The 55,744-nt window shown below is 70.2% G+C and carries 55 protein-coding genes and 1 pseudogene (2 of these 56 only partly in view); 30 read left to right on the plus strand and 26 right to left on the minus strand.

The window, feature by feature from the left end:
• Positions 1-578, plus strand: the 3' portion of a protein-coding gene (locus ACTHL4_RS01855; protein ID WP_440281027.1) for a class I SAM-dependent methyltransferase. Its footprint begins 145 nt before the window's first position; 578 of the gene's 723 nt are visible here — the last part of the coding sequence; its start codon lies off the left edge, out of view; it ends in the stop codon at positions 576-578.
• Here the strand turns inward: ACTHL4_RS01855 and ACTHL4_RS01860 are convergent.
• Positions 575-1,966, minus strand: coding sequence for a glucose-6-phosphate dehydrogenase (locus ACTHL4_RS01860; RefSeq protein WP_440281028.1), 1,392 nt, complete (start codon positions 1,964-1,966; stop codon positions 575-577). The genes ACTHL4_RS01855 and ACTHL4_RS01860 overlap by 4 nt on opposite strands.
• Before the next feature lie 160 nt (positions 1,967-2,126).
• Between ACTHL4_RS01860 and ACTHL4_RS01865 the strand changes: the two genes are divergently transcribed.
• Positions 2,127-2,528 (plus strand): rhodanese-like domain-containing protein, encoded by a 402-nt coding sequence (locus tag ACTHL4_RS01865; protein ID WP_440281029.1) that lies wholly within the window; start codon positions 2,127-2,129, stop codon positions 2,526-2,528.
• On the opposite strand, the gene ACTHL4_RS01870 is transcribed toward ACTHL4_RS01865, so the two are convergent.
• Positions 2,518-3,003, minus strand: a complete 486-nt coding sequence (locus ACTHL4_RS01870; protein ID WP_440281030.1) for an OsmC family protein — start codon at positions 3,001-3,003, stop codon at positions 2,518-2,520. The two genes, ACTHL4_RS01865 and ACTHL4_RS01870, sit on opposite strands and share 11 nt — an antisense overlap.
• Positions 3,004-3,115: 112 nt before the next feature.
• On the opposite strand from ACTHL4_RS01870, the gene gntA reads away from it, so the two are divergent.
• From gntA to ACTHL4_RS01900, 6 genes are all read left to right on the plus strand, one after another.
• Positions 3,116-3,871 carry a guanitoxin biosynthesis heme-dependent pre-guanitoxin N-hydroxylase GntA gene (gntA, locus tag ACTHL4_RS01875; protein ID WP_440281031.1) on the plus strand — a complete coding sequence of 252 codons (756 nt, stop codon included), beginning with the start codon at positions 3,116-3,118 and terminating at the stop codon, positions 3,869-3,871.
• Positions 3,868-4,461: a DUF1989 domain-containing protein gene (locus ACTHL4_RS01880; protein ID WP_440281032.1), complete on the plus strand. Its 594-nt coding sequence runs from the start codon at positions 3,868-3,870 to the stop codon at positions 4,459-4,461. The genes gntA and ACTHL4_RS01880 overlap by 4 nt, the downstream gene beginning before the upstream one ends.
• Before the next feature lie 67 nt (positions 4,462-4,528).
• Entirely contained in the window at positions 4,529-5,014 is a 486-nt protein-coding gene (locus tag ACTHL4_RS01885; RefSeq protein ID WP_440281033.1) for a low affinity iron permease family protein, read from the plus strand.
• A gap of 47 nt (positions 5,015-5,061) precedes the next feature.
• Positions 5,062-5,334, plus strand: coding sequence for a flavin reductase family protein (locus ACTHL4_RS01890; RefSeq protein ID WP_440281102.1), 273 nt, complete (start codon positions 5,062-5,064; stop codon positions 5,332-5,334).
• 36 nt (positions 5,335-5,370) lie between these two features.
• Positions 5,371-5,580, plus strand: a complete 210-nt coding sequence (locus tag ACTHL4_RS01895; protein ID WP_440281034.1) for a hypothetical protein — start codon at positions 5,371-5,373, stop codon at positions 5,578-5,580.
• 76 nt (positions 5,581-5,656) lie between these two features.
• Positions 5,657-6,634 (plus strand): ArsR/SmtB family transcription factor, encoded by a 978-nt coding sequence (locus ACTHL4_RS01900; protein WP_440281035.1) that lies wholly within the window; start codon positions 5,657-5,659, stop codon positions 6,632-6,634.
• Between the two features lie 2 nt (positions 6,635-6,636).
• Here the strand turns inward: ACTHL4_RS01900 and ACTHL4_RS01905 are convergent, their stop codons facing one another.
• Both ACTHL4_RS01905 and ACTHL4_RS01910 read right to left on the minus strand, forming a co-directional pair.
• Positions 6,637-7,461 carry an alpha/beta fold hydrolase gene (locus tag ACTHL4_RS01905; RefSeq protein WP_440281036.1) on the minus strand — a complete coding sequence of 275 codons (825 nt, stop codon included), beginning with the start codon at positions 7,459-7,461 and terminating at the stop codon, positions 6,637-6,639.
• 121 nt (positions 7,462-7,582) lie between these two features.
• Positions 7,583-8,068, minus strand: a complete 486-nt coding sequence (locus ACTHL4_RS01910; RefSeq protein WP_440281037.1) for an 8-oxo-dGTP diphosphatase — start codon at positions 8,066-8,068, stop codon at positions 7,583-7,585.
• Between the two features lie 60 nt (positions 8,069-8,128).
• On the opposite strand from ACTHL4_RS01910, the gene ACTHL4_RS01915 reads away from it, so the two are divergent.
• Positions 8,129-9,154 carry an ATP-dependent 6-phosphofructokinase gene (locus tag ACTHL4_RS01915; RefSeq protein ID WP_440281038.1) on the plus strand — a complete coding sequence of 342 codons (1,026 nt, stop codon included), beginning with the start codon at positions 8,129-8,131 and terminating at the stop codon, positions 9,152-9,154.
• Between the two features lie 167 nt (positions 9,155-9,321).
• On the opposite strand, the gene ACTHL4_RS01920 is transcribed toward ACTHL4_RS01915, so the two are convergent.
• Entirely contained in the window at positions 9,322-9,717 is a 396-nt protein-coding gene (locus ACTHL4_RS01920) for a hypothetical protein (protein WP_440281039.1), read from the minus strand.
• A gap of 199 nt (positions 9,718-9,916) precedes the next feature.
• On the opposite strand from ACTHL4_RS01920, the gene ACTHL4_RS01925 reads away from it, so the two are divergent.
• The 3 genes from ACTHL4_RS01925 to ACTHL4_RS01935 all read left to right on the plus strand — a co-directional run bounded on the left by ACTHL4_RS01925 (position 9,917) and on the right by ACTHL4_RS01935 (position 13,507).
• On the plus strand, positions 9,917-11,200 hold the full coding sequence (locus ACTHL4_RS01925; protein ID WP_440281040.1) for an MFS transporter: 1,284 nt from the start codon (positions 9,917-9,919) through the stop codon (positions 11,198-11,200).
• Positions 11,197-11,760 carry a dienelactone hydrolase family protein gene (locus tag ACTHL4_RS01930; protein ID WP_440281041.1) on the plus strand — a complete coding sequence of 188 codons (564 nt, stop codon included), beginning with the start codon at positions 11,197-11,199 and terminating at the stop codon, positions 11,758-11,760. The genes ACTHL4_RS01925 and ACTHL4_RS01930 overlap by 4 nt, the downstream gene beginning before the upstream one ends.
• Positions 11,761-11,923: 163 nt before the next feature.
• A complete protein-coding gene (locus ACTHL4_RS01935) occupies positions 11,924-13,507 on the plus strand; it encodes a DHA2 family efflux MFS transporter permease subunit (protein ID WP_440281042.1) in 1,584 nt (527 codons plus the stop codon).
• A 217-nt stretch (positions 13,508-13,724) separates the two neighbouring features.
• Here ACTHL4_RS01935 and ACTHL4_RS01940 read toward each other — a convergent pair whose 3' ends face one another.
• Complete coding sequence (locus tag ACTHL4_RS01940; RefSeq protein WP_440281043.1) at positions 13,725-14,195, minus strand: PPOX class F420-dependent oxidoreductase; 471 nt, start codon at positions 14,193-14,195, stop codon at positions 13,725-13,727.
• Positions 14,196-14,280: 85 nt separating this feature from the next.
• Between ACTHL4_RS01940 and ACTHL4_RS01945 the strand changes: the two genes are divergently transcribed.
• From ACTHL4_RS01945 to ACTHL4_RS01955, 3 genes are all read left to right on the plus strand, one after another.
• Positions 14,281-15,264: an OmpA family protein gene (locus ACTHL4_RS01945; protein ID WP_440281044.1), complete on the plus strand. Its 984-nt coding sequence runs from the start codon at positions 14,281-14,283 to the stop codon at positions 15,262-15,264.
• A gap of 42 nt (positions 15,265-15,306) precedes the next feature.
• Entirely contained in the window at positions 15,307-15,618 is a 312-nt protein-coding gene (locus ACTHL4_RS01950) for a hypothetical protein (protein ID WP_440281045.1), read from the plus strand.
• 168 nt (positions 15,619-15,786) lie between these two features.
• The gene (locus ACTHL4_RS01955) at positions 15,787-17,088 is read left to right on the plus strand and encodes an aminoacyl--tRNA ligase-related protein (RefSeq protein WP_440281046.1); all 1,302 of its coding nucleotides are present in this window, start codon (positions 15,787-15,789) and stop codon (positions 17,086-17,088) included.
• Here ACTHL4_RS01955 and ACTHL4_RS01960 read toward each other — a convergent pair.
• From ACTHL4_RS01960 to ACTHL4_RS01990, 7 genes are all read right to left on the minus strand, one after another.
• Positions 17,081-18,202 carry an enolase C-terminal domain-like protein gene (locus ACTHL4_RS01960; protein ID WP_440281047.1) on the minus strand — a complete coding sequence of 374 codons (1,122 nt, stop codon included), beginning with the start codon at positions 18,200-18,202 and terminating at the stop codon, positions 17,081-17,083. The two genes, ACTHL4_RS01955 and ACTHL4_RS01960, sit on opposite strands and share 8 nt — an antisense overlap.
• Positions 18,195-20,006: a thiamine pyrophosphate-requiring protein gene (locus ACTHL4_RS01965; RefSeq protein ID WP_440281048.1), complete on the minus strand. Its 1,812-nt coding sequence runs from the start codon at positions 20,004-20,006 to the stop codon at positions 18,195-18,197. The genes ACTHL4_RS01960 and ACTHL4_RS01965 overlap by 8 nt, the downstream gene beginning before the upstream one ends.
• Positions 20,007-20,063: 57 nt before the next feature.
• Entirely contained in the window at positions 20,064-21,782 is a 1,719-nt protein-coding gene (locus ACTHL4_RS01970; protein ID WP_440281049.1) for a GMC family oxidoreductase, read from the minus strand.
• Positions 21,779-22,543 carry a gluconate 2-dehydrogenase subunit 3 family protein gene (locus tag ACTHL4_RS01975; protein WP_440281050.1) on the minus strand — a complete coding sequence of 255 codons (765 nt, stop codon included), beginning with the start codon at positions 22,541-22,543 and terminating at the stop codon, positions 21,779-21,781. The genes ACTHL4_RS01970 and ACTHL4_RS01975 overlap by 4 nt, the downstream gene beginning before the upstream one ends.
• Positions 22,544-22,548: 5 nt before the next feature.
• The gene (locus ACTHL4_RS01980; RefSeq protein ID WP_440281051.1) at positions 22,549-23,019 is read right to left on the minus strand and encodes a hypothetical protein; all 471 of its coding nucleotides are present in this window, start codon (positions 23,017-23,019) and stop codon (positions 22,549-22,551) included.
• Between the two features lie 338 nt (positions 23,020-23,357).
• A complete protein-coding gene (locus ACTHL4_RS01985; RefSeq protein WP_440281052.1) occupies positions 23,358-24,047 on the minus strand; it encodes an ABC transporter ATP-binding protein in 690 nt (229 codons plus the stop codon).
• Between the two features lie 56 nt (positions 24,048-24,103).
• On the minus strand, positions 24,104-25,171 hold the full coding sequence (locus ACTHL4_RS01990) for an ABC transporter permease (RefSeq protein WP_440281053.1): 1,068 nt from the start codon (positions 25,169-25,171) through the stop codon (positions 24,104-24,106).
• A gap of 178 nt (positions 25,172-25,349) precedes the next feature.
• Between ACTHL4_RS01990 and ACTHL4_RS01995 the strand changes: the two genes are divergently transcribed.
• Together ACTHL4_RS01995 and ACTHL4_RS02000 are read left to right on the plus strand one after the other, a co-directional pair.
• Positions 25,350-26,588, plus strand: coding sequence for a sensor histidine kinase (locus tag ACTHL4_RS01995; protein ID WP_440281054.1), 1,239 nt, complete (start codon positions 25,350-25,352; stop codon positions 26,586-26,588).
• The gene (locus tag ACTHL4_RS02000; RefSeq protein WP_440281055.1) at positions 26,585-27,205 is read left to right on the plus strand and encodes a response regulator; all 621 of its coding nucleotides are present in this window, start codon (positions 26,585-26,587) and stop codon (positions 27,203-27,205) included. Before ACTHL4_RS01995 ends, ACTHL4_RS02000 begins: the two co-directional genes overlap by 4 nt.
• 6 nt (positions 27,206-27,211) lie before the next feature.
• Here the strand turns inward: ACTHL4_RS02000 and ACTHL4_RS02005 are convergent, their stop codons facing one another.
• The 5 genes from ACTHL4_RS02005 to recC form a co-directional block, all read right to left on the minus strand.
• A complete protein-coding gene (locus tag ACTHL4_RS02005) occupies positions 27,212-27,847 on the minus strand; it encodes a hypothetical protein (protein ID WP_440281056.1) in 636 nt (211 codons plus the stop codon).
• Positions 27,848-27,849: 2 nt separating this feature from the next.
• On the minus strand, positions 27,850-28,176 hold the full coding sequence (locus ACTHL4_RS02010) for a DUF2087 domain-containing protein (protein ID WP_440281057.1): 327 nt from the start codon (positions 28,174-28,176) through the stop codon (positions 27,850-27,852).
• Between the two features lie 211 nt (positions 28,177-28,387).
• On the minus strand, positions 28,388-30,280 hold the full coding sequence (gene recD, locus ACTHL4_RS02015; RefSeq protein WP_440281058.1) for an exodeoxyribonuclease V subunit alpha: 1,893 nt from the start codon (positions 30,278-30,280) through the stop codon (positions 28,388-28,390).
• Positions 30,277-33,678: a UvrD-helicase domain-containing protein gene (locus ACTHL4_RS02020; RefSeq protein WP_440281059.1), complete on the minus strand. Its 3,402-nt coding sequence runs from the start codon at positions 33,676-33,678 to the stop codon at positions 30,277-30,279. The genes recD and ACTHL4_RS02020 overlap by 4 nt, the downstream gene beginning before the upstream one ends.
• Positions 33,675-37,055 (minus strand): exodeoxyribonuclease V subunit gamma, encoded by a 3,381-nt coding sequence (gene recC / locus ACTHL4_RS02025; RefSeq protein ID WP_440281060.1) that lies wholly within the window; start codon positions 37,053-37,055, stop codon positions 33,675-33,677. Before recC ends, ACTHL4_RS02020 begins: the two co-directional genes overlap by 4 nt.
• Before the next feature lie 118 nt (positions 37,056-37,173).
• On the opposite strand from recC, the gene ACTHL4_RS02030 reads away from it, so the two are divergent.
• The 3 genes from ACTHL4_RS02030 (at position 37,174) to ACTHL4_RS02040 (ending at position 39,990) form a co-directional block, all read left to right on the plus strand.
• Positions 37,174-37,491 (plus strand): antitoxin, encoded by a 318-nt coding sequence (locus tag ACTHL4_RS02030; RefSeq protein ID WP_440281061.1) that lies wholly within the window; start codon positions 37,174-37,176, stop codon positions 37,489-37,491.
• 177 nt (positions 37,492-37,668) lie between these two features.
• Positions 37,669-39,186, plus strand: a complete 1,518-nt coding sequence (locus tag ACTHL4_RS02035; protein WP_440281062.1) for a DHA2 family efflux MFS transporter permease subunit — start codon at positions 37,669-37,671, stop codon at positions 39,184-39,186.
• Between the two features lie 123 nt (positions 39,187-39,309).
• The gene (locus ACTHL4_RS02040) at positions 39,310-39,990 is read left to right on the plus strand and encodes a class I SAM-dependent methyltransferase (RefSeq protein WP_440281063.1); all 681 of its coding nucleotides are present in this window, start codon (positions 39,310-39,312) and stop codon (positions 39,988-39,990) included.
• Between the two features lie 75 nt (positions 39,991-40,065).
• Here ACTHL4_RS02040 and ACTHL4_RS02045 read toward each other — a convergent pair.
• Positions 40,066-40,761 (minus strand): annotated as a pseudogene (locus ACTHL4_RS02045) (alanine dehydrogenase); the annotation flags it as partial.
• A 68-nt stretch (positions 40,762-40,829) separates the two neighbouring features.
• On the opposite strand from ACTHL4_RS02045, the gene ACTHL4_RS02050 reads away from it, so the two are divergent.
• The gene (locus tag ACTHL4_RS02050; RefSeq protein ID WP_440281064.1) at positions 40,830-41,234 is read left to right on the plus strand and encodes a hypothetical protein; all 405 of its coding nucleotides are present in this window, start codon (positions 40,830-40,832) and stop codon (positions 41,232-41,234) included.
• A gap of 234 nt (positions 41,235-41,468) precedes the next feature.
• On the opposite strand, the gene ACTHL4_RS02055 is transcribed toward ACTHL4_RS02050, so the two are convergent.
• Positions 41,469-42,356, minus strand: coding sequence for a MurR/RpiR family transcriptional regulator (locus tag ACTHL4_RS02055; RefSeq protein WP_440281065.1), 888 nt, complete (start codon positions 42,354-42,356; stop codon positions 41,469-41,471).
• Between the two features lie 53 nt (positions 42,357-42,409).
• Between ACTHL4_RS02055 and ACTHL4_RS02060 the strand changes: the two genes are divergently transcribed.
• Positions 42,410-43,195, plus strand: a complete 786-nt coding sequence (locus ACTHL4_RS02060; RefSeq protein WP_440281066.1) for a glucosamine-6-phosphate deaminase — start codon at positions 42,410-42,412, stop codon at positions 43,193-43,195.
• 30 nt (positions 43,196-43,225) lie between these two features.
• Here the strand turns inward: ACTHL4_RS02060 and ACTHL4_RS02065 are convergent, their stop codons facing one another.
• Positions 43,226-43,711 carry a YrhK family protein gene (locus ACTHL4_RS02065; RefSeq protein ID WP_440281067.1) on the minus strand — a complete coding sequence of 162 codons (486 nt, stop codon included), beginning with the start codon at positions 43,709-43,711 and terminating at the stop codon, positions 43,226-43,228.
• Between the two features lie 808 nt (positions 43,712-44,519).
• Here ACTHL4_RS02065 and ACTHL4_RS02070 point away from each other — a divergent pair.
• The 4 genes from ACTHL4_RS02070 to ACTHL4_RS02085 all read left to right on the plus strand — a co-directional run bounded on the left by ACTHL4_RS02070 (position 44,520) and on the right by ACTHL4_RS02085 (position 48,469).
• The gene (locus ACTHL4_RS02070; RefSeq protein ID WP_440281068.1) at positions 44,520-46,274 is read left to right on the plus strand and encodes a glycoside hydrolase family 15 protein; all 1,755 of its coding nucleotides are present in this window, start codon (positions 44,520-44,522) and stop codon (positions 46,272-46,274) included.
• Positions 46,271-47,299, plus strand: coding sequence for an SDR family oxidoreductase (locus ACTHL4_RS02075; RefSeq protein ID WP_440281069.1), 1,029 nt, complete (start codon positions 46,271-46,273; stop codon positions 47,297-47,299). The genes ACTHL4_RS02070 and ACTHL4_RS02075 overlap by 4 nt, the downstream gene beginning before the upstream one ends.
• Positions 47,296-47,652 carry a hypothetical protein gene (locus tag ACTHL4_RS02080; protein WP_440281070.1) on the plus strand — a complete coding sequence of 119 codons (357 nt, stop codon included), beginning with the start codon at positions 47,296-47,298 and terminating at the stop codon, positions 47,650-47,652. Before ACTHL4_RS02075 ends, ACTHL4_RS02080 begins: the two co-directional genes overlap by 4 nt.
• Before the next feature lie 76 nt (positions 47,653-47,728).
• Entirely contained in the window at positions 47,729-48,469 is a 741-nt protein-coding gene (locus ACTHL4_RS02085; RefSeq protein WP_440281071.1) for a GAF and ANTAR domain-containing protein, read from the plus strand.
• 6 nt (positions 48,470-48,475) lie between these two features.
• Here the strand turns inward: ACTHL4_RS02085 and ACTHL4_RS02090 are convergent, their stop codons facing one another.
• The 4 genes from ACTHL4_RS02090 to ACTHL4_RS02105 all read right to left on the minus strand — a co-directional run bounded on the left by ACTHL4_RS02090 (position 48,476) and on the right by ACTHL4_RS02105 (position 50,755).
• Positions 48,476-48,880, minus strand: coding sequence for a hypothetical protein (locus tag ACTHL4_RS02090; protein WP_440281072.1), 405 nt, complete (start codon positions 48,878-48,880; stop codon positions 48,476-48,478).
• Positions 48,881-48,968: 88 nt separating this feature from the next.
• Positions 48,969-49,424 carry an FAD-binding domain-containing protein gene (locus ACTHL4_RS02095; RefSeq protein ID WP_440281073.1) on the minus strand — a complete coding sequence of 152 codons (456 nt, stop codon included), beginning with the start codon at positions 49,422-49,424 and terminating at the stop codon, positions 48,969-48,971.
• 6 nt (positions 49,425-49,430) lie between these two features.
• On the minus strand, positions 49,431-50,408 hold the full coding sequence (locus ACTHL4_RS02100) for a deoxyribodipyrimidine photo-lyase (RefSeq protein WP_440281074.1): 978 nt from the start codon (positions 50,406-50,408) through the stop codon (positions 49,431-49,433).
• The gene (locus tag ACTHL4_RS02105) at positions 50,405-50,755 is read right to left on the minus strand and encodes a hypothetical protein (RefSeq protein WP_440281075.1); all 351 of its coding nucleotides are present in this window, start codon (positions 50,753-50,755) and stop codon (positions 50,405-50,407) included. Before ACTHL4_RS02105 ends, ACTHL4_RS02100 begins: the two co-directional genes overlap by 4 nt.
• 62 nt (positions 50,756-50,817) lie before the next feature.
• Here ACTHL4_RS02105 and ACTHL4_RS02110 point away from each other — a divergent pair, with 62 nt between their 5' ends.
• From ACTHL4_RS02110 to ACTHL4_RS02125, 4 genes are all read left to right on the plus strand, one after another.
• Positions 50,818-51,711, plus strand: a complete 894-nt coding sequence (locus tag ACTHL4_RS02110; RefSeq protein ID WP_440281076.1) for a MerR family transcriptional regulator — start codon at positions 50,818-50,820, stop codon at positions 51,709-51,711.
• Positions 51,712-51,746: 35 nt separating this feature from the next.
• A complete protein-coding gene (locus ACTHL4_RS02115; RefSeq protein WP_440281077.1) occupies positions 51,747-52,184 on the plus strand; it encodes an SRPBCC family protein in 438 nt (145 codons plus the stop codon).
• 79 nt (positions 52,185-52,263) lie between these two features.
• The gene (locus ACTHL4_RS02120) at positions 52,264-52,998 is read left to right on the plus strand and encodes a CPBP family intramembrane glutamic endopeptidase (RefSeq protein ID WP_440281078.1); all 735 of its coding nucleotides are present in this window, start codon (positions 52,264-52,266) and stop codon (positions 52,996-52,998) included.
• Between the two features lie 3 nt (positions 52,999-53,001).
• On the plus strand, positions 53,002-54,396 hold the full coding sequence (locus ACTHL4_RS02125) for a tryptophan-rich sensory protein (RefSeq protein WP_440281079.1): 1,395 nt from the start codon (positions 53,002-53,004) through the stop codon (positions 54,394-54,396).
• 57 nt (positions 54,397-54,453) lie between these two features.
• On the opposite strand, the gene ACTHL4_RS02130 is transcribed toward ACTHL4_RS02125, so the two are convergent.
• Positions 54,454-55,744, minus strand: the 3' portion of a protein-coding gene (locus ACTHL4_RS02130; RefSeq protein ID WP_440281080.1) for an MMPL family transporter. It continues 791 nt past the right edge of the window; the window shows 1,291 of its 2,082 coding nt (coding positions 792-2,082); the start codon falls outside the window, past its right edge — the gene reads right to left on this strand; it ends in the stop codon at positions 54,454-54,456.

Raw genomic sequence — 55,744 nt, forward strand, 5'->3', positions numbered from 1 at the left:
CCACCGCACTGGACCTGGTGCCGGACGACCGGCCGACGGTCGCCTACGACCTCGGATCCGGCATCGGCCGGCACACGGTGCCGATGCTGCGCCGGTTGCCGCCCGGCTCGCAGGTGTATGCCGTCGACCTCCTGCCGTCCGCCCTCGAGCAGCTCGCAGACGCCGTCCCGGCCGGAATATCCACCGTGGTGCACACGCGCGCAATGGATCTGCACGATTTCGACTTCGCGGAGCCGGCCGACCTGGTCTTCGCGTTCTCCGCGATCGAGCACCTGCCACGGCCGGGCGCGGTGCGAGACCTGCTGTCGCGCATCCGGGGCGCGATGCGGCCCGGCGGTGTGGTGGCGCTCGGGATCATCGCCGACCGCGTCGAGATCCGCAGCGACGGCAGTCGTCGACCGGCGCTGCTGGAGAGCGACCTGTCGATCGACACCTCCCGCGAGATGCTCGCAGACGTCTTCGCCGACTTCACGGTGGCCGATGTGCAACTGCGTCCGGCCGAGGTGGAGGAAGAGCGTGACGGCGAGCACTACACGCTCGCGTCGACGCTGTTCGACTGGGTCGGTGTCGCGCCCTAACCGACCACGGAGTCCTCGGGCAGCCAGCCGTCCGGCCCGGCGGAACCCGCCGGGTAGGTCTCCATCGGCACCCGCCCTGCCTTCCACGCCTTCAGCACGGGATCCATGATGCGCCAACACGATTCGGCGGCATCGCCACGCACCGACAGCAGGCTGTCGCCGTCCAGGATCTCACGCAGCACCTCGCCATAGGGAAGCATCCAGCCGGGCGCCAGCTCGGCCCGCAACGTCTTCTGCTCCAGGTCCATCGGGTTCCCCTCGGCGTTCATCGTGAGCACGAAGGACACCGCACCCGGTTTGAGATCGATGATCAGCTTGTCCGGCGCGGCCGTGTTGTCGAAGCCGCTCGGCAGGTGCGGCACCGGCCGGAAGTAGGCGATGACCTGCTTGCGCGGCGCGCCGAGCGCCTTGCCGCTGCGCAACGTGAACGGCATACCGGCCCACCGGTTGTTGCGGACCTCGACCTGCACCTGGGCGAGCGTCTCGGTCTCCCGCGACGGGTCGACGCCCTTCTCACGGGTGTATGCCGGGATCTTCCGGTTGCCGATCCGGCCGGCGGTGTAGCGGGCGCGCTTGCTGGACCGTTTGGGACTGCCGCCCCACAGGTGCGTGGCGCGCAGCACCTGCGCCTTCTGGTCCTGCACCTCCTGCGCGGACAGGTCGGCGATCGATTCCATCGCGAAGATGCCGAGCACCTGCAACAGGTGCGACTGCAGCATGTCCTTCAGCGCACCGGCCCCGTCGTAGTAACCCGCCCGGCCTTCCAGCGCGAGATCCTCGTCGTAGATGATCTCGACGCGCTCGATGTGTTCGGCACTCCAGATCGGTTGCAGGATCCGATTGGCGAAGCGCAGGCCGATCAGGTTGAGCACTGTGGACTGCCCGAGGAAGTGGTCCACCCGGAAGATCTGCTCCTCGGGGACGACCCGGTGCAACTGGGCGTTGAAGGCGCTCGCGGACTTCTCGTCGCCGCCGAAGGGCTTCTCCAGCGCCAGTCTGGTGTCGTCCGGCAGTGGGATGTCCTCCAGCAGCCGGCAGACCTGGATGGAGACGGCCGGTGGCAGGGCGAAGTAGATGACCAGTGGGCCGGTGCAGCTGGCGACGAGGGCGGCGAGCTGGTCGGGATCGAGCAGGTCGGTCTGCTGATATCTGGTGCGCGACAGCACCGAGCGGGTGGGCCGCGCCGGCACCGGCACGGTGCCGAAGGCGTCCTCGACCTGGCTCTTCCACTGTGCCGCAGACAGATCCGCCCGGTCGGCGCCGATGATCTCGATCTTCCGGGCCGGCTCGATCTTCAGCAGGCTGCCCACTCCCGGCAGCAACAGTCGATGGGTGAGGTCACCACCGGCACCGAGGATGAGCAGGGTCACGGGGTTGTCAGCAGCCATGGCCACGAGCATGGCATGCCGGGCCGGATTGTTCGCGATGCGGACGGCGGCAGTTGTCAGCAGCCGACGCCAGTAGGTAACGTGATGTTATGCAACACATCATCTTATGTGATTCTGGTCGGCTCATCCATCGTGCGGTCGATCAGTTCGTGGGTGTTGTATGACGACCGCTGCCGTCTCCGAGATGACCTGGCAGTCGGACCTTTTCGTCGCCGCGTCGACGGCGACCCCCATCCGGCCGGTGGCGCCCGGCCCGGTGCAACTGCTCAGTCCGCGCGCGGCCTTCCAGGAGGTGCTCTGGCAACGAGCGGCGCTGGTCGACATACGACCCTCGCGGCAGCGGGCGGCCGCAGGCGAACCTGCCGTGTCACTGGCGCCACGGCCGCTCGAGGACGCCGGCCCGCAGGGGGAGCCGGGGCAATCCGTCATCGTGCTGTGCCAGGACGGATCGGCATCGCCCGCGGTTGCCGAATCGCTGGCCCGCCAAGGCGTTCGACGGGTCGCGACCGTCGTCGGCGGCTTCGCCTCCTGGCAGGCACTCGGCCTGCCGGTCAGAGACTGACCCGGGCGACCTCCGTGCCGTCGATCAGGAAGCGCGCCTCGATCGTCAGGTGCGAGCGCAGTGAGTTGGCGATGAAGCACTGCTCGTGGGCGATGCGCGTCAGGCGCTGCAGCTGGTCGAGTCGGCTGTCGGCCGCCAGAGTCACCACGGGGCGCAGCGCGATCTCGCTGAGCGACATCGGCGAATCCCCTTCGCGCATGGTGCCTTCGGCTGAGTCGGCGTAGCCGACGACATCCAATCGGGCGCGAGCCGCGACAGCCAGGAAGGACAGCAGCTGGCAGCTGCTCGCCGCCATCACCAGCAGGTGCTCGGGGTTGGGCAGTGCCGGGTCGCCGCCGAAGTGCGGATCCGACGACATCCGCATGCCGGTCAGCTCGGCCGGAACGACCCGGTGCTCGCGCGGGTAGGCGGCATACCCCTCGCCGGTCGATCCGTGCCAACTCAAAGCGACCGGGTACGAGTGGAGTTCGGCCATGCCCCGATCCTATGCCGCCCCGGCGTGCCGACCGGTATGCCGCCCCGGCCGCGGTTCAGCCGCACCATGGCGGGTATTCAGCGCGGGTCACCCCTCACGCGAAGGAGCTGTCATGGCCCAGGAACATGCCGCGGTCAACGTGTCCGGCCTGCCGACCGAGACGTGGACGGTCCCACCGGCGGGTGAGCTGGATCCGGCAGTGGTCGAGGAGACCTTCCGCAGGATGATCCTGCACCCCGAGTATCCGTGCGTCGGAGCACGATCGGTGCTGACCCAGGCCCGCGCGACGGTGCAGATCCTTCCCCGCCTGGGCTCCACGGAGGCCGCGGAGTTGCTGCTGCCGGCGCTGGACCGGTTCGCCTCGACGGTGGACTTCGAGGAGGGATTTGCGTCGTTCCTCGCCGTCTTCCCCGAGCCCGCCCGGCTCACCGAGGAACGTTTCGAACAGCTGCTGTGGCAGCAGCTGCAACTGCTCGCCGAGGCCGACGAGGAGCCGTGGACCGATGAGGTGTCGGACGACCCGGCCGACCCGCACTTCTCCTTCAGCGTCGCCGGCACGCCGTTCTTCATCGTCGGCCTGCACCCGGACGCCTCCCGGCTGGCGCGCCGCGCACCGTGGCCGACGTTGGTGTTCAACGCCCACCAGCAGTTCGAGCAGCTGCGCGCGAGCGGGCACTACGGCCGGATGCAGGACCGGATCCGCGATCGCGACGTGCGGCTGCAAGGTTGCGTCAACCCGATGGTCGAGGACTTCGGCGAATCCTCCGAGGCACGGCAATACTCGGGTCGTGCCGTCGACGAGACCTGGACGCCGCCGGTCGACCTGAACGCCGCCCAGACCCCCCACCCCACCAAGGAGAATCGATGAAGCATCGCCTCGCCCCGCAGACCGGCGAAGGACTGCAGCTGACCGCCGGTGACCAGCTGGTGATCACCGACCCCACCGGCGGCCAGGTGAGCGACTTGTTCTGCGTGGCCGCGGACGGCACCGGTGACTGGCTCAGCAGCGGCCGCACCATCGACTACGCCGACAAGATCTACCTGACGACCGGCGACACGCTCTACAGCAACACTAGCCGTCCGATGCTGACGATCACCGAGGACACCTGCGGCCGCCACGACTTCATCCTGACCCCGTGCAGTCAACAGACCTTCGATCTGCTCTACCCCGAATTCGATGGTGCGCCGCACCCGAGCTGTTTCGCCAATCTCTGCCAGGCGCTGGACCGCTTCGGCGTACAGCCGACGACGATCTCGACCACGCTGAACGTCTTCATGAACGTGTGGTTCGACCCGGACGGCACCATGCACATCGACCCGCCCACCTCGCGGGCGGGCGACCGTTTCGTCGTCCGTGCCGAGACGGATCTGTTCGTCGGCGTCACCGCGTGCTCGGCGGAGAAGTCCAACGGTGGCGTCTGCAAGCCGATCGACATCGAGGTCGTGCCGGGCGGTTGATGCGGCCGGCAGCGGGTACACCATCCGCAATCCCATCCGGTCGCGCTCTTCACGAAGGAATGCAGACATGACACAGACGTCCACCGATGATGCGCCGGAGGCGCCCGAGGACAGACCGCATCACCAGAACGCCTCCGCGACAACGGATCCGGCTACCTCGGCACACATGCCGTCCGATGTGACCGACCACCTCGTATTCTTCGACAGCTTCGCGACATCGGCGTCGCGGTTCTTCTCCAATGCCTGGTTCTTCGCCTTCTGCGTGCTGTTGGTCGTGCTGTGGGCACCGTCGTACTTCGTGCTGGGCAACCTGGACACGTGGCAGTTGATCATCAACACGGTCACGACCATCGTGACCTTCCTGATGGTCGCGCTGCTGCAGAACAGTCAGACGCGCGCCGACGACGCGCTGCAGGACAAGCTCAACGCGATCTCGGCCGCGCTCGGCGAGCTGATGACCAAGAGCGGCATCGACCACTCCTCCGTCCAGGAACTGCGTATGGCGGTGGGTCTGGAGGACAAGGAGTCGTCCTCGGCCGGCAAGTCGGCGTGACGCAGCCGCCGCAGGGTCCGGGCCGTACCGTGTCGGAGGTGACAGCGATGACGGACGCGTGGGAAGAACTCACCGGGTCGTTCGACCCTGCCCTGGTGATCGTCACCACGGCGCTGGATGGCGAGCGCGCCGGCTGCCTGGTCGGCTTCCACACCCAGTCGAGCATGGATCCGCCCCGCTACTGCGTGTGGCTGTCCAAGGCCAACCACACCGCGCGGGTGGCCCAGCGGGCCAGCCACCTGGCGGTCCACGCCGTGCCGGTGGGCGAGCTCGCACTGGTGCAGCGGTTCGGCTCCGAGACCGGCGACGCCGTCGACTAGTTCGCCGGCCTGACGGTGCGCGACGGCCCGGGTGGAGTGCCGCTGCTGGCTGCCTGCCCGGCCGGCGTGGTGCTGCGCCGCTGCAGCTTGTTGGACGAGGGCGGTGACCACCTGTGCATCACCGGCGAAGTGGTCGATGCCTGGTCGGCGGCGTTCGACCCGGTGCGGCAATCGCGGGTGGCCGACCTCGAGCCCGGTCACGAGAACACCGAACGCCCGCACCCGCCCACCGAACGGGCCGACTGAGCCGCGCGCTCGGGCCGCGCTTCGTCCCCGATCGGCGATACTGAGCGCCGGACCCCCGATCGGAAAGGCAACGGCGATGATCCGCGTGCGCTGCTCGGCCGGCGACATCTCCGCGATCAGATTCGTGGTCGACCCGGCCTGGAACGTGCTGTCCAGCATGTCGTTGTTCGTGCAGCCCTCCTCGCGTTCGCTGCATGCCCCGCTGGCGGCGGCGCTGCGCGACCAGGACGCGCCGGGGGTGGCGACCCTGCGCGGGCTCACCACGAATCCCGCCGCGCCGTCGTTGCTGGTGGTGCCGGGGTACGCCTACGACGTCGACAACTCCCCGGCGGCGGTGACCGAACGGCTGCGCGAACTCGTGCGGACGATCCCCGACCGGGACGTGCAGGCAGTCGCCGAGCAATTGCGCGGCCAGGACTCGCCGTTCGCCGGGCACGACGCCGCCGGGCTGCGGGTCGTCGCACAGGAGGCGTTGGTGGAGTACTTCAGCGGGGTGTTGCAGCCCTTCTGGGACCGGGCGCACGCCATCGCCCTGCGGGACCTGAACATGCGCGCCGAACGCATCGTCCGGGAGGGCGTCGGCGGGGTCCTGAACGACCTCAACGAGCAGATCCGCTTCGACGGGCAGGTGCTGGAGTTGCAGCACGAGTTCGACATCGACATCCCGGTACCGCCCGGCGGGCTCGTCTTCACGCCAGTGGTCTTCAAGGGGGCGGGCTTCATCATCCACGGCCCCGACGAGCACGACTCCGCGGACATGCCGGTCGCGATCGGATACCCGGCCTGGGGCGCCGCGACCCTCTGGCTGCCGGAGAAGGAGGAGCCGGCCTCCAGCCTCGAGCAGCTGATGGGCAGCACCCGGTCGCGGATCCTGCGACAGGCGACGGTGCCGGTCAGCACCACCGACCTGGCCGACCAGCTCGCCCTGCCGAAGCCGACGGTCAGCGGCCACCTGAAAGTGCTGGAGCGCGCCGGGCTGCTCAGCCAGTTCCGGCGCGGACGGTATGTCTACTACCAGCTCACCGCTGCCGGAATCGCCTTACGGGCGAACTGAACTCACGCACCGGTCAAGTGCACCAGCGGTTGCCCGGTGCGGTAGGCGGCCTGCACGACGGTCTGCACGATCGCACCCGCCACCAGCTCCGGGTTGTCGATCATCGGCACGTGACCGCACTCGGGCAGCGTCAGGTGCGACACCATCGGCAGCGCAGCACGGGCGGCGGTGGCCTGCGAGGGAAGCAGCAGCCGGTCCCGAGTGCCCCACGCGATCGTCACCGGCACCAGCGGCTGGCGCCGGTAGCGCGAGCGCACGGCATACCAGGCGACCGGGAAGAAACCGGGCGAGGTGCGCAGGTTGAGGGCGTCGTCGAAGGCCACGTCGGCGGGCAGCAGCTCCGGGTGCCGATAGAGCGCGCGCAGGCTCACCTTGCGCAGGAAGGCCTTGTCGGAGAACACCTTCAGCACCGGGCGTGGCGCGTAGGTGGAGGCCTTCATCATCGCCAGGTTCATCACCGCGTTGACCAGGCCGAGCGGCCCCCAGAACCCGGCCGGCGAGATCGCGGTGGCCGTGCGCACCGCACCACGGGCCGCCAGCTCGAGCGCGAACATGCCGCCCAGCGAGTTGCCGGCCACGTGCGGCCGGTCCAGGCCGACCTCGGCGAAGAACTCCTCGAGCTGATCGACGTAACTGTCCATCCGGTAACTGTGCGGCTTGTCCGGCCGCGGCGACCTGCCGAAGCCCGGCAGGTCGATCGCGATCACGTCGAAGTCCTCGGCCAGCAGCTCGAAGGTGTCGCCCCACGCCGAGCGCTGGTGACCGATGCCGTGGATGAGCACCAGCGGATCACCGGAACCTGCTCGCGTGTAACTGATGGTGGTCATCGAACCTCGCATAGATCGCCCGAGTCACGGACGCGTCGAGAGTCCGTGGATCCTGCGGGCTGCCGCTCGCGGCGCCCACAGGTGCCCAACACATTACCCAGTGCACCTGGCCTGCAGGTGACTACGGCGTGACCACCCGCAAGGAGACCTCGGACACGAGTGCACCGGAGGCGTCATACGTGATCTCGGCGGCGATGCACTCGCCGCGCAACACGTGCGGCAACCAGATCCGCGAGTCGTCCCACATCGCCTCGAACGGCAGGTCGGCCACCGGGTGCCACTGCGGATCCAGCTCGTCCGAGGCCACCAGCTCACCGGTCCAGGTGGTGCACCGGTAGAGCGCCACGGACATGTCGGCCGCCGGACTGGCCGGGAAGTGGAACATGATGCGGCCGGCCTCAGCCAACTGCGTCGGTATGACGTGCAGGCCCGTCTCCTCGAAGGTCTCCCGCACGGCCGTGTCCGGATCGGACTCCCCCGGCTCGACGTGCCCACCGATGCCGACGATCCGGCCGGTGCCGAAGCCGCGCTGTTTGAGTCCGAGCAGCACCTGGGGCCCGCTCGGCCCGTCGCGCAGCAGGAAGACCAGGCACATCGGTTTCGTCACCTGAGACAGCATGCCGGACAAGTTGCCCGCAATCGGCCGCCACCCACCACGATGGACCCCGTGAGCATCGGAATCCTGACCAGCGGCGGCGACTGTCCCGGCCTCAATGCGGTCATCCGCGGGGCCGTGATCAAGGGCGACCGGATCCACGACGTGCCGTTCCTCGGCATCCACGACGGATGGCGCGGGCTGGTGGAGGACGACATCGTGCCGCTCCCCCGCAACGACGTGCGCGGCATCTCCCGTGCCGGCGGCACCATCCTGGGCACGTCGCGCACCAACCCGTTCGAGCACGGCGGCGCCGACCGGATCCGCGAGGTGATGGACGCGCGCGGTATGACGGGGCTGATCGCCATCGGTGGCGAGGGCACCCTGACCGCGGCTCGGCGACTGGCCGACGACGGCATCCCGGTTGTCGGCGTGCCCAAGACGATCGACAACGACCTGTCCGCGACCGACTACACGTTCGGTTTCGACACCGCGGTCTCGGTCGCGACCGAATCGATCGACCGGTTGCGCACCACCGCCGAGTCGCACCACCGGTGCATGGTCGTGGAGGTCATGGGCCGGCACGTCGGCTGGATCGCCCTGCACGCCGGCATCGCCGCCGGCGCCCACGCGATCCTCATCCCGGAGGTCGAGGTGTCGGTCGAGCAGATCTGCGGCTGGGTGGAGGATGCCCGCGACCGCGGCCGGGCACCAGTGGTCGTGGTCGCCGAGGGGTTCGTGCCGTCCGAATCTTCACGTCAGGTGCACGCACCGCGCGGCCTGGACGCGTTCGGGCGGCCGCGACTCGGCGGCATCGGCGAACGGCTGGCTCCGCAGATCGAGCAGGTCACCGGCATCGAGACACGCGCGGCCACCCTGGGACACCTGCAGCGTGGCGGGGTGCCCTCGGCATACGACCGGGTGCTGGCGACCCGCTTCGGCACCGCCGCCGTCGACGCGGTCATCGAGAAGCAGTGGGGCACCATGGTGTCGCTCATCGGCACCCGGATCGAGCGGGTCGATCTGCACTCCGCCACGACCGTGCTCAAGACGGTCCCCCGCGAGCGCTGGGACGAAGCCGCGATCCTCTTCGGGTGACCGACACGTCGGTCGAGCGCCGTCCTGAGTAGCCCGCGAGGAACGAGCGGGCGTATCGAAGGGTAGGCGAGCCCCGAAGGGCGAGCCGTATCGAGACCACGCGACCGGCGCTCTTGGTCTCGATACACCTCCCCCGCTGCGCTCCTCCGGCACTCGACCAGCTTCTGTTAGGTCAGCTGCGCCACCACGTCGGCGACGTAGGACGCGATGGCGTCGCTCGCTCGCGATGCGCCCTCGAGCGGCGGCCCGACATACTCCGGCGCGAGCAGCCCGGCGTCGGCGAGCGCGTGCACCAGCGCGTGCTTCACCGCCGGCCGCTCCAGACCGGCCGGCACCGGGAACGCGTAGACGTCCGCGGCCTCCGAATCGATCTTCGGGAAGCGTTTGCGCAGTCGGCCCAGCTCCTTGTCCTTGGCGTGCAGGTGCAGCCAGCTGCGCAGCGCCGGCGGCATACCGGTCGTGCCGACATACAGGATGTTCGCCCGCGGGTCCGGGCCGTCCGGCAGCCGCCAGACGTACACCCAGGAATCGGGCCGGTCCCCGAGCAGTTCGCCGTCCCTCACGTGCCAGACCTCTACGCCGTCCACCCCACAGTTCTACCTCGGATACCGATACGTTTGCTGGTATGACGTCGCGCGCCGAACGCACCGACCTGACCGACGACCCCGCGGCGGCAGCACCCGGCGCACCGAGCCGGATCCCCAGAAGGATCCGCTGCTGCGCAGCGCCGTCCGCCGTTCCGTGCGCCGGCTGGTGCCATTCGTGGCGCTGCTCTACTTCGTCAACTACCTTGACCGCACCAACATCGGCTTCGCCGGCCCGAACGGCATGAACGACGACCTGCACCTGTCCGGGTCGATGTTCGGTTTCGCCTCGGGCATCTTCTTCCTCGGTTATCTGCTGCTCGAGGTGCCCAGCAACATGGCGTTGCACCGGTTCGGCGCGCGCCGGTGGATCGCGCGCATCCTGGTGACGTGGGGCATCGTGGCCGCCGCGATCACCTTCGTGCCCAATGCCGGCACGCTCTACGTGCTGCGTTTCCTGCTCGGGATCGCCGAGGCGGGCTTCTTCCCCGGCATCGTGCTCTACCTGACGTTCTGGTTCCCGCAGCGCGAACGTGCCCGGATGACAGCGCTTTTCATGGTTGCGGTGCCACTGTCCAGTGCCATCGGCACACCGGTCTCGTCACTACTGATCGACCACGCGCACGGCTGGCTCGGGCTGGACGGCTGGCGGGTGATGTTCCTGCTCGAGGGTGTGCCGGCGATCATCCTCGGCGTCATCACCTGGTTCTTCCTGACCGACCGGCCGGAGAACGCCACGTGGCTCCCGGCCGGCGAACGTGACGCGTTGCAACGGGTCCTGGACGCCGAGGAACGCTGCCGGCGCCGGGCCTACCAGGTCAGCATCCTGCAGTCGCTGACCCGGCCGCGGGTCTGGGCGCTGGCGTTCGTCTACTTCGGCATCGTCTACGGTCTCTACGCGCTCGACTTCTTCCTGCCAACGATCATCGCCGGGTTCGCCGACCAGTACGGCACCAGCTACTCGATCGTGCAGCGCGGCCTGATCAATGCCGTCCCGTATGTCGTCGGCGCCCTCGTGATGATCCCGTGGGCGTTGCACGGTGACCGGACCCGCGTACGCGTCTGGCACGTCGCCGGACCGACCATCCTCGGCGGCGTCGCCATACCGATCACGCTCTACCTGGGCAGCCCGTTCGCCGCCATGGTCGCCGTGACGATCTGCGCGGCCGGCATCATGTGCGCGCTGCCGACGTTCTGGGCGCTGCCGACCAACTTCCTGTCCGGCGCGGCCGCGGCCAGCGGGATCGCGCTGATCAACTCCGTCGGCAACTCGGCCGGCTTCTTCGCGCCCTACTTCACCGGCTGGCTCAAGGACGGCACCGGCACGGAGAAGACCGGGCTCTGGCTGGTCGGCGTGGTGATGGTGCTCGGCGGCCTGCTCGCGGTCGTGTTGCGTGCGGCGCCGCCCGCGAAGGACGACACTTCCACTGAGGCCCTCATCACGAAGGACGTGACGCCATGAGCACCATCCTGCTGCTGCATTCCGCCTTCGGCCTGCGCCCGGCGGTCATCCGGTTCGCGGATGCGCTGCGCCAGCACGGGCACGACGTGCTGACTCCGGACTACTACGGCGGCAACGTCTTCGACGACACCTGCGCAGGACTGTCGCACCGGGACGACGTCGGTCCGGCTCAGCTGCTGGCGCGGGTGCGCCCGGTGCTCGACGACCTGCCGTCCGACGCCGTACTGGCCGGCTTCTCGCTCGGCGCCGCGTTCGCCCAGCGACTGGCCGCGGACCGGCCGCAGGCAGCCGCCGTGATCCTCCTGCACAGCGTCGCGCCGCCGCATCGCGGCCGGTGGAGCGGCCAGCCCGTGCAGGTGCACCGGTATGCCGAGGATCCCTTCGTGCAGGTGCCGGACGTGCAGGCACTGGGCCGTGCGGTGCGCGACTCGGGCGCATCCTTCGAGGACTTCGTGACACCTGGCACCGGTCATCTGTTCACCGACACCGATCTGCCGGACGGGGACGCCGCGGCGACGGCACGGACGATCGACCGGATCGCGGCTCTCCTGGCGTCGTGACACAGCGCACGGAATATCCGTTTCCGGAGAGAGCCTCCGAGTAATACGCTGGTCGTATAGCCCGGGGGGCGGCTGTGTCCGTGTGGCGGTGAAACCGCGCTGAAACCGATCCCGGTCAGGCTATTGCCGAAAGCCTCGTCAATGTCCCCAAGGAGGACAGAGCGTGTCGAACGCTGCACCAACCGAGTACCCCGAGGAAATCGACGGCGCGGTCCTGAAGGTCGCCGGCGTCGTCGTCCTCGGCGCGATCATGTCGATCCTCGACATCACGGTCGTCAACGTCGCGTTGCCGACCTTCCAGCGGGTCTTCGCCAACGGCGGGGACCCCATTGCCTACTCGACCGTCGCATGGACGGTGACGGCATACACCCTCGCCCTGGCGACCGTCATTCCGCTGACCGGCTGGGCCGCGGACCGCTTCGGCACCAAGCGTCTCTACATCCTGGCGATCCTGCTGTTCACCATCGGTTCGGCGCTGTGTGCGACCGCGGGTTCGATCGAGGTGCTGATCGGCTTCCGGGTGCTGCAGGGTCTCGGCGGCGGCATGCTGATGCCGTTGGGTATGACGATCCTGACGCACGCGGCAGGCCCGAAGCGGATGGGCCGGCTGATGGCGATCCTCGGTGTGCCGATGCTGCTCGGCCCGATCGGCGGCCCGATCCTCGGTGGCTACCTGATCGAGCACGCCAGCTGGCACTGGATCTTCCTGATCAACGTGCCGATCGGCATCGTCGCGATGGTCTACGCGTGGTTCGCGCTGGAGAACGACAGCCCCACCCCGTCGGAGTCCTTCGACTTCGTCGGCATGCTGATGATGTCGCCGGGTCTGGCGCTGTTCCTCTTCGGCGTCTCGTCGATCCCGACGGACGGGTTCGGCTCCGCCAAGGTGCTGATCACCGGCATCATCGGCCTCATCCTGATCCTGCTGTTCATCCGGCACACCTTCAAGCCGCAGCACCCGCTGCTGGACCTGCGCCTGTTCAAGAACCGACTGCTGTCGCTGTCGACGATCACGATGTTCCTGTTCGTCGCCGCGTTCTTCGGTGGCCTGCTGCTGGTGCCGACCTACTTCCAGGCCGTGCGCGGTGAGTCGACCTTCGACTCGGGTCTGCTGGTCGCGGCCCAGGGCATCGGCGCCATGATCACCATGCCGCTGGCCGGCTCGCTGGTGGACAAGATGCCCGTCGGTCGGATCGTGCCCTTCGGCCTCGTCGGGATCATCGTCGGCATGTTCATGCTGACCCAGATCGACGAGAGCACCAGCTACTGGTACATCCTGCCGGTGTTGTTCCTGATGGGTCTGGGCATGGGCGGCACGATGATGCCGATCATGACGTCGGCGCTGAAGACGCTGAAGTCGCACGAGATCGCCCGCGGCTCGACGCTGCTCAACATCGTCCAGCAGGTCGGCTCCTCGGTCGGTGTCGCGGTGATGTCCACCGTGCTGACCGATCGGCAGAAGGCCTCGCACTACGTCCAGCTCGGTCAGGCGATCCAGGAGCGTGCCCAGCACAAGCCCAACCCCCTGCCGCCGACCCATGACCAGCTGCAGGCGATCGCGCAGGCCGGTGGCATGAAGCAATTCATGGCGCACGCGCTGCACGACCTGGCCGGCTCGTTCAGCACGACCTTCTGGGTCGCTGCGGTGCTCTGCCTGCTCACGGTGATCCCGGCGCTGATGCTCCCCCGCAAGCCGCTGCCGGAGCCGGCGGCCGGCGAGGAAGCCGCGCCCGTGATGATGCACTGAGAGCTACGAAGTACTCCGAAACGGCCCGCACTCTCACCGAGTGCGGGCCGTTCTCGTATGGCGCCCATGACGCGCATCCGCGGTCGGGATCCGGACACATGGCTGCGGATCCGGAGGGGGCCACCTCGAGAGGTCAACAGATGTCGCGAGCTTCGACTCTCACGACATCCGTCGGCCTCTCACCGCGCCGGGACACACCTGGCCACAGGGCACGTCGTCAGCTGCGCGCGGCGACGTCCGGCGGGAAGCCGCCGGTGGCGATCGGGCCCCAGTCGGTGATGCTCACGGCGATGAGCGACTTGCCCTGGTCCCGCATGGCCTGCCGGTACTCGTCCCAGTCGGGGTGCTCTCCGGAGATGCACCGGAAGTACTCCACCAACGGCTCGACGGACTCGGGCAGGTCGATCACGCGCGCGGTGCCGTCCAGCTGGACGTAGGCGTCGTCCCAGTCGTCGGACTGGATCACCAGCGACACCTGCGGGTTCCGGCGGATGTTGGCGGCCTTCGCACGTTGCGGGTAGGTCGAGATCAGCACCTCCCCGTCGGCGCTGACGCCGCAGGTGACCAAAGACAGCTGCAGTCCGCCGCTGCGCTTGTGGGTGACCAGCGTCGCCCGGTGACGGGTGCGGACGAAGTCCAGCACCTCCTCCCGGTCGACGTGCCGTGCGGTGGCGATGCGAGGTGACATGGTGTCGATCGTAGGCGTGTCCGACGGAGCGGACACGGGAGTGGCTGCGTCATACCTCGCGACCGACGGCGGAAGGACAGGGGAGATGACGCGGATCAGATCGCTCACCGCGGCGGCGGTGCTGCTGGCGACGGCCGGGACACTCAGCGCGTGCCAGCAACAGGACGGCCCGGCGGTGTCCGAGGCGACGGCCGGTGGCCGCACGGCCTCCACGTCGGCGTCGAACCGCGGCGAGCCCGCCACGGTCGGTCCCGAGGACGGCGCGCTCGGCGACGACGGCGGCTGGTATGCCGAAGGCAGCAAGGTCACCTTCGTCTACACCAACGGCATCCGCTTCACCGTCGACACCGGCGCGCCGATCACCGACCTGCACCACACCACGAGCCGGACTTCGCGCGGTGTGCTCACACTCACCCCCACCCAGGCGACCTGGATCGGAGCCGACGGCACGCCGTCCACGGTGAACACCCACGGCGCCGGCGTGATCTCCGACCCCTCCGGCGTCATCGGGGTGCTGCCGGACGGCTCGGTCACCTGCGCCAACAAGCAGGGCCTGCAGTTCGTCGGGTCCGACGGCTCGAAGGGCGCCGCGGACGAGAGCGGGCTGTTCTACGTCGACAAGTCCGGCAAGAAGACCGTCGCCGGCAGACCACCCACGGGCGGAAAGCCGGCCGGGCGGTATGTCGTCTGCAACGTCGGCGACACCTCGACCGTCGACCTGAACGCGGACGTGCTCTTCGCCTACGGCAGCGCGAAGCTCACCCCGGCCGGTGAGCAGGTCGTCGACCAGACGGCGATCTCGATCAAGTCCCACGTCGACGGCAAGACCGTCGCGGTGGTCGGCAACACCGACTCCATGGGCAGTGACGCCTTCAACCTGAAGCTCGGCAAGCGGCGCGCGGACGCCGTCGCGGCGCAGCTGCGCAGCAAGCTGCCCGGCATACAACTGAAGATCGCCAGCAACGGGGAGTCGCAACCGATCGCCGCCAACACCGCACCCGACGGCTCGGACAACCCGACGGGCCGCGCGAAGAACCGTCGCGTCACGATCTCCTGGGCGAACAAGTAGCCACCTCTGCAGCGCTCAGACTCCCGGATTACTCTCGTTCACATGGCCTTTCGTAACGCGACCGACGTCCAGACCGCACCGCTCGCCGCCCTCGGGCTGGTGGGCGGCTTCCTCGCCGCCCGCGAGACCGGCATCCGCCCGCTCGGCGGCGTCGTGCTGGCAGCGGCCGGCGCGTATGCCGGCCGCAGCTGGCTGGCCAAGTCCGGTCCGGCCGGCACCGCCGCGCTGAGCGCGATCTACGTCGGGTCGTTCGGCGCCTCGCACCCGCTGGCGAAGAAGATCGGCGCCTGGCCGTCGGTGTTCGCCGCCGCTGCGGTCAGCGCCGGTGCGGCATATCTCGTGGCGGACCGCTGAGCCGGCGGGTACGCTTCCCGACATGCATCACGCGCAGCGGACGACGACGCCGGATCCCTCCGGCCGAGCCGTGCTGCACTGAACCAACCGCACTTTGGCGCCCCGGAGTCACCTCCGGGGCGTTCTTCGTGCCGCAGGTGTCCCCGGGGGCTTCACCCGAGGAGAACCATGAAATCACCTGACGAGCAACACCTTTCACCGCACGACCACCGGGCGTTGGGCCGCGATCTGGACCTCTTCGCAAGTGATCCGCTGGTCGGCTCCGGGCTGCCACTCTGGCTGCCGGCCGGTTCGGTGATCCGCGACGAGCTCGAACGACTGGCGCGGGACATCGCCCGCGCCGACGGCTGCGTCGGCGTACACACCCCGGTGCTGGGCAAGCGGGAGCTCTTCGAGAAGTCGGGGCACTGGGCCAAGTTCGCCGCCGACATGTTTCCTCCCATGGCGCTCGGTGACGAACCGCCCGGCGACCAGCTGGTGCTGCGGCCGGCGAACTGCCCGCATCACGCCATGGTGTATGCCGCCCGCCAGCACTCCTACCGCGAATTGCCGCTCCGCTTCAACGAACTGGCGCCGATGTTCCGCGCCGAACGTTCCGGCGTGGTGTCCGGGCTGACCCGCGTCCGGCAGATCACCCTGGACGACACCCACGTCTTCTGCCGACCGGACCAGGTCGCGAGCGAAGCCGAACGCGCGCTGCGATCGGCGCTGCATGCACAACGCGTCCTCGGCATGCCGGTCGACTACGTGCGGCTGTCCCTGCCGGACGACGGTCCGGGCTACCTGGGTGATCCCGACCTGTGGGCGGACGCGATCGAAGCGCTGCGGCGAGCCGCGACCGCAGTCGACCTGGCGGCATACGGGCTGGAGCTGGTGGAGGCGGAGGGCGAGGCCGCCTTCTACGGGCCCAAGCTGGATCTGCAAGTCGTCGACGGCAATGGGCACGAGGAAAGCATTGCGACCGTGCAGGTGGACTTCGTGCAGCCGCAGCGCTTCGACCTGCGGTATGACGGCGCCGACGGCGGCCGCCATCCGGTCGTGATGATCCACCGCGGCACCGTCGGCTCGATGGAGCGAGTCACCGCAGCACTTCTGGAACGGTATGACGGGCGGGTGCCGTTGTGGCTCAACCCGATCCAGCTGTCGGTGCTTCCCGTGTCGGAGTCCGTCGACGACCTGGCACGGGGTTTCGTGGACGCGCTGGTGGCGCGCGGCCTACGTCCTCGGCTGGACCCGGCCGGTTCACTGGGCGCCCGGATCCGCGCGGCCCGCGTCCGGCGGGACTACGCCGTCGCGGTGCTCGGCGACGCCGAGGCGGTCGCCGGCTCGGTGCAGATCAGCGACGCCTTCACCGGGTGGAGCGGTGCACTCCCTCGGGAGCAGGTGGTCGACATACTCGCCGCGGCGTATGCCGACCGATCGGCACCCGCCTGGCCGGCCGCTCACTCCGAGGGAACGCAGCTCAGTTGACCCGGTAGTCCGCGATGTCGGATTCGCGGACCGTCACGCCCAGGCCCGGCCGGCTACGGTCCGGAACGAGCACACCATCCGAATCCGGTTGCAGCACACCGTCGAAGACCAGCTGCTCGATGCGGGAGTGGTCGTGGAAATACTCCAGGTGCCGCAGGTGCCAGATCGCCGTGCCGACGTGCGCGCTGATCTGCGGCGCGCAGTGCAGCGACAGGTCGATGCTGCGGGCGTCGGTCAACGCGGACACCCGCAGCGCACCGCTGACGCCGAGGCACCGGGTGGCGTCGACCTGGAGACAGTCGACCGCACCGGCGTCGAGCATCTGGTGGAAGTAGGGCAGGTCGTAGCCGTATTCGCCTGCCGCGATGTCCATTCCGGCCGGACCGCGGTCACGCAGCAGACGCAGACCTGCCAGGTCGTCCGAGCTGACCGGCTCCTCGAACCACCGCACGTCGTGTGCCGCGAAGCGCTCCGCCCACGCGAGTGCCTGCTTGCGCTGGTGGGCGCCGTTCGCGTCGACATACAGCTCGGTGTCCGGACCGATCGCATTGCGGGACACAGTGATCCGGTGCTCGTCCCGGTCCGGTTCACGACCCACCTTGATCTTGACCCGCGGGATGCCCGCCTCCACCCAGCCGGCCAGCTGCCCGGCCAGCTGCTGATCGTCGTATGACGTGAAACCGCCACTGCCGTAGACCGGCACACCGTCGTGGACGGCGCCGACCGCGACCGACAGCGACTGGCCGATCAACCGGGCGTAGAGGTCCCACAGCGCGATGTCCACGGCCGCGATGGCCTGCGCCGCGATGCCCGGTTTGCCGAGGTTGCGCACCTGGTGCTGCATCGCCGCCCAGGACGCCCCCGGGGTGAGGGCGTCCCGGCCCTGCACGACGTCGGACAACGAGTGGTCGACCACCGTGGCGACCGCCGGACCGGCGTAGGTGTAACCGATCCCCACCTCATCCTCGGCGTGTGCCCGGACCAGCACCATCGTGGTGGCGTCCCAGGCGAAGGTGCCGTCGGATTCCGGTGCGTCGGTGGGGAATCGGTAGGTCGCCACCTCGATGCGCTGCACCGGGACGGCAGCTGGACCGGCCGCCGCGCGATCAGTCATCGCGACCGAGCGCGTTCTGGACTCCTGCCTTCAGCTCGGCGCCGACGGCACGGACGGATTCCTTGATGACCGACGTCTCGGCCGGGTCACCCTTGCGCATGGCGGCCATGAAACCCTTGGCCTCCTTCAGCGACACGTGAGCCGGCAGCGGTGGGACGTTCGGGTCGGTGTGGATGTCCAGGACGACGGGACGGTCCGAGGCGAACGCCGCATCCCACGCACCGGGCACGTCCTCCGGGCGCTCCACCTTGATCCCCTTCAGCCCGAGCAGCTCGGCATAACCGGCGTAGTCGATGCGCTCGACTAGCTGCGAGGTGTCGTAGCGCGGATCGCCGGCCTCGCGCATCTCCCACGAAACCTGTGTCAGGTCACCGTTGTTCAAGATCAGGACGATGAAGGTCGGGTTGTCCCACGACTTCCAGTGCCGCTTGACGGTGATCATCTCGTTCATGCCCAACATCTGGAACGCACCGTCACCGATGGTGCACACGACCGGACGGTCCGGATGGGCGAACTTGGCGGAGACGGCATACGGCATGGCCGCCAGCATCGACGCGAGCATGCCCGACAGGTTGCCGCTGCCCTCCCGGCTCAGCTTGATGTGGTGGCCGTACCAGTCGGCCGTCGAACCGGCGTCGGCGGTGACGATGACGTTGGACGGCATGCGCTTGTTGAGCTCGTGGTAGACGTACCGCGGGTTGATCGGGTCGGCCTTCGCCTCGGCCTCCTCCTGCAGGACGGTCTCCCAGTCCTTCATCCCCTCGATGACGCCCTCCTGCCAGGAACGGTCCTCCTGCCGCTGCAACAACGGCAGCAACGCGGCAAGCGTCGACTTCGTGTCGCCGGCCAGGTTGACCTCCATCGGGTAGCGCAAGCTGAGATGCCCTGCTGCCAGGTCGATCTGCACGCCGCGCGCCTGACCGGTCTTGGGCAGGAACTCGGCATACGGGTAGTTGCTGCCGACCATCAGCAGCGTGTCGCAGTCCTGCATCATGTCGTAGCTCGGCTTGGAGCCGAGTAGCCCGAGCTGCTGCGTGTGATAGGGCAGGTCGCCCGGCACGACATCCTTGCCGAGCAGCGCGGTGATGACACCGGCACCGAGCCGCTCCGCGACGGCGATGACCTCGTCGGTGGCGCCACGGGCGCCCTGACCGACGATCATGGCCACCTTCTTGCCGGCGTTGAGCACCTCGGCAGCGCGCTGCAACTCGGCCTGGTCGGGCGTCAGCTCCGTCGACGCGTAACCCACCCCGGTGCGGGCGACCCAGTGCTCCTTCGCCGGCGCCTGCATCGGCAGGTTCTGCACGTCGGCCGGCAGGATCACCACAGTGGGAGTCCGCTGCGCCGCCGCGATGCGCACCGCACGGTCCACCACCAGCTGAGCCTGCATGGGAGTCACCACGGTCTGCACGTAGCCGGCGACGTCCTGGAAGACCCGCTCCAGGTCCACCTGCTGCTGCGTGTCGCTGCCGAACGCCGCGCGGCCCTGTTGTCCGACGATGGCCACGACCGGCTGGTTGTCCATCTTGGCGTCGTAGAGACCGTTCAGCAGGTGTATGGCGCCCGGCCCGGAGGTGGCGATGCAGACGCCCACGTCGCCGGTGAACTTGGCATGCGCGGACGCCATGAACGCAGCGATCTCCTCGTGGGTCGGGCGGATGTAGCGGAAGTCCTTCCCGTCGCGCTCGCCCCGCTCCAGCGCTCCGTCGAAACCGCCGATCCCATCACCGGGGAACCCGTAGAACTGATGCAGGTCCCACTCGATGAGGCGGTCGATCACAAAATCGCTGACGGTGTCACTCATGCTGAATCTCCTTACCTGGCAGTGCAATAGAAGTGCTTCGCGGATTCGGCCAGCCGATCACCCGACCGGCTGTCGGGCAGGTGTTGTGCCGGCGCGTTGCTCGGGGTCGTCCGACATGGCCGAGCCGTCCGCCATCCGTTCGGCGAGCCGGGAGGCGAGCGCCATGATCGTCAGCGCTGGGTTGGCCGAGCCCTGGGTCGGGCAGACCGACCCGTCGGCGAGGAAGAGGTTGGGCACCTCCCACGACCGCTGGTTGGCGTCGACCACACTCGTCTCGGGTGAGCTGCCCATCCGCGCGCCACCGATGAGGTGGGCGTAACGGTGGATGGTCAGCACGTCCTGGGCACCGCCGGCCTTGAGGATGTCGGTGATCACCTTGGTCGAGTACGCCATGTTGGCCTTGTCGTTGTCGGTGAGCGAGTAGTCCATCCGCGCCACCCGCAGCCCGTAGGCGTCGGTCTCGTCGGCCAGGGTGATCCGGTTGTCCGGGTCGGCCAGCAGCTCGTTGAGCACGCCCACGGTCGCCCAATGGTTGTAGTCGCGCATGTATTCACGCATGGCGCGACCCCAGTGGCCGTCGGCCAGCACGTGCTCCGCCCAGCCGCACGGCAGCGGCGAGACGGTCTGGATCGAGAAGCCGCGCGCGAAACCGCGCGAGCTGTCCGTCTCGTAGAAGTCCTCGCTGGAGACCTCCGGCGGCGGCGCCTTATACATCCGCAGCTCTTCCGACCAACGGCCGGCCGTCTGGGTCGCACCCTGCACCATCACGTAACGTCCCACCAGGTCGTGGTCGTTGCCGATGCCGTGCGGGTGCCGCGCCGACGTCGACGCCAACAACAGCCGCGGCGTCTCGATCGAATAACCGGCCACGGCAACGAATTTGGCCCGCTGCAGGCGCTCGGCACCACCGGGCTCGGACAGGTAGACGACGCCCTTGGCGCGGCCGGTCTCGTCCAGCTCGATCCGGGACGCCATGCACTCCGAACGGATCTCGACGCTGTGCGCCAGCGCGTCCGGCAGGTGCGTCACCAGCGGACTGGCCTTGGCGTTGACCTTGCAACCCTGCAGGCAGTAGCCGCGATAGATGCAGTGCGGGCGGTTGCCGAAGGTGCCGTTGACGATGCCCACCGGCCCGACCCGCATCCGTATGCCGAGGGACTCGGCTCCGCGCCATACGACGTTGGCGGCCTCGGAGACCGGGTGCGGGCTGAACGGATAACTGTGCGGATGCCCCCACGGCCAGTCCTGCCCGGCCACCGGCAGCTCACGCTCGACGCGCTCGTAGTGCGGCAGCAGGTCCTCGTAACGGATCGGCCAGTCCGCGCCCACGCCGTCGCGGGTGAAGGTCTCCATGTCCGAGGGGTGGAAACGCGGGGTGTAACCGGCGTAGTGCACCATCGAGCCGCCGACGCCGCGACCGGAGTTGTTCTTGCCCAGCTCGATCGGGTCCTCGCCACCGATGATCCGCTTGCTGGTCCAGTAGAGGCCGTGCGAACCGACCTCGTCGGACACCCAGTCGCGGTCGGGATCCCAGAAGGGCCCGGCCTCGATGATCACGATCCGCCAGCCCTGGCGTGCCAGCCGCTGCGCGAGCACCGACCCGCCGGCCCCGGCACCGACGATGACCAGGTCGACCTCGTCCTCGTCGCGGTACTGCTGCATCGTCCTCCGGCCCGGCAGGGCGCGTGAATGCACGTCCAGCAGGTAGCGGGAATCGTTGTCCTCCGGGCCGATCGAGCCCTTGGCGATCGTGCGCAGTGTCTTCTTCACGCTCATGACGGAAACATCTCCGGGTCGTCCTGCACGGCTGCGACGGGGTCCTCGGCGTCCGCACCGGGACGCTCGAAGGGTTCGGTGCTGTTCAGCGCACCGGTGCGCATGTAACCGCGTGGGTAGGCGGGTCCGCCGAAACCGATCTCGTTCCACGCCCAGGGATGGGAGTAGAAGCCGGCGAGGATCGCGCGCATGCACACCTTCCACACCAGGTTGACGTCCAGTTCGTCCCACACCCCGCCGCTGAGGTCTCCGGTCGAGAGATCTCCGACGATCTGCTCCTGCTGGCGCATCTCCAGGTCGGCGAACGCCGTCCCGAACCGTTGCTGCGCGGTCTGCTCCAGGCCGACCAGCGCCTTGTGCCACGTCTCGCGATCGTCGGGCATGTCGGCGTACTGATAACCGTCCAGCCGGCCGTCGGCGAGCTTGGTGTCCACCGCCTCCGCAACGGGCACCCGCGGATCGGCGTCCTGGCCCGTCGCGACGTCACAGAACGCCCGCAGCGTCGGCTCCTCCGCCGGCGCGAAGAACCGCATCGGGCCGGGCGGATCCAACCGCGCCATGACCACGGCGCGGGTCACCTCGTCCCAGCTGTCGGCACTGTCCAGCACGTCGTAGTCGGGGTAGCGCCCGATCATCTGCGGTGTCGTCCCGCGCCGCTGCCGCGGCAACCAGGACGGGTGCGGCGGCTGGCCGTCCGATCGCAGGTGCGGCAGGTGCTCGCCCTTGTCCTTGTCTATCCGTTCGGTGTTCCCGCTCGTCATCGACCTCACTTCTCCCGGCGCAGGATCGCGGCGAGCAGCCCCATGCCGCCCACGACACACATCAGACCCGGCGCGGCGATCGGCGGCCCCATCGGCACGTTGTATGACGCCAGCTTCCAGCCGCCGGGTTTGCGAGAGACGCCGCGAGCGTGGAAGTACTCGCCGGCCAGGCCGTTGAGAGTGTAGACCGCGGCGGTCACCGGCAGCGCCGTCTTGGCCCAGCGCTTGCTGAACACGCCGGCCACGCCGGCCACCACGACCGGAGGGGTGACCAGCACCGGCGACCACATCCACTTGTTGCCGAAACCCGCCTTGTAGTGCTCGAGGTAGATCTCCGCCGTCGTCACCATCGCGGCGACCGCGGTGAGCCCGGACAGGGACCGCTCGAACCGGCCGTGCTCGACGTTCGACACCGCCCGATCGATGAAGTGGACCACCTCCTGCGATCCTCCGGGACTCATGCGCAACAAGGACATCTCAACCTCCATCGTCGAACGGGTCAGCCTGCGTCGCTCTCACCGGCAGCGCCTCGGTCGGCACGGGGTGGACGTCATGCGGACACACACCTTCGGCCACTACCCGAAGTTCGGCCCGGTGAACCGGCGGCCGTGGCGCCGGCCCGAAAGGGGCCGGCCACGAGGCCTATTGAGGGTCCGAGCAACGGTGATCGACCCGGTGCGCACCGGTCCGACGTCGTCGTTGTCCGGCGGAGGCTCCGTCTCCGAACATAGGGACCGACCCTTGGTGTTGTCCATGTGCCGGCTGTGCGCCGCCGGCCGTGCAGCCTGTCCGTGCGCGCGGTCAGTGCACGCGGTCAGTGCACGCCGGCGGGCTGCCGGACCAGTCGCCCGTCGACCAGCCCGACGACCGCGTCCCCGGGAGCCAGGGTGCCCAGATCGTGGGTGACGACCAGGGTGCCCAGCTGCCGCTGCTCGGTCAGCGTCCGCAACAGGTCGACGATGGCGACACCGCGTTCGTGGTCCAGTGCCGAGGTCGGCTCGTCGACCAGCAACAGCTTCGGGTCGCCCATCAGCGCACGGGCGATCCCGACGCGCTGCTGCTGGCCGCCGGACAATGCCGACGGCCGCTTGTGCATGACGGCACCGAGGCCGACCTGGTCGAGCAGGTCCTCGGCGTGCTGCCTGCTCACCCGGGAACGGTCACCGTCCAGCCGGGCCACCATCACCAGCTGCTCCAGCGCGGTCAGTGACCCGAGCAGGTGCGGACGCTGGAAGACGAAACCGATGTCGTCCCTGCGCAGGTCGGTGCGCACCTTCGCGCCGGCAGCGGTGACGTCGCGGCCGGCCAGCCGCACCGTCCCGCCGGTCGGTGTCAGCAGCAGGCCGGCGACCGCGAGCAGGGTCGACTTGCCGGACCCGGACGGTCCGGTCACCGCCAGCAGCTCGCCGGGCGCAACGCACAGCGACACCTCGCGCAGAGCGAAGGTCCAGCCGTCACCGTCCCGGAAACGGACGGTGACCTGGTCGAGTTCGCGTGCGGGCACGGTGTCCTCCTGCGTGCAGTTCGCGGCTTGCGTCTCGGGGTGGGTGCTCCGGTGCGTCATCGGGCACCGGCCAGTGCGGTCATCGGGTCGACAGTCACCACACGGCGCAGCGCGGCGGTCGCCCCGAACAGGCCGATGAGCACCATCAGGCCGAACGGCACGGCGATCGTGGCGACGTCGATGACCACCGGCACCTGGTTGCGGATCGCCAGGCCGACGCCGAGGGCTGCCACGGTGCCGACGCCGCCGCCGATGAGCAGCGTCAGCAACGCCTGACCGAGCGCGTCGCGCAGCAGGTAAAGCGTGCGCGCGCCGATCGCCTTGAGCACCGCCAGGTCTCCCTCACGCTGCACGGTCCACACGGTGAAGAACGCGCCGATCACCAGCGCCGAGATCGCGATCAGCAACAGCCGGATCATCGTCAGCGAGCCGTTCTCGGCCGAGTAGGACCCGATCGCGGACAACGAGTCGCTCTTGGACTCGGCCACCAGGCCGGTGGCGGCGTCGAACGCCTGGGCGTCATACGCCGGGGTCGTCCGCAGGGCGAGCACGCTGCCCTCGCCGCCGCCCGCACCCGCTGTATGGCGCCAGAGCGACCGCGGCACCCAGACGACCGGCACGTGACTGAAGGACGCGTCCGGCACGATCTGGCCGACCCGCAGCGAGGTGCCGTCGACCGTGATCGAGTCGCCGACCTGGACACCATGGCCCGACGCGATGTCGCTGCTGACCGCGGCGCTGTGGGCGCCGACCCCACGCGGCGCCACGGCGGCTCCCGGGTCGACACCGAAGAGGGTCGCCGGCGCGGGCGTCGAGCCGATGGTGATGCGGGTCGAACTGATGCCGATCGGGTCGGCGGCGCGCACACCCGGCTGGCGGCGCGCCGCCCCGAGCGCTGTGGTGGTGATCCGGCTGGTCGACATCGACAGCGTCTCGCCGGAGACCGGTCGTTCCATCGCGATCCGGTCGGCGCGCAGCGAGGTGATCGCCGACGTGCTCTGCCGCCCCAGGCCCTCGGTGAGCCCGGACAGCAGCACCACCAGCAGTGTGATCAATGCGATCGCGGCGGCCATCAGCGCGAATCTCCCCTTGGCCCACCACAGATCCCGGATCGCCAGGAACACTTCGGATTCTCCTTTGTATCAACGTTTTTCGGTATGTCCCCAGTCAACGACGGATCTGTGCAGCGCACATCGCACCAACGGTCGAATCGGTGATGTCCTTCGATGGAGGCGTGGGTCAACCGTTCGATGGATGACGGGAGGGCGCGCGACACGGCGGGGATCCATTAGCGTCAATCCGATGCTCCATCACCATGCGCAGGACCACGTCCCGACCTCCGGCACGTCGGTCATGCGCGCCCTGCAGCTGGCCATGCACGGGCTCTTCGTGCTGCTGCTCGTGATCGGCACCCTCCGCGGCGCCCAGGAGTCCGGCCGCCCGGGGCTGCTCGTCGCCGGTTGCGTGCTGCTCTTCGCCTGGTATGCCGCCGGATTGCTGCTCACGCAGGCTCGGTTCGGCGACCGGCGGGCGGTCGCCGGCCGGCTGTGGTTCCTGGTGCTCTTCGTCGGCTGGGCGGTGCTGGTCGCCGCGTCCGCGGAGCTGAGTTGGGTGGCGTTCGCGCTGTTCTTCCTCGCGTTGCACCTGCTGCCGCGGTGGATCGCGCTCGCCGCCGTCGTGGCGGGCGCGGTCGTGGTGATCGTGGCGCAGCTGCATCAGCCGGACACCGCCACGGTGCCCTCGATCCTGGGTCCGTCGCTGGGCGCGATCGTCGCGGTGGGCATCTCGTGGGTCTACGCGGCGTTGCGGGCGGAGAGCGAGCAACGCCGGCTGCTCAACGCCGAACTCGTGGCGGCGCAGGAGGATTTGGTGTCCACCCACGAGGCGCTGGCCGGCGCGCAGCGCGAGTCGGGTGTGCTGGCCGAGCGTGCTCGCCTCGCCCGCGACGTGCACGACACGGTCGCGCAGGGATTCTCCAGCATCCTGCTGCTGTCGCGCGCCGGCCTGACCGGTACGCACGACCGGCATCAACTGTTCCACTTGCTCCGGCAGATCGAGGCGTCCGCGGCCACCGGACTGGACGACGCGCGCACCGTCGTGCACGCCCTCACCCCCACGGATCTGGAGCGATCGCCGCTGTCGGCCGCCCTGCAGCGGCTGGTCGACCGCCAGGGCGGTGACCTCGACACGCGGCTGATCGTCGACGGCGCCGAACGCCCACTGCCCACGGCGGTCGAAGCCGCGTTGTTGCGGATCGCGCAGGGCGCCTTGTCCAATGTCCGCCAGCACGCGCGGGCCGGACACGCAGTGATCGCGCTCGGTTTCGGTGCCGGAGCGACCGACGCCCTGACCCTGGACATCACCGACGACGGTGTCGGATTCGACACCACCGTCGACATCGTGCCCAGCGCCGCCGGTGGTTTCGGCCTGCGCGCCATACAGGAGCGGGCCCGGGAGGCCGGCGGGCGGGCGACGATCGAGTCGGCGCCCGGCGAGGGCACGAGCGTGCACGTGGAGTTGCCGACCGGTGGTGCGCGGTGACCAGAGTGCTGCTCGTCGACGACCACCCGGTGGTGCGCACCGGGCTGCGGATGCTGCTGAGCGCCGCGGGGATCGAGGTCGTCGCGGAGGGCGCGAACGGCGAGGACGCCGTCCGGCTGGTGCGCGAGTATGCCGTCGATGTCGTGCTGATGGACCTGCAGATGGGCACCGGCATGGACGGCGTCGCGGCCACCGAGCAGATCCTCGCCCGCTCCGACGCGCCTCGGGTGCTGATCCTGACAACATACGACACGGACCAGGACATCCTGCGGGCCGTCGAGGCGGGGGCGTCCGGCTATCTGTTGAAGGACGCGCCGCCCGACGACCTGGTCGAGGCGGTGCACCGCGCCGCGCGTGGTGAGACGGTGCTCGCTCCGGTAGTTGCCGACCGGTTGCTGGCGCGGCTGCGAAATCCGTTGCGAAAGCTGAGCGCTCGTGAGTTGGAGGTGCTGCGCCAGGTGTCGCACGGCCGGTCCAACCGCGAGGTCGCCAAGGCGCTCTTCCTCAGCGAGGCGACCGTGAAGACCCATCTGGTGCATGTCTTCGAGAAACTCGGTGTGGACTCACGCACCGGGGCCGTGGCTCGCGCCCGCGAGCTCGGGCTGCTGCGGGACTGAGCACGATCACATCGCGTGGTGTCCCGGTGGCGTGGCGTCGACGTGCAGATCAACGATCCGACGGGCCCGCGGTCCCAGTTCGTCGTCGTCCAGGAGGCCGCGGACCAGGGGTGCGGACCCACCGACGCAGGTCCAGTCGTCATCCCAGAGCGTCGACACCAGCCAGGACCGGTCGGCGGGAAACATCAGATTCGGAAGGACACTGCCCCAGAACGAGCTCTTGTCCTCTCGCCGCCAGGACGCGGCCTCCGCAGGGCCCGCCTCGACGAGCACGTATCGCCAGTCGGCATACAGCGTCACCGTCGGCGCATCGGGGAAGACGATGTCGTCGGCGCCGGTGTCGAGATACCCGAGCCACCACGGCTGGTCGTCCGTGCGTGCTCGCAGTAGAGCGAGCAGAGCTCGGTCGTGACGTGCGCGCGCCTCGCCACGCGCTCCGTCGTCATCCCATTCATGGTCGTCCTGGGCGCCACTGCCCGGAAGTTCTACGGTGGCGTAATCGCTGAACACCGGCGGGATCGCGGCCGTGATCGTGGTGGAGGGTGGCGTGCCGCCGCGAATCCATTCGACATCGGCGGCGATGCCGATCCGCGCTCGGCGGCCACTCTTCATGCGGATGACCCGGGTCTCGTGGGCACCCACGGTCAGGGTTCCGTTCGCACGTGGGCAGGGCCGGGTTCGCTGCCTTCTTGCTGGGCTCGTTCGTAACTCAGTCCGTCCGGCGTCCGGCGAAGGAGTCCTGCGTCGACCAGGGCACGCCGCAGAGTGGCCACGTCGTCATACATCGCCCGGAGCTCGTTGTTGACCTCCGTCTCGGACATCACTGTGCCAGCAGGGAATTGGTCCGCCACCGCGGCATACAGCAGTCGGGCCACGGACGGCTTGCGCGGGATCCTGCTCAGTCGTCCGCCCCGGACGAAGTTCGCCAATCTCGGCTCGCGTGCCACGATCCGTTCGGTCGATGTCGTCATGTGCCGAGTACAGCACGATCCGTCGCGCGCGTGGCACCACATGATCCAGCAAAGCTGCATTCGCTCCTCTGGCACCGCTGGTTGCGCTCGGTCTCGATACACCTCCTCCGCTGCGCTCCCCCGGCACTCGACCAGCGCTGGTGAGCACTCCGCGGGGCCTCGAGACGCTCGTGCCTCGCTCCTCGGCCACCGATGGTTGTGCGACCCGTCGCTAGTCGCTGAGTCGGCGCCGCAGACCGGTGGCGCGGCGGATCTGTGCACCGACCGCCGCCCGGATCGTCTGCTCGCTGCCGACGATGGTGACGTGGTGCTGAGCACGGGTGACCGCCGTGTAGAGCAGTTCCCTTGTCAGCAAAGCGGATTCGTCATCCGGCAGGAGCACGGTGACGCTGCCGGCCTCGCTGCCCTGGCTCTTGTGGATCGTCATCGCATGCATGGTCTCGACGTCGGACAGGCGGCTCGCTGCGATCGGTATCGGCCCCGCCGCGGTGCCGATCCAGGCCGTGGACGGGCCGTCACCGGTCATCACCACTCCGCTGTCGCCGTTGTGGACCCCGAGCGCATAGTCGTTGCGGGTGATCAGGATCGGACGCCCGGCATACATCGGCTCCCACATCGGGTCACCGGTCGACTCCGAAAGCCATTTATCGACAAGGTGATTCCACCACCGGATGCCGCGCGGTCCACTGCGCTGCGCGCACAACAGCCGGTGCTCACCCAGCACGGACAACGCGCCTACACTGTCGCCCGCAACGGCACACTCGCGCAGCCGCAGCGCGTGCTGCAGCAGGCGGCCGCGCAGCACCGGCACCGGGTCGTCGTCCTCGATCCACTCCACCGCCTCCCCGCCAAGACGAAGCACGGTCAGCACCGCGTCGGCGTCACCGGCGCGCACCGCCGCGGCGAGCGAGCCGATCTCGGCGTCGAACCGGTGCGACGTGCTCAGCCGGCACACGGTGCCCGGCGCGAGTTGCTGATAGCCGTCGACGAGATCCGCCATCACGGCGCCGGCGTCGACCGACGCCAGCTGATCGGCGTCGCCGACCAGCACCAGTCGACTGGTCGATCGCGTCGCACGAAGCAGTCTCGACATCATCGTCAGCGCCACCATCGAGGTCTCGTCGACGACGATCAGATCATGAGGCAGCCGGTTGGTCTCGTGGAAGCGGATCTTGCTGCTACTGCGCGAATTCCAACCCAGCAATCGGTGCAACGTCAGCGCGTCGAGGTCACGGATCCGTGCCGCGTCGGCCGGTGCCAGCTGCGCCGCCGCCTGTGCGACCGACTCCTTCAGCCGAGCCGCAGCCTTGCCGGTCGGCGCGGCCAGCGCGATGCGCATCGGCCGGGACCGGCCGCTCGCCTCCCACTGCTCGGCGAGAAGCACCAGGAGACGGGCGACGGTCGAGGTCTTGCCGGTGCCCGGGCCGCCGGTCAGCACCGTGGTCCATGGCCGCACCGCGCGGTCGGCAGCGGCACGCTGTTCGGCATACGGCGGCCCGTCGAACAGCCGGTCCAGGCCGGTCGCCAGCCGCTCGGTGTCGACCACCGGCGGTTGCTGCACGGCCCGCTCGCGCAGGATCTCGGCGACACGGACCTCCTCCCGGTGGTAGCGATCCAGGTAGACCAGGCCGAACTCGACACGCAACACCCCGGATCGCAGCAGCGCGCTGTGTTGCACCGCGGCCAGCCAGCTGTCCGCATCGGTCGGCCAGAGGTCCGTCAGCTCACCCGCTGGGGTCGCACTTGGTCTCGATACACCTCCTCCGCTTCGCTCCCCCGGCACTCGACCAGCGTGCGTCGGCTCGGCCGCGCCCGGCACTCGACCAGCGTGCGTCGGCTCGACCGCGTCCGGCCCATCCGTCACGGGATCGGCGAGAGCGGCCGGATCCATGGCATCACGCAGATCGAGACAGATCGACCCGCGGCGCACCGCCCGCACGGTCAGCGCGAGCGCCAGCAACACCGAGGAATCGGTCTCCCCCGCAACGTCTCCCAACTGTTGCGCCACATGCACGTCGGCCGGCGTGAGGACACCGGCACGATTGGCCGCACCCAGGACACCGCCACTGCGCCGCGCGATGCGGACGTCGTCGTCCACCGTCATCGGCCACCACCTTCGCCGTCGAGCAGATCGGACAGCTCCAGAACGAGTGCGGTCGGCGGCCGCCACGAGAACACACCCGTGGGATTGCCTTCCACCACAGGGCTGTCGGAGCCGGCCATGCCGCGCAGATAGAGGTAGAGCACACCGCCGAGGTGGCGTTCGGGGTCATAATCCGGCAGCCGCCACCGCAGATAGCGGTGCAGCGTCGCGGCATACAACAGCGCCTGCAGCGGGTAGTCCGAATGCCCCATCGCGGCGGCGAGCGGCTCGGGTCCGTAGGCGCCCAGCAGCAGCGGCTCGTCGGCCGGACCGAGCCAGTTGGTCTTGTAGTCGGCGACCAGGTAGCGCTCACCCACACGCAGCACCACGTCGATCGACCCGGTGAGGTAGCCGCGCAGCACCTGCCCACCCAGCAGCTCGGTGTCCAGCAGGTCGGCGTAGGGCAGCAACGGGTCCCCGGCCGGCAGATGCCGACGGAGTATGGCGCCCAGCTGGCCCAGCCGCACACGCTCGGGCCCCTCCGACGCGCCCAGTGGCACCTCGAAATCGAGCTCGGCCAGCTTGTTACGGCCGACCGAACGCAACGTGACACCGTCGGCGAGCGGCCCCAGCGGTGTGTCGTAGACCGCCACGAGCGCGTCGACCAGCTGCCGGACATCCACGTCGACCGGCCAGCGGACGAGTTGCTCGTGCACCCGCTCGGTGAGCTCCACGGCGAGGTCGGCAACCGTCGGATCGGCGGTCTCCAGGACGGCGTGGACCAACGACCCGAAGGTGGCTCCGACCGGGAGGGACGCCATCAGTGACCGGCGATGGAGGGGGTCGTCGAGAGCATGCTGGCCCCGATCGATCTCCTCCGCGGCGCTCCCCCGGCACTCGACCGGCCGCTCCGTCACCCGGACAGCGTGCTGCGCGTCCGGCAGGCGCTCGTCGTCCTTGACGTCGACGTCGACCTCGGTGGTCACGCCTTCCACGGCCGAGACCTGCTCCAGGACACGACTCAACGCCGAGTAGGAGGTGCGCCGCCAGTCCTCGTCGATGACGCGGGTGAACTTGCGGATCGCGAGATCCGTTGCCACGGCGTCGGATCGGACCCGGTCGGCTCCGGCGCGCGTCACCTGCTCCCAGTGCGGACCACCGGCGTCGGCCCAGCGTTCCAGCAGCGCACGGGCCTGCGAGTCGCTGCGCTGCCCGCGGGAGTCCGCGATCGCACCGTCCGGGCCGGCCGCGGCCGGGTCGCGGTCGATCAGCATCCGATGGATCGCCGAGTCCGGAGCGTTGTTGGACGGCCCCCCCCCGGCGCCGACCTGCGACTTGGCACGCGTGCGGGCGACATCCACCAGCCGCAGCGACTCGCCGGCGTCCTCCTGACGGGCCAGGGCCGCCGTCTGCTTGTCCGGGGTGCCCACGTGGAGGGAGCGCCGGGGCGGTTGGCCCGGCGCGTGGAACAGTGGATTGTCCTCGTCGTTGACCCACCGGTCGGCGACGAACGGCAGGTAGACAATGGGGAATTCGAGTCCCTTGCTGCCGTGGACGGTGAGCAGCTGCACTGCTTGTGCGTCACTGTCCAGTCGTCGCGCGCGGGCATCGCCGGAGGCGGGCCGGTCCTGCTCGGCCTGCTCCTGCAGCCACGCCAGGAGCGCGGGCAGGCCGCTGGCTCGCTCCATCGAGACCGCGTGCAGTGCCTCGGCGATGTGTCGCAGATCGGTCAGCTGCCGCTCGCCACCGATCTCGGCCAGCACCCGAGCCGGCAGTCCGTCGATGTTGCATGTCTCGAAAACCGCTGCGATGCCTCGGTGTTGGTAGACGGACGCCAGCCAACGCAGCCGGTCGGTGACCTGCTCGGTGATCGTCTCACCACCGGCGTCGAGCTCGACCGCCGTCGTGCCGATGAACGGCGTCAGCGCGGCTGCCCGGACCCGGGCCGACCGGTGCGGCTGGTCCATCGCCTCCAGCAGGATCCGCCACGCGTCAGCGGCCGGCGTGCGGAAGACGCTGCCGGCGCCACTCAGCACGGCCGGGACACCGACGTCGCGCAGCAGCTGCTGCATCAGCGCCAGGTGGTCGTTGCGGCTGGCCAGCACCGCGATGTCGCTGGGCCGGACCGGCCGGGCGTGACCGCCATCCGTATAGGTCGCACCGGAATTGAGCAGCCGGGCGATGTCGTGGGCGGCGTCCTGCGCTGCCCGGTCGCGGTATGCCGCGGCGCGGATCGCGCCGTCCTTGAGCACCTGCGAGCTGTGGACCTGGTCGGCGCCGAGCAGTCGCAGACGGAACGGCGCAGGCTCGGGGGCGCCGGCGAGCCGGCTGTCCGGGTGGCTGGCGACCACGGGGTGTACCAGGATGTCGGGGTCACCGAGCGCGGCGCCGCCCAGGAAGCGCCCCAGCGCGGAGACCAGCGGTGCGTCCGAGCGCCAGTTGGTGCCGAGGGTGCGGCGCACACCCGCGGTGCGCGCCGCCTGCAGGTAGGTGGTGACGTCGCCACCCCGGAAGGCGTAGATCGCCTGTTTGGGGTCACCGATCAGGACCATCGTGGCGTGACCGCGGAACGCCCGGTCGAACACCTCCCACTGCACCGGGTCGGTGTCCTGGAATTCGTCGATCAGCACGACCTTCCATTGCCGGCGCAGTCGTTCGCGGGCGGGGCCCTGCGGATCACGCAGCGCGTCGGCCCCCTGGGAGAGCAGATCGTCGTAGGTGAGCAGTCCGAGGCGGCGCTTGCGTCGTGCCAGCTCGGCCCGCACCGCCTGCGCGAAGCCGACCTTGCGAGCCTGCGCGGACTGCGGCGGCGGGTCGGTCGGCACCAGCTGTGCGCTGGGGTCGCCGGCGACGCGCCGGGCGATGCGCCGTGCCTCGGCCAGGTCGAACTCCGGCGCCGTCTTTTGCCCGGCGAAGCCGCGCAGGTAGAGGTCGTCGACGACCTCCATCAGCAGGTCGTCGACATCCTCGACGAGCGTCGCACCCGCGTCGGTGTCGCCGGCGATGCCGAGCCCGCGCAGCACCTGGTGACAGAACTGGTGGATGGTCGCGATGGTGGCTTCGTCGAACCCCGCCAGCGCGTCGCGCACCCGGCGCGCGCGGGCCACCCGCTCGGCCGGCGCCACCTCGATGAGGGCACGGAGCAGCGGGTCCGGCGGAGCGGCGTGCGGGTCGTCGAGCGCCTCGGCCGCGGCGACCAGTTGCTCGCGGACGCGCTCCCGCAGCTCCCGCGAGGCGGCGCGTCCGAAGGTCACCACCAACAGTTCGTCGAGGGTGTGTGCGCCCTCCGCGACGTAGCGGGTGACCAGGGCCGCGATGGTCCACGTCTTGCCGGTGCCGGCACTCGCCTCGAGCACGGTCGTCCCCGTCGGCAGCGGGCCGTGTATGTCGAAGGGCTCGTCGGCCCTTGAGGGATTCATCCGTGAGCCGCCTGGTGTTGCAGCATCGGGGCCCAGACGCGCAGCGCGTATTGACCGAGCCGGCTGGTCGCGGCGTTCCAGGACTCGTCGTCGACCGGGCGTTCGGCGAGCAGTTCGTCGAAGGTGCGGATGCCGCCGTACAGCAGTCGCTGGGCCGGCTTCTCCGCGTCACCGGGGATGCGCGAGTCGCGGAAACCGCTGCTGTCCCACTTCCGGCGGGCGGCTTCGGCGGCGTAACGGTCGTTGCCGGGGCGTTGCAGCAGCTTCTCGGCATACGCGAACGACGTGTCGAGCGGCAGCGGGATCGCATCGCACCTGCCGCGGTCGTAGACGTCGATCAGTTCGGCGAGGAGACCGGTGGCAGTGTCCCGGTCGAGCCCGCCGGCCAGGTAGTAGCCGGCCCGGCGGTTGCGGCCACCGCGCAGCCAGCCGGCGGCTGCGGCCTGCCAGGGACGCTCGGGTGCCCCGGCGGCGAGCGCGAGCAATGTCAACCACGACTGGAGGCGTTGTTTGGCCCGCAGGGTGGAGAACGTCAGCGCCAGGTGCACGTCACCGCGCAGGTCGCCGACGGTGCCGGTCAGCCGCCGACCGTCGGGCAGGCGCACGTCCAGGTCGATGCTGGTGACCTCGCGTGAGAGCAGCGGCACCACCGGGCCACGCAGTGCCTTGACCCCGTCGATGGCCTTGTCGAGCACGCCGGCCCCCAGCGCTCCCGGCGGTATGGCGCCCCGCAGCCGCTCCCTCCGGGCGATGTCCTGCGGGGCGGTGCCGACCAGCGACTCCTGCAGCGCACGATCACCGATCTGCCAGGACTGCAGGCCGTCCAGGGTGATCGGCATGGCGTCGCCGGCACTCTGCTGCTCGTAGGGCAGTGCGATGTCCAGCCGCCGACGGACGAAGTGCGCGGCCGGGTCGGCGAAGAAGTGGATCAGATCGGCGAGCGTGACGTCGTCGGGGGGCGGTGCGGGCAGCGGTGCCGCCACCAGGCGCGGCTCGCTCGGTCGCTGGTGCTGCGCCGCGCGGGCGCCGACGAGCGCGGTGCGGTCGAAACTGAACGGGCCGCTGGTGTCCAGCGCGCCGGGGACCAGGTTGCGGGCGTCGAAGGGCTGCAAGGGATGCCGCACGATGACGTCGCGCCCGGCCGGCCAGGCGGCGCAGCGGCGCGCGGCATCGATGAGCTCACCGAGGGGTGCGGCCGGCGGACGCTCGGCGCCGGTGTGCTCCCCGGCGCCGGTGTAGGTGACGACCAGATGGTCGGTGGCCGCCAGCACGGCGTCCAGCAGCAGCTGGCGGTCCTCGCTGCGAAGGTCCCGCTCGCCGGTGAGCGGCGACCTGGCCAGCACGTCGTCGCCGTCGATGCCGCCCGTGCGCGGGAAGACCCCGTCGTCCAGACCGAGCAGGCAGATCACCCGGTGCGGGACCGACCGCATCGGCAGCATGGTGCAGACCGTGATGGTGCCGGTCCGGAAGTTGGCGTGGGTGGCGCGGCCCTCCAGCCGCGCACGCAGCAGCTCGCGCACGTCACTCACCCGCAGGTCGGTGCCCCCACGGGCCATGCTGCGCACGACCTCCAGCTCCCGATCGAATTGAGCCTGCTGCCAGACGGTTTCGCGTGAAACCGCGCCCAGACCGGACACGCCGTCGGCGAGCGCGCGCATCCAGTCGTCGGCACTGCGCGCGTCCTGGAGCGCCTCGATCGCGGCGTCGATGCGGTCGATCAGCTCGGCGAACCGGCCGATCAGGTCGATGTCACCGCTCTCGACGTCGTCGATCGGCAGCACCTCACCGAGGGCGGCACCGGCCGTCGCACTCATCGTGACGCCGAGCAGCAGCCGCCGCAGACCGAACCGCCAGGTGTTCTGCGGGATGTCCTGCAGCGCGAACCGGCGCCGGTGGTCTCCGTCCATCCCCCACCGGATCTCCGCCTCGGCGATCCATTCGGCGATGCGCTCGAGGTCCTCCTCGTCCAGGTCGAAGCGGCGGCGCACCGGCTCACGGGCGATGAGCGCGCGGAGGTCGCTCACGCGCAGTCTGCCGACCGCGAAATCGACCAGATCAGAGGCGATCTCGAACAACGGGTTGACCCGCGCCAGCGACCGGTCGGCCAGTTTGACCCGCAGCGTGTGTGCAGGATGCCCGGCGGTGGCGGCACCACCGGGCTGGTCGCCGAGCCCGAACGCCGCCTGCACCAGCGGTGCATAGCTCTCGATGTCGGGGCACATCACCAGGATGTCGCGCGGCTCGAGCGTCGGGTCGTCCTGCAGCAGCCCGGTGAGCACTTCACGGAGCACCTCGACCTGCCGGGCCGCGCCGTGGCAGGCGTGCACCTGGGTCGACCGGTCGTCGGCGGACACCGGTCTGGCGGCGCGAATCTGCGGTGTCACCGACGCATTGCGATGGATGTCGTGCTGCAACCAGCCCAGCACCGTCGAGGGCTCGGCCGGCGGTGCACCCGGTCGGCTGTCGTCGCGTGCCGGCGGCAGTCCGCGCTGCAGCTCGCGGGCGTCGCGGCCGAGCGATGCCAGCAGCGGGTGATGCACCAGATCGGCACTGTCGTCGCCGGCGCGCGGCACCGCCCCGGACGGCAGGGCGCGGGCCGCCTCCCACAGTGCATCGGACGGCTGCGGCAGCCACAGGTGCACGTCACGGTGTATGGCGAGGGCCTCCAGCAGCTCCAGCTCGGTGACGGGCATCCGCGTGTGCCCGAAGAGCGAGATGCGTGGCGGCAGCGCGGCGTTCGGCGCCGGGTCGACGCCGTCGCGCAACTGCTGGACGGTGCGCGCGTGACGGGCCGCGGGTGCCGGCTCGGGCACCGCATCGACCAGCAGTCGCCACAGCTGCGCCTGCCAGAGCAGGTCGTCGTCAAGTGCCGCGCCCGTGCCGTCGGTGCACCGGCCCGCACCCCAGTCGGTCAGCAGGCCCGGTCGTTGGGCGGCATACGAGGTGAAGAGGCCGGCGAGGCGTCGAGCGACGGCGTATCGCCGGCCGGCCTTGTGCCCGTCGGGGTCGTCCGACCCGTGGCCGAGGTGCTCGGCGAGGGTGCGGCACCAGGGCTCGTCGAGGTGGGCGTCGATCTGCTCCAGCAGCGGCCAGACCAACCGGTCGGGGTGCCATGGGTCGTCCCGCTCGCGCCCGGTCAGCAGCGCGACCAGCGAGTGCGGCGCGACGAACCGCACCCCGGCGCAGATCCCGTCGCCGCCCCGCGGCCCCGCTCCGAGCCGGTGGGACAGCGACTGCGCCAGCCAGCGCTCCACACCGCGGGTCGGCACGATGACCAGCTCCTGCACGAACGGATCGTCGAGCGGGTCGGCCAACAGCTGCGCCAGCCCCTCGGCGAGCACATCGGTGCGCTCGGCGCGGTGCAGGATCAACGTCACGGGCCCGACCCTATGACGCGGCACCGACGCGCCGCGGGAAGGAACCGACCTTGCGGCGACGTCGTTGGGGATCAATAGTTGAAGGAGTCGACGATCCGTCCAGCAGAGGGAGATCACCATGGCAAACAGCGATCAGTTCAAGAAGGCCGGTGACGCCGCCCAGCAGGCCAAGGAGCGCGCCGGGCAACTGGCGCACGACAACCGGGACAAGTTCGCCGGTGTCCTGGGCAAGCTGGCGTCCAAGATCGACGAGCGGACCCAGGGCAAATACCACGACAAGATCGAGAAGGCGCAGGACGCGGCGCTCAGGAGCGCCGACAAGCTGGCCGAGCAGCGCCCGGACGGCGACACATCCGGCCAGGCCGGTCCGACGGCCGGCGACGGCCAGGTGCCGCCGCCCACCGATCCCGGGCAGCACCCGCAGTCCGGCGTCTGAGCCACGGCATCAGGAGGAGAGCGGTCCGTCGTGCGGCGGGCCGCTCTCGTCATACGCACGAGGGCGTGGCGCCACCACCCGATCGGATCGCGGCGCTGTCGGTATGACGGCCTAGAGTTGTGAGGTTCCCCGGACATCCGCCCGGCCGATCTCTCCCACCCTCCGAAGGACCCTCCCGTGGAGCTCCAGCAGGTCAATCCGTGGCGCGCGCTGATCGCGCTGTGCGTCGGATTTTTCATGATCCTGGTCGACTCGACCATCGTGTCGGTCGCCACGCCGGCCATCCAGGAGGGCCTGCACACCGACATCAACAGCGTCGTCTGGGTGACCAGCGCCTACCTGCTGGCGTATGCCGTGCCGCTGCTGGTCACCGGCCGGCTGGGCGACCGGTTCGGTCCGCGGCGGCTCTACCTGATCGGCCTGGCGGTCTTCACCCTGTCGTCGCTGTGGTGCGGCCTGACCGGCACCATCGGGATGCTCATCGCGGCGCGCGTCGTGCAGGGCCTGGGTGCGGCGATGATGACACCCCAGACGATGTCGGTGATCACCCGCACGTTCCCGGGTGAGCGGCGCGGCCAGGCGATGAGCCTGTGGGGCGCCGTCGCCGGTGTCGCGACCCTGGTCGGCCCGGTGGTCGGTGGCGTCATCACCGAGAACTGGGGCTGGGAGTGGATCTTCTACGTCAACGTCCCGGTCGGCGTGATCGGCTTCGTGCTGGCGTGGTGGCTGGTGCCGGCGCTGCCGGTGCACTCGCACACCTTCGACTGGGTGGGTGTCGCACTCAGCGGCGCCGGCCTCTTCTGCCTGGTCTTCGGCATCCAGGAGGGCGAGTCCTATGACTGGGGCACCATGTGGTCGTTCGTCTCGGTGCCGGCGCTGATCGTGGTCGGCCTGCTGCTGATGGCGGTGTTCGTGTGGTGGCAGGCGCGCACCCGGGTCGACCCCTTGGTGCCGCTGGTGCTCTTCAAGGACCGCAACTTCAGCCTGGCCAACGTGGCGATCTGCGTGGTGGGTTTCGTGATCACGTCCTTCGCGCTGCCGATGATGATCTACGCGCAAGTGGTGCGCGGGCTCTCGCCGATCGAATCCGGCCTGTTGTTCGTGCCGATGGCGGTCCTGTCCGCGATCCTCTCGCCGGTGGTGGGACACCTGGTCGACCGCTACCACCCACGGCTCATCGCCGGCTTCGGACTGACCTGCCTCGCGGTCGGGCTCTTCTGGCTGGGCGCGGCGATCGGCCCGGACACCCCCACCTGGCAGCTCGTGCTGCCGCTGATCGTGCTCGGCCTGGCCAATGGCTTCATGTGGTCGCCGATCTCGGTGACGGCGACGCGCACCCTACCGCCGCAGCGCGCCGGTGCCGGGTCGGGCGTCTACAACATGACCCGGCAGATGGGCGCCGTCATCGGCAGCGCCGCCATCGCCGCCGTCATGCAGGCCCGGCTCGCGCATCACCTCGGCAGCTCGGCGGGTGATCTGGCGGCAACCGGCGGCAGCACCACCACGGTGCACTTGCCGCCGGCCGTCGCGGCGGGCTTCGCCCGGTCGATGGGCGAGTCGATCTACCTGCCGGCCGCTGTCGCCGTCCTCGCGATCGCCGCGGCGTTGTTCTTCCGCAACCCGCACGGTGAGCGCCGCATGGCGGCCCAGCTGGGGAAGGATCAGGTCCCGGCCGGCAGCGTCGACGGGCTCTGAGGGCACGCCGTCGACCAGCTCTGAGGGCACGCCGTCGACGAGCTCTGACGGTTCATCGACGATCCTTTGCTGTTTCAGCAAAGCCGTTTGCCATCTGATGAGTTGGCTTGCGATGCTGGACACATGCAGACGAACCAGCCCGCCGACGCGGCGGCACACGCACATCAGCACGGCACCGACGGCACTGACCCGGACTACTTCGAGGCGTCCTCGTGGGACGAGCGGTATGCCGGCGCGGATGCCGTCTGGAGCGGCAACCCCAATCCGCAACTGGTGACCGAGGCGGGGCGGCTCTCCCCCGGCACCGCACTGGACGTCGGCTGCGGCGAGGGCGGCGACGTCATCTGGCTCGCCCAGCAGGGCTGGCAGGTCACCGGCGCCGACTTCTCCGCCACCGGCCTGGCCCGCGCGGCACAGCATGCCGAGCAGGCCGGGGTCGGCGATCGCACCGACTGGTGGCAGGTTGACGCGCGGGAGTTCGCTGCGGGCGGCCGGTCCTACGACCTGGTGGCCTCTCACTTCCTGCACCTGCCGGATGGCGGGATGGTCGAGGCGGTCGGCCGGCTGGCGGACGCTGTTGCGCCCGGCGGGCACCTGCTGGTCGTCGGACACTCTCCGGCGGCGCACTTCACCGAGCTGACCCAGAGCAAGCGCGCGGCGATGTTCATGGCGACCGACCTGGTGCCGGGACTGCCGGAGGGCTTCGAGGTGCTGGTCGCGGAGCAACGGCCGCGGGTCGTCACGCGGGACGGTGTGACCGTGGAGATCGACGACTCGACGCTGCTGGCCCGGCGCACCGCCTGACCGGGGCCACGGCACGAGCGACCCTCCGCCCATGCCGGAGGAGAGCAGGAGCTCTCCTCCGGCATGGGCGGGACGTCAGCCGAGCACCGTTGCGGCGTCGACGTATTGGAGACCGTGGGCCTGCGCCACCGGCTCACACACGACGTCTCCGGCATACGTGTTCAACCCGCGGGCCAGCGCCGGGTCGGACCGCAGCGCCGCACGCCAGCCCTGCGCTGCCAGCTTGACGACATAGGGCAGCGTGGCGTTGGTGAGCGCCCAGGTGGAGGTGTTGGGCACCGCCCCGGGCATGTTGGCGACGCAGTAGAACGTGCTGCCGTGCACCTGGAACGTCGGGTCGGAGTGGGTCGTGGGGTGGGTGTCCTCGAAACAGCCGCCCTGGTCGACGGCGATGTCGACCAGCACCGACCCGGGTTTCATGTCGGCGACCATCTCGTGGGTGACCAGCTTCGGCGCCCGGGCGCCCGGGACGAGCACCGACCCGATGACCAGGTCGGCACCCAGCACCTGCTCGCGCACGGCCATGGACGAGCTGGCGATCTGCCGCACCCGGTTGTCGTAACGCCAGAACGTCATCCGCAGCTTCTCCAGGTCGGTGTCCAGCACCGTCACGTCGGCACCCATCCCGAGGGCGATGTTGGCGGCGTTCTGGCCGGTCACACCGGCACCGAGCACGACCACCTTGGCGCTGGCGACTCCGCCGACACCGCCCATCAGCACCCCCGAACCGCCCTGCGCCTTCAACAGCGCATGAGCACCGACCTGCGGCGCCCGATCCCGCCGGCGAACAGCTCGTCGCCCACGAACGCCCGGTCGCCGAGGCGCCGGACGACGCCTCGATGGTGTGCTCCGACGAGCTGCGGGCCAGCATCGCCAAAGTGCTGCACGTCTCGTCCGTGCCGCGTGGACACGCGACTTGGGACGGCACGCTCTTCACCTGTCGGTACGACCTGTCGGCCGGCCCGCTCGTGCTGACCGTGCACCAGTCGTCGGACAAGCAGGCGGCACAGGGCTACTTCCAGCAGCGCAAACAGGCCGCCGGCGGCCGGACCATCACCGGCCTGCAGTCACTCGGCCTGCCGGCCTTCCAGGACCGGGCCGGCACTGTCGGCTTCGTCAAGGACGACTTCACGCTGCTGGTCGACGCGAGCAAGCTGTCGGGCACGCTCGGCAGCCCGGACACCAGCCAGACCGACTTCGCCTACACCGTGGCCACCGACGTGCTGGCCTGCTGGAGTCACTGAGGAATCGCTGAGGAGTCGCTGAGACGGCGCCGAGGATGGCATCGGGCCGTACCAAAGTCTCCCCAGGGTCAACAAAAGACCAGACCCGAACCCCCGGCCGTACCAAAGTCTCCCCAGGGCCGAGAAAAGATCAGACCCGAACCCCCGGCCGTACCAAAGTCTCCCCAGGGTCGAGAAAGGTCCGGTCCTGGAGCCCTCCGGCCCTCCGGCCCTCCGGCCCTCCGGGAGCGCCGGTCACGCCCTGTCGCTCAGCTGATGCCCGCGGACGGCACGACGCATCCGGTCGGCGGCCGCCTTCTCCCGCTGCGGCGCCCGGGCGAGCAGCCCCAGGTAGAGCAGGTCGACGACATACAGCTGGGCGATCCGGGAGGCGGTGCCACCGGACCGCAGCCGGGGTTCGTGCGCGACCGGGCGCAGAGTGTGCGTCGACACCCGGCTGAGCGCGGAGGTGGCGATCGCGGTGATGGCCACCACGGTGACGCCCGCCTCGACGCCGGACTGCGCGACCTCGAGGCACTCGCGGGTGTCGCCGGAGTGGCTGATGACGACGGCGACCGTGTCGGCGCCGGCGCGCGCCGTCAGCGACAGCGCCCGGTGCACATCGGTGGTCGTGGTCACCGGCACACCGACCAGGCCGAGCTTGAAGTCCAGGTCGGCGAGCACCGCGCCGGTCGCACCGACCCCGAAGCCGAGCACCTGCCGGGCGGCGCCGATCGCGTCGATGACCGACGCGGTCGCGTCGATGTCCAACTGGGCGAAGGTCAGGTCGACCGCGTCCACGTGCGCATTGCGGACCGCTCGGGCGACAGTCGCCAGGTCGGTGCTGTGCTGGACGTCCGCCAGCGACACCGCGGGCGGCTGCCTGCCTTGGGCGAGGGCGACCGCGATCAACGAGCGCAATTCGGGAAAGCTGGCGACCTCCACGCTGTGGCAGAAGCGCGATACCGCGGCGTCCGAGGTCTCCGACCGGCGGGCGAGTTCGGCGGTGGACATGTGCACGACGTCCTGCGGCTGGCGGGCGATCGTGTCGGCGATGCGCTGCAGTGCCGGACTCAGCTGGTCCCGTCGGGCGGCCACCAGGCGCAGCACGTCGGTGGTCCGAGCGAGCGGCTCGTGGTGCACGAGGACCTCCCGGATCGTGCCGTGGAGTGACGCTCCACAATGATGGCGATAGAATGAAACTCTATTACATCACTGCAGAAGGGCACCGCGAGATGCACATCGAGGTCGTGGCCGACAACGCGGCGCTGGGGCGGGTCGCCGCCGACCGGATCCTGCGCTCGTATGACGACGGCCGGCTCCAGGTCCTCGGTGTCGCGACCGGCGGCACGCCGGCCAGCACCTACCGTGAGCTGGCCGCGCGCAGCGCGGGGCGCCTGCACGACATCCGCCTCGCGGCACTGGACGAGTATGTCGGGCTGCCCGCCAACCACCCGGGCAGCTACACCACCTTCGTGCGGCAACACATCGCCGAACCGCTGGGCATCGCACCGGGACAGGTGGGCGTGCCGCGGGCCGAGGCAGCCGACCTCGCGGCCGCGGCGGCCGGCTTCGAGCAGCAGTTGCGCGACAACGGCGGCGTCGACCTGCAGATCCTCGGCATCGGCTCCAACGGTCACATCGGCTTCAACGAGCCCGGTTCGGCCGCGGATTCACGCACCCGGGCGGTCACGCTCGCCGAGCGCACCCGGCAGGACAACGCCCGCTTCTTCGACTCGGTCGACGACGTGCCTCGGGAGGCCCTGACGCAGGGCATCGGCACGATCCTGGAAGCACGCAGCATCCTGTTGCTGGCCTCCGGCGCGCGCAAGGCACAGGCGCTGGCCCGTGCCGTGGAACAGCCACCGACCGCCGACTGCCCGGCGTCGTGGCTGCAGCGGCACCCCGACGTGCTGGTCGTGGCCGACGAGGCCGCCGCGGCCGCGCTCTCCCGGCGGCCGCTGGCAGCTCGAGGCGCCTGACCGGCGGCATACCGGCGACACGCGACCCCCTCAGAAGTCGCGTGCCGACTCGCGCGGCGTGCCGTCGGCGATCCGCCCGAGATGGATGCGGCGGACCAGCCGGATGCCGGGCCGGGCCACGAAGAGGATCGAACCGACCAGGAAGAACCAGGTCGCGGTGATGGTCGTGGACTTCCAGAAGAACAGGATGCTGCCGACGACGAAGAGCACCCCGGCCAGGAAGTCGTTGGTGATCGACAGCGCCTCGTAGATGCCGCGGATCCGCAGCTCCTCGTGCCCGATCGTCAGGGTCACGTCGCGGGATCGATCCTGCGGTCGCTCGGTGTCTCGTGTCATGAACTCCAGCCTGCCTCGGTGGTGCGTCAGATCTCGCGCCGGGTTCCCGGTGCGGCGGTGTCGGGTGCGGCGTGCGGCGTGCGGTGGTGCGTGCCGCGTCACCCTGGCGGCCCGGTAGGCCGGCTCCCGCAGCCGGCGGACCCAGGCGTAGGGCGGCAGGTCCGGCAGCGCGTGCAGCACCGGGTCGAAGTCGATGTCCGGTCCGATACCCGGGCCCCAAGCTCGTCCTGCACGAGCTTGGTTTCTTCACACGACGTCAAGATTCTCGGCGTTTACCCAGCCCCGCCCGAGCGGCACTGAGGTCCTTTTGGAGGCGGCTCCGTGCCGAACCTGACCCTGGGGAGGCTTTGGTACGCCACCAGCGGCATAGCCGGTCATTTCTCGACCCTGGGGAGACTTTGGTACGCCACCAGCGGCATAGCCGGTCATTTCTCGACACTGGGGAGACTTTGGTACGCCACCAGCCGGTATACCCGTGCCGAACCTGACCCTGGGGAGAGTTTGGTACGCCACCAGCCGATATACCCGTGCCGAACCTGACCCTGGGGAGACTTTGGTACGCCACCAGCGGCATAGCCGGTCATTTCTCGACCCTGGGGAGACTTTGGTACGCCGCCAGCCGGTGTACCCGTGCCGAACCTGACCCTGGGGAGCATGGCGGCGCGCGCAGCCGACCGATCGCCACCGTGATCCCGCGCAGCAGCGAACCGGCCGCGTCCGTCGTGACATCCAGGCTTCCCATGCCCGGCGACATACCCGGCCGGCCGCCGCTCGAACTGCGGACGGGTCGCTTCCCGCCCGCGCTGCGTAGATCCGCCGCGGATGGGTAGGGGAATGACATCCCCATTTCCACGGAAGGAGCCGATGCATGACCCCAGGCGCACCACGGGGCGGGCGATCCCGCAATCAACACAAGGGATCGTCGGGAGGGAAGCGGACGCACGCTGCGCAACGCGGCCACCAGACCTGGGCGGCCAATCATCCGAGCGTGCTGCGTGATCTCGCCCTGCTGGCGGACGGCGAACGCGGTGCCGTCATCGGGCCGCAAGGCGACATCGTCTGGTTGTGCGTGCCCCGCTGGAACGACGAGCCGGTGTTCGCCAGCCTGCTCGGCGGCGCCGGTGAGTTCACCGTCACCCCGACCGACCCGTGGCACGTGTGGGGCGGCAGCTACGAGCCCGCGTCCTTGGTATGGCGCAGCCGCTGGGTCGGCCACGACGGCATGATCGACTGCGACGAGGCGCTGAACTACCCCGCCGACCTGAGCACGGCCGTGCTACTGCGCCGGGTCCGCGGAGTGACCGGCCCGGCCAAGGTGCAGGTGGTCCTGGAACCGGTCGGCGGGTTCAACGGCACCCCGGTGAAGAACTTCACGCTCGAGAACGACGTCTGGACCGGCACGGCCGGCGACCTCCACGTCCGGGTGAGCGGGCTGGCCGCTGCCACGATCGAGCGGCCCGGCCGGCTGGCCGCGGAGCTGGACATCCCGGCCGGCTCGCACCACGACATCGTGGTCGAGCTCACCCGCGACGAACTGTCCGACGATCCGCCCGAGGCGGACGAGCTGTGGACCGCGACCCGGTCGGCCTGGGACCGCGCGGTCCCCCAACTGGAGACGGTCCACTCCCGGCAGAATGTGCGCCAGTCGTATGCCGTGCTCGCCGGCCTCACCTCGGTCGACCACGGCATGGTGGCCGCCGCCACCCTGTCGCTGCCGGAGCGTGCCCGGGAGGGACGCAACTACGACTACCGCTACGCCTGGATCCGTGATCAGTGCTACGCGGGACAGGCGATCGCCGCGCTCGGGCCCTACTCACTGCTGGACTCGGCGCTGGCGTTCGTCACCGACCGCCTGCTCGAACACGGGGCGGACCTGCGGCCGGCATACACCGTCAGCGGTGAGTCGGTGCCCGACGAGCACCATGCCGGGCTGCCCGGCTATCCCGGCGGCGGCGACGTGGTCGGCAACTGGGTCAACGACCAGTTCCAGCTCGACACCCTCGGCGAGGCGCTGTCCATGTATGCCGCCGCCGCGCCGCACGGCCTGCTGCAGCCACGGCACTGGGAGGCGGTGGACACCTGCGTCGAAGTCATCGAGCAGAAGTGGGGCGAGCCGGACGCCGGCATCTGGGAGTTGGACAACGACCTCTACACCCAGTCGCGGCTGGCCTGCGTGGCCGGGCTGCGCGCGATCTCACGACACGTCGACGCCGCCGAAGCGGCACCCTGGCTGGCACTCGCCGACCGGATCCTGGCCAAGACCAGTGACACGTCATTGCATCCGACCGGCCGCTGGCAGCAGAGTCCCACCCAGGAACGCGTGGACGCCTCGCTGTTGCTGCCGACCGTGCGGGGCGGCATCGCCCCGGACGACCCGCGCAGTGTCGCCACCCGTTCGGCGGTGATGCGGGAGCTGACCCGGGACGGCCACGTCTACCGCTTCCGGCACGACCAGCGCCCGCTGGAGGAGGCCGAGGGCTCGTTCACCCTGTGCGGGCTGATCCTGGCGCTCGCCCAGGCCCAGGTCGGCGACCAGACCAAGGCCATCCACTACTTCGAACGCGCCCGGGCCTCGTGCACCAACTCCGGCCTCTACACCGAGGAGTACGACGTCCGCGAGCACCAGCTGCGCGGCAACCTGCCGCAGGCGTTCGTGCACGCGTTCTTCATCGAAGCCGCGGCGCGCCTGAGCACCCACTTCGACACCGGACCCGATTTCCACAACCCGCAGGAGCGCAGATGAACCTGACCAAGACGAACAACATCACCTCCGACACCGTGGTCGCGGTCACCGGCTCGACCGGCGGCATCGGGCGCGCCTCGGCCATCGAGTTCGCCAAGCACGGCGCGACCGTCGCGCTGCTCGCGCGGGGCGCGGCCGGGCTGCGCGGCGCCGCCGAGGAGGTCGAGCGCGCCGGCGGCAAGGCCATCGCCATACCGACCGACATGGCCGATGCCGACCAGGTCAACGGTGCGGTCGACCGGATCGAGCAGGAGGTCGGCCCCATCGACATCTGGGTGAACGACGGATTCACCTCCGTGTTCGCGCCGTTCGACCAGATCAAGCCCGAGGAGTTCCGGCGCGTCACCGAGGTCAGCTACCTGGGCTACGTCTACGCCACGATGGCGGTGCTGCCCCGGATGAAGGAGCGCGGGCACGGCACGATCGTGCACGTCGGTTCGGCGCTGGCCTACCGCGGCATACCGCTGCAGTCGGCATACTGCGGCGCCAAGCACGCGATCCAGGGCTTCCACGAGGCGTTGCGCTGCGAGCTGCTGCACGAGAACAGCCCGATCAAGGTGACCATGGTGCAGATGCCGGCCGTCAACACACCGCAGTTCTCCTGGGTGCTGTCCCGGTTGCCGCGGCACGCCCAGCCGGTGCCGCCGATCTACCAGCCGGAGGTGGCCGGGCGAGCCGTCGTGTATGCCGCACAGCACCCGGCACGCCGTGAGTACTGGGTCGGCGGGAGCACCATGGGGACGCTGGCGGCCAACGCCGTCGCGCCCGGCGTACTCGACCGCTACCTGGCCAAGACCGGCTTCAAGTCCCAGCAGACCCAGCAGCGGCGAGACCCGGACCAGCCGGTGAACCTGTGGGAGCCGGCCGACCAGGAGCGCGACTTCGGCACGCACGGCGTCTTCGACGGCAAGTCGACGGACCGGTCGGTGCAGTTGTGGGCGTCGCACCACCACGGCCTCCTCGGCGCCGCAGCGACCGGGGCCGCGATCCTCGCCGTGGGCGTCGGCCGCCGGCTCGCCCGATGAGCGGGTCCGCGCCGGTCCGGGGCCTGGAGGTCCTGCGCGCGGCATACGGCGTGGCGTTGCTGGCCGCGCCCGAGCAACTCGGCCGCGCGGTGACCGGTGAGCGGCCCAGCGCGACCGCCACCTGGGTGATCCGGGCGCTGGGCGCCCGGCACGTGCTGCAGGCCGCGGTGACCGCCCGCGCACGGCCCGGCATCACCCGGCGGCTGGCCGCCGCGGTCGACGTGCTGCACCTCGCTTCGCTCGGTCCCATCGCGCTGCTGTGCACGCCGCGCGAGCGCCGGTTGACCGGCGCGGACGCGGTCGTCGAGGCATTCTTCGCGGCGGCCGAACACCGTCACGATCGGCGCGATTGACCTCTGCGGCGCCGGGCCGACGACCGGCACCGGACCGCTTCAGCGCACCAGCAGGAAGACGGGCCACAATGACGGCATGGATGCTTTTGAGTTCGCAGCGCTCGCTCAAGAGTTGAGTCGAGCCGACGCCCCCGACCAGACCGCGGCCCAGGTCGTCGCCCATGCCTGCACGGCACTGGGCGCGACGCACGGCGGCGTCACCTTGATCCGCAGCCGGGGCCGGCTGGAGACGATCGGCGCTTCCGACGACGTGGTCGTCAAGGCCGACCAGTTGCAGTACGAGCTGGGCGAGGGGCCATGCCACGATGCCGCGTGGGAGGCCACCACGCTGGTCAGTCAGGACCTGAGCAGTGACACCCGCTGGCCCGAATGGGCGCCCCGCGTGGTGCAGTTGGGCATCAAGAGCGCGATGGGCGCCGAGCTGACCGCCGCCGACGACGGCCGGCGGCTGGGCGCGCTAAACCTCTACTGGACCGAGCCGACCGTCTTCACCGCGGACGACCTGGCCTATGCCAGCATCTTCGCCGTCCACGCCGCGGTGGCGCTGTCGGCGTCACTGCAGGATGCGCAACTGCACACGGCGCTCGACGCCCGGAAGGTGATCGGCCAGGCGGAGGGCATCCTGATGGAGCGGCACGACCTCTCGGCCGATCAGTCCTTCGAGGTGCTGCGCCGCTACTCCCAGGACCACAACATCAAGCTGCGCGAGGTGGCGCAGCAACTGGTCGACTCGCGCCGACTGCCCGAGGGCGGCGCCGCGCTCAGCACACCGATCCAGCCGGTCGACCCGGCACCGGATGCGGAGCCGGTCGCCTGAGACCGGTCAACTGATGAACGGGCGATCCGGGTGCTCCGGATCGCCGGCCGAGCCGGGCCGTTCCGGCACCCCCACGACACCGTCCTGCTGCGCGAGCAGGTCGCCACCGGTCGTCATGATGTCCAACTTGGCGTCCTGCACCCCGAAGAGCTGCTCCGCGATCATCTTGACCTGCACCGGTGGCATCGGCGTCTCCAGCCGATCGAACTCCTCGCTCAGGACCGCCGCCAGTTCGTCGACGTCCTCGTGCGCGCCGGAGGCGGCCCGGGTCAACGCGTCCAGGTAGTGCTGCAGCTGCTGGTCGTCGAGGGAGGTGACGAATCGTTCGTCGAGCACCAGGACCCGGCCGGCGGGCAGGGCGGTGGCGTCGTGCTCGGCTGCGCGGGGATCTGCGGGGGGATCGGTCTGCATCGGTTGCTCCTCGTCGTCGTGGTGTCGGGGTCTGGGTGTCAGGGTCTGGGTGTCGGGGTCTGGGTGTCGCGGCGCCGACGGGCGCCGCTCAGCGGCTGTCGGTCCGCCCGGCTCTGGCGGCCCGCACGTGTTCGTAGCGACCGAGCGCGTCGCGTCGTTCGTGGTCGTGATCCACGACCGGCGCGGGGTATCCGTGCGCGTGGCCGTCCGGGTGTTTCCACGGCGCATGCACGTCGGCGCCGGACAGGTGCCGCAACTCCGGCACCCATGCGCGCACGTAGTCGCCGTCGGGGTCGAACCGCTCCGCCTGCCGCACCGGGTTGAAGACCCGGTGGAACGGGGCGGCGTCGGTGCCGGTGCCGGCGACCCATTGCCAGCCGTGGTTGTTCGAGGCCAGGTCGCCGTCGATGAGGTGCTCCATGAAATAGCGGGCGCCCTCACCCCACCACCGGTGCAGGTCCTTGGTGAAGAAGCTCGCCGTCACCATGCGGACCCGGTTGTGCATCCACCCGGTCGCGTTGAGCTGCCGCATGCCGGCGTCCACCAGCGGTTAGCCGGTCCGGCCCTCCGGCCAGGCACGCACCAGCTCCTCGCCGTCGCCATCGGTGTCGCCATCGGTGTCGCTACCCGTGTCGCGCCGGGTGTCGGCCGGGGCGTCATACAACGGCGACATGCCGGACGTCATGTCGTGCCACGCACTTTTGGGCGCCCGCCACAGCACGTCGGCGTAGAACTCACGCCAGGCGAGCTCGGTGCGGAAGCGCTCGGCCGACCGGCTCCGGCGGCGGCCCAGGTCGTGCAGCAGGGTCCGCGGATGGATCGCACCGACCTTCAGGTGGGGCGACAGCCGGCTGGTGCCGTCGAGGTCCGGCCGGTCGCGGTCCTCGTCATACCGATCGATCGAGTCCTGCAGGAACTCTGCCCAGCGTGCCCGCGCCGCGTGCTCACCGGCGTCCGGCAGCGGCACCGGGCACTCCCGCACGGCGTGCTCCAGCAGGGCGAGCGCGTCGGGTTCGTCGGCACCGCCGATCAACTGCAGATCCTGGGGGCCGGGTGCCGGCGCGGGCCAGCCGTGCGACCGCCAGGCGCGGGAGAACGGCGTGAAAACCTTGTAGGGGCGGCCGTTCTCGCGGGTCACCAGGCCCGGGCCGACGGCGTATGGCGTGCCGGTCGCCACCATCTCGATGTCGCGTTCGTGCAGCGTCGCGGCCACCCGGTCATCGCGGCGGACCGCCCAGGGAGTGGTCTCCCGGGTGTGGTGCACGGCATACGCCTCGTGTTCTTCGCACAGGGCGGGCAAGACCGTGTCGGGCCGGCCGGCGCGCACGCACAGGCGGCCGTCGAAGGCGTCCCGGGCCGCCAGCACCGAGGCGGCGAGCCAACCGCGTCGCACCGGGCCGGCGGCTTCCCACAGCCGCGGTTCGATGACGAACACCGGCAGCACCGGACCGTCGGCCGCTGCCGCCTGCAGGGCCGGGTGGTCGCTGCGGCGCAGGTCGCGCCGTAGCCACAGCAGGCTCGTCGTCATCGGGTCCCCGGGGCCGTTGCGATCACCTGGTCGCGCACCTGCCGGAGCACCCAGCCGACCGCACATGCGGCCGTGGCGTCGAAGTGTGGGCTGCGGATCCAGATCCGCCGGTAGACATCGGTGGCCAGCGTCGTCGCGGCGGTGCGGTCGAGGGTCGCCCGGAAGACCATCGGGTAGACCCAGCCCACGGTCTCGTCGTAGAGCCGGCCGAGGGCTGCGATCTCGCCGGCGCCACAGGCGAGCAGCAGGCGGCGCAGGTCGTCGCCATAGCAAGGCCGACCCAGCGGCGCGGGCGCGGGATCGGCACGACGCAGCGGCCGCGAGGCGCTGCGTCGACGATCCGTCATACCGGCAACCTTACCCATACTTTGCTTCTTGTAAAAGGTTCTGTCGAAGGTAGAGTGAGGGCATGACCTACTCGATCGGTGAGGTCGCCGCCCTGACGGGTGTCTCCACGGTGACCTTGCGGGCCTGGGAGAGCCGCTACGGGGTCGTGCGCCCGCAGCGCACCGCGTCCTCCTACCGGCAGTACGACGATCGGGATCTGGCGGTGCTGCAGCGGATGCATGCCCTGGTCGCCTCCGGGGTGAGTCCTCGGCGAGCGGCCGCCCTGGCCACCGGTGAGGCAGCCGCCGCCCCGGCGCCGGACACCGCAACCGCGCTGCCCGCACTGCAGGACCCCACCGCCCTGGCACGCGCCGGTGCCGCGCTCGACGGCGAGGCACTGCGGCGGACCCTGGACGAGGCGTTCGCGGTCGCCTCGATCGAGACGGCGATCGACGACTGGCTGCTGCCGAGCATGTCGGAGGTCGGCCGCCGCTGGGCGAGCGGCGAACTCGACGTCGTCTCCGAGCACTTCATCAGCGCCGCGGTGATGCGCAAACTGTCGGCGCTCTTCGAAGCGACTCCGGCGCACGGTCCGCGGGTGGCCGTCGGACTGCCGAACGAGGCCCGTCATGAGCTGCCCGCGCTGGCGTTCGCGCTGCTGCTGCAACGCGCCGGCGCCCAGGTGCTGTATGTCGGCGCCGACATACCGCAGAGCTGCTGGTCCCGCCTCGTCGAGACGTGGCAGCCGCAGGCCGCGGTCCTCGGCGTCGCCGCCGACCGGGACGTCGCGCCCGCCGCCGCCGCCGTCGAGGCGCTGACAGCCGCCGGAGTCGCACCCGTCTACGTCGGCGGCCGGGCGGCACCGCAGGTCCGCGGCGCCATACCGCTGACGGTGTCGCTGCGCGAGGCGGCGCGGACGGTCGCCGCGGCGCTCGCGCATCGCGGCCGGTCGCGGCAGCCACAGCTCGCCCACTGATCCGATGACCAGCAACCCGACCAGGAGCACTGCCGATGAAGATCACCAGAAGCTTTCTCGTCCGCCCGGAGCCGCACGTGGCGCACGCGTACCTGCAGGACTTCAGCCACGCGACCGACTGGGATCCCGGCACCCAGCGGTGCGAACGCCTCGACAGCGGACCGATCACGGTGGACAGTCGCTGGCACAACGAGTCCCGCTTCCTGGGCCGCTCGGTGACGCTGACCTACGTGCTGGCCCGCAGGGACGAGCACCGCGTGGTGTTCGAGGGCTCCAACGACTCCGCCGACTCACGCGACGACATCCAGCTCGCGCCGGCCCCGGAGGGCGGCACCCGCATCACCTACACCGCCACCATCACCCTCCGCAGCCGGTGGCACGTCGTCCTCGATCCGCTGCTGAAACTGTTCATGCGACCGGTCGCGGACAAGACGGTCGACCGCATGACCACTGTGCTCAACGGTCTGCGCTGATGGCGGGGGTGGTGCGTGCGGCAGGTCCCGGCCGGCCGGCGAGCGCGGACCCCGGCCGGTCGCCCTCGGGCTGATGCCGATGGTGGAGTTCGTGAACCCGGTGCGGGAGGTGCGCTCGTTCGTGCGGGCGGCGCGTGTCGTGCCGGTGCCGCGCGACCACCGGGAGACCGACGCGGCGTTCCGGCGGCGACGGATCGTCGCGGTGGCCACCCTGGTCGTCGGTGCGGCGCTGCTCGCGGCGGCGTTGCGCATCCCGGCCGGCGATCCGTCCTTCTACCTGGCGACGGCGGCGCTGGCCGTCGCCTGGACGGTGGGCGGCCTGCTCTCGGGTCCGCTGCACCTGGGCCGCGCGCACACCCGGGCCGGATCGGACCGGGCCCGGCCGGTGGTGCAGTCGCTCGCGCTGGGTGCACTGCTGTTGGCCGTCTTCCTGGCCGGCGGCCTGCTGGTGTCGCATGTGCCGGCGTTGCGCGACCCGGTGGTGCGGTTGCTGGACCACGCCCGGCTGGGCTCGTTGCCGGCGATCGTGCTGATCACCGCGGCCAACGGGGTCGCGGAGGAGATCTACTTCCGCGGGGCGCTGTATGCCGCCGTCGGGCGGCGCCATCCGGTGCTGATCACGACCGCGGTCTACGCCCTGGCCACGGCCGGCAGCGGCATACCGTTGCTGGTGCTGGCGGCGGCCGCGCTCGGCCTGCTGACCGGGCTGCAACGCCGCGTCACCGGTGGCATCCTCGCCCCGATCATCACCCATCTGATCTGGTCGCTGGGCATGCTGCTCCTCTTACCCGTCGTCCTACCCACAGGAGGTTGAACCATGGCACTCGTGCTGGTCACCGGCGCGACCGGTTACATCGGCGGACAGCTCGTCCCCGAGCTGCTGCGGCGCGGGCACACGGTCCGCGTGCTCACCCGTCATACATCCGGACTCACCGGGCAACCGTGGTCCGGGCAGGTCGACGTGGTCGAGGGTGACGCGTCCCGGGCGGCGGACTGCCGGCGCGCGCTGGACGGCGTCGAGACGGCGTTCTACCTGCTGCACTCGATGGACGGCCGGGGCGAGTTCCGCCGGCGTGACCGGGCGATGGCGCAGACCTTCGCCGACGCCGCGGCCGACGCCGGGATCGCCCGGGTGGTCTACCTCAGCGGGCTGCACCCGGACGGTGACCTCTCGGACCATCTGGCGTCCCGGGTCGAGGTCGGGCAGGTCTTCCTGGACGGTCCGACCCCGGCCGTGGTGCTGCAGGCCGGTGTCGTGCTGGGCAACGGCTCCGCATCGTTCGACATGCTGCGGCACCTGACCGAGCGGCTGCCGGCGATGGTCGCCCCGCGCTGGGTCGACAACCGGATCCAACCGGTCGCGGTCGCCGACGTGGTGCACTACCTGGCCGGCGCGGCGGAACTTCCGGCCCGGACCAATCGCACCTTCGACATCGGCGGGCCGGAGGTGTTGACCTACGCACAGATGATGCAGCGGTATGCCGAGATCGTCGGGCTGCTGCCACGACGGATCATCAGCGTGCCGGTGCTGACGCCCCGGCTGGCCGGACTGTGGGTCGAGGTCGTCACCCCGATCTCCGCGGGGATCGCCCGGCCGCTGGTCGGCAGCCTGGTGCACGAGGCGGTCTGCCAGGAGGACGACGTGCTCGACGCGATCGGGCCACCCCCGCAAGGCCGCACCGGCTTCGCCGACGCGATCCGGGCGGCGGTCGCCGACCTCGAGCCACACCGGTGGATCCGCACGCTGGCCCGCACGTCGGCGGTCGTCGGCACGGCAGCGGTGGCCGGTTCGCTCCTGACCACACCTGATTCGCAGTGGTACCGCCGCCTGGACAAGCCCGCCTGGCAGCCGCCGCCGGCGGCGTTCCCCACCGTGTGGACGCTCCTGTACGCCACCACGGCGGTGGCCACTGCCCGCAGCAGCGCCGAGCTCGCCGAAGCGGGCCACCCGGCCCGGAGCCGGCAACTGGAGCAGGCGCTGGCGGCCAACATGGTGCTCAACGTCGGCTGGACAGCGCTGTTCTTCCGGGGTCACCGACCCTGGCCCGCCGCCGTCGAATGCGCTGTCCTGACGGCGAGTTCGGCCGACCTGGCCCGACGGGCCGGCGCCACCGGCCGGGGCAAGGCGGCCGGCATCGGGCTGTATGCCGGGTGGTGCCTCTTCGCCACCGCGCTGACCGGGTCGATCGCGCGACGCAACAGCCGGCGGTGAGTGTGCCTGCGCTCGGCGCGCCATCGAGACCGGTGGCGCCCGGTGGCGCGCGGTCGCTCAGCGGAACGAACGACTCGGCCACCAGATGCGCGGGCCGATGTCCTCGGCCACGGCGGGCACGAGCAGCGAGCGCACGAGGAAGGTGTCCAGCAGCACGCCGAACGCGACGATGAACGCGATCTGCGTCAGGAACAGGATCGGGATCACGCTCAGCGCCGCGAAGGTCGCGGCCAGCACGATGCCGGCGGAGGTGATGACTCCCCCGGTCGTGGCCAGGCCGCGGCCGATGCCCTCGCGGGTGCCGTGCCGGAGCGCCTCCTCCCGCACCCGGGTCATCAGGAAGATGTTGTAGTCGACGCCGAGTGCGACGAGGAAGACGAATCCGAACAGGGGCACGGAGGGGTCGGCACCCGGGAAATCCAGCAGGTGGTTGAAGACCAGCGCCGAGACGCCGAGGGTGGCGGCGAAGCTGAGCACCACCGAGGCCAGCAGCAACACCGGGGCGAGGATCGCGCGCAGCACCAGCATCAGCAGGATGAGTACCACGGCCAGCACGATGGGGATGATCACCGCCCGGTCCCGCTCGGCGGTGCGTTGGGTGTCCAGCTGGATGGCGCTCGATCCGCCGACCAGTGTGCCCGGTGCGACCCGGCGCACCGCGTCACGCACCGCGGTGACCGTCCGCAGTGCCGCGTCACTGTCGGCAGGGTCGGTCAGCACCGCCTGCAGCTCGACCCGGCCATCGACGATCTTGGGCCGGCTGTCGACCGGCGCCGGACGCCCCGCCGGGCCGAGCACCTGCACGGAGGACACCCCATCGACTTGGTGCACCGTGGCGGCGAGACGGTCCACGTCGTCCGCCGGCCCGATGATCTGCACGGGACTGCCGGTGCCGCCCGGAAAGTGCTCACCAGCGACCTGTTGCCCGGTCACGGACTCCGCCGGATTGAGGAAGAGCGCACTCTGCGGCACTCCGCCGGCGCGCAGTGTCGGCAGGAACGCCGCGCCGATCACCAGCAGCACGGTGGCGCGGACCCACAGCGCGCGCGGGCGGCGTCGTACCAGACCCGCGACCTTGCCCCAGACGCCGGAACGCTCCGGGTGCGGCGAGCCCAGCAGCGGCCGCTTCGGCCAGTACGCCGTCCGGCCCAGCAGCACCAGCACCGCCGGCAGGAAGGTGAGCGCGGATGCCAGCGCACACACGATGCCGATCGCCGCGACGGGACCCAGACTGCTGGTCGAATTGAGGTCGCTGACCAGCAGGCACAACAAGGCGAGGATGACCGTGCCACCCGATGCGAGAACGGGTTCGAGGGACTGGCGCAGCGCGACCCGCATCGCCGCGAAC

Source organism: Flexivirga sp., from assembly GCF_051955415.1.
GTDB lineage: Bacteria > Actinomycetota > Actinomycetes > Actinomycetales > Dermatophilaceae > Flexivirga.

Excerpts from the sequence above, each read along its gene's own strand:
- ACTHL4_RS02110 (WP_440281076.1), top strand. The coding sequence starts at position 50,818 with ATGACCTACTCGATCGGTGAGGTCGCCGCCCTGACGGGTGTCTCCACG.
- ACTHL4_RS02020 (WP_440281059.1), bottom strand. The coding sequence starts at position 33,678 with ATGAATCCCTCAAGGGCCGACGAGCCCTTCGACATACACGGCCCGCTG.
- ACTHL4_RS02060 (WP_440281066.1), top strand. The coding sequence starts at position 42,410 with ATGAAACTCTATTACATCACTGCAGAAGGGCACCGCGAGATGCACATC.
- ACTHL4_RS01965 (WP_440281048.1), bottom strand. The coding sequence starts at position 20,006 with ATGAGTGACACCGTCAGCGATTTTGTGATCGACCGCCTCATCGAGTGG.
- ACTHL4_RS01900 (WP_440281035.1), top strand. The coding sequence starts at position 5,657 with ATGATCCGCGTGCGCTGCTCGGCCGGCGACATCTCCGCGATCAGATTC.
- ACTHL4_RS01905 (WP_440281036.1), bottom strand. The coding sequence starts at position 7,461 with ATGACCACCATCAGTTACACGCGAGCAGGTTCCGGTGATCCGCTGGTG.
- ACTHL4_RS02100 (WP_440281074.1), bottom strand. The coding sequence starts at position 50,408 with ATGACGACGAGCCTGCTGTGGCTACGGCGCGACCTGCGCCGCAGCGAC.
- ACTHL4_RS01955 (WP_440281046.1), top strand. The coding sequence starts at position 15,787 with ATGAAATCACCTGACGAGCAACACCTTTCACCGCACGACCACCGGGCG.
- ACTHL4_RS02030 (WP_440281061.1), top strand. The coding sequence starts at position 37,174 with ATGGCAAACAGCGATCAGTTCAAGAAGGCCGGTGACGCCGCCCAGCAG.
- ACTHL4_RS01885 (WP_440281033.1), top strand. The coding sequence starts at position 4,529 with ATGACACAGACGTCCACCGATGATGCGCCGGAGGCGCCCGAGGACAGA.
- gntA (WP_440281031.1), top strand. The coding sequence starts at position 3,116 with ATGGCCCAGGAACATGCCGCGGTCAACGTGTCCGGCCTGCCGACCGAG.
- ACTHL4_RS02010 (WP_440281057.1), bottom strand. The coding sequence starts at position 28,176 with ATGACGACATCGACCGAACGGATCGTGGCACGCGAGCCGAGATTGGCG.
- ACTHL4_RS02040 (WP_440281063.1), top strand. The coding sequence starts at position 39,310 with ATGCAGACGAACCAGCCCGCCGACGCGGCGGCACACGCACATCAGCAC.
- ACTHL4_RS01860 (WP_440281028.1), bottom strand. The coding sequence starts at position 1,966 with ATGGCTGCTGACAACCCCGTGACCCTGCTCATCCTCGGTGCCGGTGGT.
- ACTHL4_RS01870 (WP_440281030.1), bottom strand. The coding sequence starts at position 3,003 with ATGGCCGAACTCCACTCGTACCCGGTCGCTTTGAGTTGGCACGGATCG.
- ACTHL4_RS01970 (WP_440281049.1), bottom strand. The coding sequence starts at position 21,782 with ATGAGCGTGAAGAAGACACTGCGCACGATCGCCAAGGGCTCGATCGGC.
- ACTHL4_RS01980 (WP_440281051.1), bottom strand. The coding sequence starts at position 23,019 with ATGTCCTTGTTGCGCATGAGTCCCGGAGGATCGCAGGAGGTGGTCCAC.
- ACTHL4_RS01975 (WP_440281050.1), bottom strand. The coding sequence starts at position 22,543 with ATGACGAGCGGGAACACCGAACGGATAGACAAGGACAAGGGCGAGCAC.
- ACTHL4_RS02080 (WP_440281070.1), top strand. The coding sequence starts at position 47,296 with ATGAGCGGGTCCGCGCCGGTCCGGGGCCTGGAGGTCCTGCGCGCGGCA.
- ACTHL4_RS01960 (WP_440281047.1), bottom strand. The coding sequence starts at position 18,202 with ATGACTGATCGCGCGGCGGCCGGTCCAGCTGCCGTCCCGGTGCAGCGC.
- ACTHL4_RS02090 (WP_440281072.1), bottom strand. The coding sequence starts at position 48,880 with ATGCAGACCGATCCCCCCGCAGATCCCCGCGCAGCCGAGCACGACGCC.
- ACTHL4_RS01890 (WP_440281102.1), top strand. The coding sequence starts at position 5,062 with ATGACGGACGCGTGGGAAGAACTCACCGGGTCGTTCGACCCTGCCCTG.
- ACTHL4_RS02120 (WP_440281078.1), top strand. The coding sequence starts at position 52,264 with ATGGTGGAGTTCGTGAACCCGGTGCGGGAGGTGCGCTCGTTCGTGCGG.
- ACTHL4_RS01950 (WP_440281045.1), top strand. The coding sequence starts at position 15,307 with ATGGCCTTTCGTAACGCGACCGACGTCCAGACCGCACCGCTCGCCGCC.
- ACTHL4_RS02050 (WP_440281064.1), top strand. The coding sequence starts at position 40,830 with ATGGTGTGCTCCGACGAGCTGCGGGCCAGCATCGCCAAAGTGCTGCAC.
- ACTHL4_RS02105 (WP_440281075.1), bottom strand. The coding sequence starts at position 50,755 with ATGACGGATCGTCGACGCAGCGCCTCGCGGCCGCTGCGTCGTGCCGAT.
- ACTHL4_RS02115 (WP_440281077.1), top strand. The coding sequence starts at position 51,747 with ATGAAGATCACCAGAAGCTTTCTCGTCCGCCCGGAGCCGCACGTGGCG.
- ACTHL4_RS01945 (WP_440281044.1), top strand. The coding sequence starts at position 14,281 with ATGACGCGGATCAGATCGCTCACCGCGGCGGCGGTGCTGCTGGCGACG.
- ACTHL4_RS01865 (WP_440281029.1), top strand. The coding sequence starts at position 2,127 with ATGACGACCGCTGCCGTCTCCGAGATGACCTGGCAGTCGGACCTTTTC.
- recD (WP_440281058.1), bottom strand. The coding sequence starts at position 30,280 with ATGACGGTGGACGACGACGTCCGCATCGCGCGGCGCAGTGGCGGTGTC.
- ACTHL4_RS02085 (WP_440281071.1), top strand. The coding sequence starts at position 47,729 with ATGGATGCTTTTGAGTTCGCAGCGCTCGCTCAAGAGTTGAGTCGAGCC.
- ACTHL4_RS01940 (WP_440281043.1), bottom strand. The coding sequence starts at position 14,195 with ATGTCACCTCGCATCGCCACCGCACGGCACGTCGACCGGGAGGAGGTG.
- ACTHL4_RS01880 (WP_440281032.1), top strand. The coding sequence starts at position 3,868 with ATGAAGCATCGCCTCGCCCCGCAGACCGGCGAAGGACTGCAGCTGACC.
- ACTHL4_RS02075 (WP_440281069.1), top strand. The coding sequence starts at position 46,271 with ATGAACCTGACCAAGACGAACAACATCACCTCCGACACCGTGGTCGCG.
- ACTHL4_RS01930 (WP_440281041.1), top strand. The coding sequence starts at position 11,197 with ATGAGCACCATCCTGCTGCTGCATTCCGCCTTCGGCCTGCGCCCGGCG.
- ACTHL4_RS01995 (WP_440281054.1), top strand. The coding sequence starts at position 25,350 with ATGCTCCATCACCATGCGCAGGACCACGTCCCGACCTCCGGCACGTCG.
- ACTHL4_RS02125 (WP_440281079.1), top strand. The coding sequence starts at position 53,002 with ATGGCACTCGTGCTGGTCACCGGCGCGACCGGTTACATCGGCGGACAG.